This window comes from Streptomyces sp. NPDC047117 (assembly GCF_040643545.1).
In the GTDB taxonomy this organism is placed as follows: domain Bacteria; phylum Actinomycetota; class Actinomycetes; order Streptomycetales; family Streptomycetaceae; genus Streptomyces.
This window is the reverse complement of sequence record NZ_JBEYUN010000022.1, coordinates 1-57,671: the sequence shown is the minus strand read 5'-3', so window position 1 is coordinate 57,671 and position 57,671 is coordinate 1. Positions and strand designations below refer to the sequence as shown.

Below are 57,671 nucleotides of genomic sequence, written 5' to 3'. Positions count from 1 at the left end.
CGCCCGCCTGCCCCACCTGAAGGAACTGGGCGTCGACGCCGTCTGGCTCAGCCCCTTCTACGCCTCGCCGCAGGCCGACGCCGGCTACGACGTCGCCGACTACCGTGCCATCGACCCGATGTTCGGCACCCTCGCCGACGCCGAGGCCGTGATCCACGAAGCTCACCGCCTCGACCTGCGCATCATCGTCGACATCGTCCCCAACCACTGCTCCGACCAGCACGAATGGTTCCGCCGCGCGGTGGCCGAGGGCCCCGGCTCGACGCTCCGCGACCGCTTCCACTTCCGCAAGGGCCGCGGCGAGAACGGCGAGGAGCCGCCCAACGACTGGGAGTCCATCTTCGGCGGCCCGGCCTGGACCCGGCTCCCGGACGGCGAGTGGTACCTCCACCTCTTCGCCCCCGAGCAGCCCGACTTCAACTGGGACCACCCCGCCGTACACGACGAGTTCCGCTCCATCCTGCGCTTCTGGCTGGACCTCGGCGTCGACGGCTTCCGGGTCGACGTGGCGCACGGCCTGGTCAAGGCCGAAGGGCTGCCCGACATGGGCCACGGCGAACAGCTCAAGCTGCTCGGCAGCCAGGTGCTGCCCTTCTTCGACCAGGACGGCGTGCACGAGATCTACCGCTCCTGGCGGCAGGTCCTGGAGGAGTACGCGGGGGACCGCATCGCCGTCGCCGAGGCATGGACGCCCACCGCCGACCGCACCGCGCTGTACCTGCGCCCCGACGAGCTGCACCAGGCGTTCAACTTCCACTACCTCAACACCGGGTGGGGCGCCGCGGAGCTGCGTACCGCCATCGACGAGTCGCTGGACGCCATGCGGCCGGTGGGCGCGCCGACGACCTGGGTGCTCTCCAACCATGACGTGGTCCGGCACCGCACCCGCCTCGGCGGCGGCCTGCCGCGTGCCCGCGCCGCCGCCCTGCTGATGCTGGCGCTGCCCGGCTCCGCGTACGTCTACCAGGGCGAGGAGCTGGGCCTGCCGGAGGTCACGGAGCTGCCCGACGAGGTCCGCCAGGACCCCTCCTTCTTCAAGGAGAACGGGCAGGAGGGGCTGCGGGACGGCTGCCGCGTGCCGCTGCCCTGGTCCGGCACGACAGCCCCGTACGGGTTCGGGACCGGTGGCAGCTGGCTGCCGCAGCCGGCGGAGTGGGCGGAGCTGAGCGTGGCGGCGCAGACCGGCGACCCGGACTCCACGCTGGAGCTGTACCGCACCGCGCTCACGATCCGCCGAAAGCACCCGGCGCTCGGCGCCGGCGACGCGGTGGAGTGGCGGCCCGCGCCCGAGGGCGTGCTCCACTTCCGCCGCGCGGGCGGCTTCACCTGCGCGGTGAACACCACGGCGGAGCCCGTACGGCTCACTGTGCCCGGCCGCCCGGTGCTGTCCAGCGGCGTACTCCCGGAGGAGATCCCGGGGAGCGCGGACACGTACGAGCTGGCGGCCGATACGGCCGTGTGGTGGGCGGAGTGACGCTGCCCCCGAGGCTCTCCGACATCGCGGCGCAGGCCGCGGTCAGCGAGGCCACCGTGAGCCGGGTGCTCAACGGGAAGACCGGGGTGGCGGTCGCCACCCGGCAGCGGGTGCTGGCCGCACTGGACGTGCTCGGGTACGAGCGTCCGGTGCGGCTGCGGCGGCGCAGCGCGGGTCTGGTCGGGCTGGTCATCCCGGAGCTGACCAACCCGATCTTTCCGGCGTTCGCGCAGATCATCGAGCAGGCGCTGGCCGGGCACGGCTACACGCCCGTGCTCTGCACGCAGATGCCGGGCGGCGCCACGGAGGACGAGCTGGTCGAGCAGCTGGAGGCGCGCGGCGTCACCGGCATCGTCTTCCTCTCCGGGCTGCACGCGGACACCGGTGCCGACCCGTCCCGCTACACCCGGCTCACCGCGCGCGGCGTGCCGTACGTCCTGATCAACGGCTACAACGCGCACGTCCAGGCGCCGTTCGTCTCGCCCGACGACCGGGCCGCGGCGCGGATGGCCGTCACCCACCTCGCCGCCCTGGGGCACACGCGGATCGGGCTGGCCGTCGGCCCGTCCCGGTACGTGCCGTCCCGGCGCAAGGCGGAGGGGTTCGCCGCGGCCATGGAGGAGCTGTTCGGCCTGTCCGGGGGAGAGGCCGAACGGCTCGTCCAGCACACGCTGTTCAGCGTCGAGGGCGGGCACGCGGCGGCCGCCGCGCTGCTGGACGCCGGCTGCACGGGGGTGGTGTGCGGCAGCGACCTGATGGCGCTGGGCGTCGTACGGGCCGCCCGGCAGCGCGGGATCGCCGTGCCGGGGCGGCTGTCGGTCGTCGGCTTCGACGACTCCCAGCTGATCGCCTTCGCCGATCCGCCGCTGACCACCGTGCGCCAGCCCGTACAGGCGATGGCGACGGCAGCGGTCGGCGCGCTGATCGAGGAGATCCAGGGGAACCCCGTGCAGCACACGGAGTTCGTCTTCCAGCCGGAGCTGGTGGTGCGGGGCTCGACGGGGCCGGTCCCGAGGGAACCGGCCCGGCCGGCCGGGCGCGTGGGGCCCGCGTGACAGCGGGCCCCCGGCCGGCCGGACCGGGGCTTGCGGGGTTGACGGTAACACCGTTGCAATGTCTTGCGTAAGGTCTTGCAACAGTGGGGTGAACGGGCTACAACTGCAACGGCCTTACGGGCATGGCGCGTTGCCGGGCAAGGCCTTCCACCCCCTCAGGAGGAACCATGCCCCACCACAGATCCCTCGCCCGCTGGTGCGCGGCGGCCGCCGTCACCCTCACCACGGCCGCCCTCGCCACCCCCGCGAACGCCGCACCGCCCGGCACCAAGGACGTGACCGCCGAACTCTTCGAGTGGCGCTACGACTCGGTCGCCCGGGAGTGCAAGGACACCCTCGGCCCGGCCGGCTACGGCTACGTCGAGGTCTCCCCGGCCACCGAGCACATCCAGGGCGGCCAGTGGTGGACCTCGTACCAGCCGGTCAGCTACAGGATCGCCGGCCGGCTCGGCGACCGCACCGCCTTCAAGAACATGATCGACACCTGCCACGCGGCGGGCGTGAAGGTCGTCGCCGACGCCGTCATCAACCACATGTCCGCCGGATCCGGCACCGGCACCGGCGGCTCCTCGTACACCAAGTACACCTACCCCGGCATCTACCAGCCGCAGGACATGGACGACTGCACGGGCCAGATCACCAACTACCAGGACCGCGGCAACGTCCAGAACTGCGAACTGGTGGGCCTGGCCGACCTGGACACCGGCGAGCCCTACGTCCGCTCCCGCATCGCGCAGTACCTGAACGACCTGCTCTCCCTCGGCGTCGACGGTTTCCGCATCGACGCCGCCAAGCACATGCCCGCGGCGGACCTCGCCGCGATCAAGGGACAGCTGAGCAACCCGGGCGTGTACTGGAAGCAGGAGGCCATTTACGGCGCGGGCGAGGCGGTCTCGCCGACCGAGTACCTCAACACCGGCGACGTCCAGGAGTTCCGCTACGGCCGCGACCTCAAGCGGGTCTTCCAGAACGAGAAGCTGGCCTACCTCACCAACTTCGGTGAGGGCTGGGGGTACATGGCGAGCGGGAAGTCCGGGGTCTTCGTCGACAACTGGGACACCGAGCGCAACGGCTCCACGCTGAACTACAAGAACGGCGCCGACTACACCCTCGCCAACGTCTTCATGCTGGCCTGGCCGTACGGCTCCCCGGACGTGCACTCCGGCTACGAGTTCTCCGACAACGACGCCGGCCCGCCCAACGGGGGCACCGTCAACGCCTGCTGGCAGGACGGCTGGAAGTGCCAGCACAAGTGGCCCGAGATCAAGTCCATGGTGGCCCTCCGCAACACCGCCCACGGCACCGCCGTCACCCACTGGTGGGACAACGGCAACGACGCCATCGCCTTCGGCCGCGGCGACAAGGCGTACGTCGCGATCAACCACGAGGGATCCGACCTGAACCGGACGTTCCAGAGTGCGCTGCCCGCCGGGAACTACTGCGACATCCAGAGCGGCCGGACCATCACGGTCGACGGGTCGGGACGGTTCACCGCCACCCTCGCCCCGAACACCGCCCTCGCCCTGCACACCGGCGCCCGCAGCTGCGGCTGACCCCCTGAAGGAGAACCACGACGTGACCGGCACCCTCCGCCGAACCGTCACCGCGATCGCCGCGGCGCTCTGCGCCGCGGCGGCCGCCGCCCTGCCCGGCGCCGCCCCCGCACAAGCCGCGCCGCCGCCCTACCCGGCCAAGGCCGAAGCCCAGTGGATCGACCGGGACACCGTCGTCTGGAAGGGCGCGCCCGACCCGGCCGGCGGCACCCTCCAGCTCGAATCAGGGCCCGACGGCGACCGGCGGCTGCGCCTCGCCCCCGGCACCCTCACCCCCGCCGAACGCGCCGAGTACCCGCACCTGAAGGACTTCCCCGCCTTCACCGTCGACCCGCGCGACCGGGCCGCGGCCGCCTCCGCGCTCCGCGACCGCCTCGTCGCCACCCGCCGGGCCGCCGACGGCAGCCTCCGCGAGTCCACCGGCGTGCAGATACCCGGTGTCCTGGACGACCTCTACGCCGCCGCCTCCCGCGCCCGGCTCGGCCCGGTCTTCGACCACGGCCGCCCCACCCTCGCCGTCTGGGCACCCACCGCCCGCACCGTCGCCCTCGAACTCGACGGCCGCACCGTGCCGATGACGCGCGACGACCGGACCGGGGTGTGGAGCGTGCGCGGCGAGCGCGGCTGGACCGGCAAGCCGTACCGCTACGCCGTCACCGTCTTCGCGCCCGCCGCCGGGCAGACCGTCACCCACAAGGTCACCGACCCCTACGCCACCGGCCTCACCGCCGACTCCGCGTACAGCCTGGTCACCGACCTCGCCGACCCGCGGCTGGCCCCCAAGGGCTGGGACCGGCTGAAGAAGCCCGCGGCCGTCCCGCTGCGCGACGCCCGCATCCAGGAGCTGCACATCCGCGACTTCTCGATCGCGGACCGCACCTCCAAGCACCCCGGCCGGTACCTCGCCTTCACCGACCGGTCCTCCGACGGCATGCGGCACCTGCGGAAGCTCGCCAGCACCGGCACCAGCCACGTCCACCTGCTGCCCGCGTTCGACCTCGGCACCATCCCCGAGAAGCGCGCCGACCAGGCCGCACCGGACTGCGACCTCGCCGCCTACCCGCCGGACTCCGAGAAGCAGCAGGAGTGCGTCGCGAAGACCGCCGGCAAGGACGCCTACAACTGGGGCTACGACCCGCTGCACTACACCGTGCCCGAGGGCTCGTACGCCTCTGACCCCGACGGGTCGGCCCGTACGCGGGAGTTCCGCGGCATGGTGCAGGGGCTGAACGGCGCCGGCCTGCGCACCGTCATGGACGTCGTCTACAACCACACCGTCGCGAGCGGTCAGGACCCGAAGTCCGTACTGGACCGGATCGTGCCCGGCTACTACCACCGGCTGCTGGACGACGGCACCGTCGCCACCTCCACCTGCTGCGCCAACACCGCGCCCGAACACACCATGATGGGCAAGCTCGTCGTCGACTCGATCGTCACCTGGGCGAAGGAGTACAAGGTCGACGGCTTCCGCTTCGACCTGATGGGCCATCACCCGAAGGCCAATATCCTCGCCGTGCGCAAGGCCCTGGACGCCCTGACCGTGCGCAAGGACGGGGTGGACGGCAAGTCGGTCGTCCTCTACGGCGAGGGCTGGAACTTCGGCGAGATCGCCAACGACGCCCGCTTCGTGCAGGCCACGCAGCGGAACATGGCGGGCACCGGCATCGCCACCTTCGACGACCGTGCCCGCGACGCCGTCCGCGGCGGCGGCCCCTTCGACGCCGACCCGCGGGTCCAGGGCTTCGCCTCCGGCCTGTTCACCGACCCCAACACCTCGCCCGCCAACGGCACCCGCGACGAGCAGAAGGCCCGGCTGCTGCACTACCAGGACCTGATCAAGGTCGGGCTGACCGGCGGCCTCGCCGACTACACCTTCACGGACTCCTCGGGCCGCACCGTCAAGGGCTCCCAGGTCGACTACAACGGCGCCCCCGCCGGTTACGCGGCGGCCCCCGGCGACGCGCTCGCCTACGCCGACGCCCACGACAACGAGACCCTCTACGACGCCCTCGCCTTCAAGCTCCCGCAGGGCACGAAGGCCGCGGACCGGGCTCGTATGCAGGTGCTCGCGATGGCCACCGCCACCCTCTCCCAGGGCCCGGCGCTCTCCCAGGCCGGCAGCGACCTGCTCCGCTCCAAGTCGCTGGACCGCAACTCCTTCGACAGCGGCGACTGGTTCAACGCCCTGCACTGGAACTGCGCCGACGGCAACGGCTTCGGCCGCGGCCTGCCGCCCGCCGCCGACAACAAGGACAAGTGGACCTACGCACGGACGCTGCTCGCCGACCTCGCGCTGCGCCCCGGCTGCGACGCGATCACCGCCGCCTCCGCCGCGTACCGGGACCTCACCCGCATCCGCGCCACCGAACCGGACTTCGGCCTGGCGACCACCGGCGAGGTGCAGCGGGCGCTGTCCTTCCCGCTGTCCGGGGCCGGCGAGACCCCCGGGGTGATCACCATGCGGCTCGGCCGGCTGGTCGTGGTCCTCAACGCCACCCCCGAGCAGCAGCGGCAGACCGTACCGGCCGCGGCCGGAGCACCGTACGCGCTGCATCCGGTCCAGGCCCGCGGCGCCGACCCCGTGGTGCGGACTTCCTCGTACGACGCGAAGACCGGGGCCTTCACCGTCCCGGCGCGTACGGTCGCGGTCTTCACCCGCGGCTGACCCGGCGCCGGGCGTCCGGTGCCCGGCTCAGGCCCGCTCGCCCGTCCGTTCCCCCGGTCCGCGTATCGCGGGAACGGACGGCAGCACGGCCCGGACATCCGGCTGGCACAGCATCATCGCCAGGTCGTCCCGGAGCGGTGCCGCTGTGTGCGTCATCAGCAGAGCGTGCAGCGCCTCCAGCGCGTCGTCGAGCGTGGGGTGGGTCAGCGCCTCGCGGACCCGCTCGTCGAGCGGAAAGGGCTCACCCTGCGCGTCGAGCGCTTCGATGAGCCCGTCGGTGTACAGCAGCAGGCGTTCGTTGGAGGCCAGCCGCACCCGCTGCCGGAACGGGGCGGGGTGCAGGCCGAGCGGCAGGCCGGGCTCGTCGGGGTCCAGCGACTCCAGCCGGTCGCCGATCCGCAGCGGCGCCGGATGGCCGCAGTTGACCAGCCGCACCTCGCCCGGCGCGAACTCGGCGAGCACGGCCGTGACGAACCCCTCGGCGTCCAGCTCGGCGGCGAGCCGGGTGTCCAGGAATCCGGCCAGCCGGACCAGGTCGGGCGTGGTGAAGGCGTGGTCGCGGAAGCAGCCGATGGTGACGGCGGCGAGCCGCGCCGCCTCCAGGTCGTGGCCGCGCACGTCACCGATCAGCACCCGCAGGCCGTACGGGGTGTGGGCGGTGTTCAGCAGGTCGCCGCCGACCAGGACGTTCTCCGCGGCGGGGAGATAGCGGGCGGCGACGCTGATGCCGTCGAGGTCACCGGAGAGCGGCCGCAGCAGCGCCTGCTGTGTGCTGTGCGCGACCGCGATCAATGCGGCTTCGTGCGCGTCGTGAGCGTCCGGGGCCGCGGGGAGGGCGGGAGGCGGGGCCGGGAGCGGCGCCGGGGCGCTGCCCCGGCGGGAGTTCCCTAAGCGCCGTACGGTGAACAGACCGCAGACCAGGCCGGAGGCGAAGCCGCAGCCGTATACGAGCAGCGTGCCCATGAACTCCATGCCGGTCACTTCACGTCCTTCCCACGCAGCGCCGTGGGAAGGCCACTTTGGCATCGCCGCAGACGGCGACGAAAGCGAATGCAAGAAGCTGGTGAGAGTCGATCGCGCGGCGGTCGGATGTGTCGATGAGTGACGCCCAGTCGGTCGTTTTCGAAGGCCAGGGCGGTCGTGGCGGTGTTCAGGCGTCGGTCGGTACCAGGGACAGGAGCCGCGCCGCGAGTTCCGCGAACGGGCCGTCGATCGGCTCGGCGGCGAGGATCGCCCGCAGCGTCTCCGCCATCCCCTCGTCGTACGCGGCGCTCACCGCGGCCAGCGCGGCGAAGTCGTGCACCAGCTGCCGCTCCAGCTCGGCGCGCGGGATGCGCTTGCCGTCCAGCCACTGGAGCGCGGTGGACTCCGCGAGCGAGATCCAGGAGCGGATCACCAGCTCCATGCGCGGCGCCGGGACCGTCAGGCCCAGGTGGTCGACGATCTGCTCGTAGGCGGACTGCCGGACGCCGTTGATCATGGCGCTGGTGCGGCTGGAGCCGACCGCGGGACCGCCGCGCATCAGCGCCGAGAAGCCGGGCCCGTGCTCGTCGACGAAGTCGAAGAAGCGGCCCATCACCCGCAGCAGCCGCTCGCCCAGCGGCCCCTCGCGCGGCTCGACGAAGCGCGCGGCCAGCTCGTCGGCGGCCCGGCCCAGCGCCGCTTCGTACAGGCTCTGCTTGCCGGGGAAGTAGTGGTAGACCAGCGGCCGCGAGATGCCCGCGGCCTCGGCTATCTCGTCGATGGAGACGTCCTCCGGGGCGCGGTGGCTGAAGAGGCCCAGAGCCACGGAGATCAGCTGTTCACGGCGTTCCTCGACACCCATCCTGCGGCGCACCCCGGTCGTCATGCGAACACCCTAACGACCGGGGTGCGGCAGCGGTATGCCACCGTCGGTGACCGGCCGGACCCGCGCCGGTTCCGGCTACAGGTCGAGCACCAGGCGTGTGCCGTGGCACCGCGAGACGCAGATGAGCATCTGGTCCTCGCGCTCGGCGTCGGTCAGCAGCTCGTCGCGGTGGTCGACATCGCCCTCGACCACGTGCTGCCGGCAGGTCCCGCAGAAGCCCTGCTCACAGCTGTACGGCAGGTCCGGCACGGCCTGTTCGCGGAGGGCCCGCAGGATGCTCTGGCCCTCGGCCACCGCGACCGTACGGCCGGTGCGCCGCAGCTCCACCTCGAAGGCGCCGCCCGCCGTGCCGGCACCCCCGGCCGCCGGTGCGAACGCCTCGGTGCGCAGCTCCAGCCCGTCCGGCAGCAGTTCGGCGACCGCGTCCATCAGGGGCTGCGGGCCGCAGCAGTAGACGGCGGAGCGCGGCGGCGCGTCGGCGAGCGCGGCGGCCAGGTCCGGCCGCCCGTCCTCGTCCTCGGCGACGACCGTCACCCGGTCCCCGCCCGCCCCCGCCAGCTTCTCGATCTCGGCGAGGAACGGCATCGAGGCGCGCGACCTGCCGCCGTACACCAGCCGCCAGGGCACGCCCTCGCGCTCGGCCCGGCGGAGCATCGGCAGGATCGGCGTGATACCGATGCCGCCCGCGACGAAGAGGTAGGCGTGGGACTCCTCCAGCGGGAAGCGGTTGCGCGGCCCGCGCACCTCCACGACCGTGCCCTCCCGGAGCTGCTCGTGCACCTCGCGGGAGCCGCCCCGGCCGTCCTCGATCAGCCGGGTGGCGATGGTGTACGTCCCGGTGTCGGCGGGGTCGCCGCAGAGCGAGTACTGGCGCACCGCGCCCGAGGGCAGCACCAGGTCGACATGGGCCCCCGGCTCCCAGCCCGGCAGCGAGTCGCCCTCCAGGCGCAGCCGTACGACCCCCTCGGCCTCCTCGGCGCGCTCGGCGACGAGGAGTTCGCGGCGCGCGCTGCCGGGGCGGCCGGTGCCGGATATCGGCTCCTCCAGGGCCGGCAGCGGCCACAGCGGGGAGTCCTTGACCCGGCGGCGCAGGGCCCGGCCGACGAGCAGGGCGGCGCCGGCGGTGACCACGGCGGCGCGGACGCCGCGGGAGCGGACGATGGCGGTCATGTCAGGCGGCTCCACGGGTGCGGGCGTCGGCCGCGGTCGCGGCGGGGGAGTCGGCGAGGTAGGCGGCGGCCTGCGTCGTGCTGCCGTACTGCGAGGGGTGGTACGTGCGGTGCAGGTACTGCGGGATCGTGCGGACCACGGCCCCGGTGGTCGGCAGGACGCCCTGCCGCCCGGCGCGGAAGAACTCCTTGAAGGAGGCCTTGCCGTCGAGCAGCGTGGGGTCGTTCGTCATGAAGAAGCGCACGCCGCGCTGCCACAGGAAGACCAGCGCGGCGAAGGCGGTGGCCCAGGTGCGGGTGCGGCGCCGGTAGCCGCCGTCGAGGTGCACGAAGAGGTCGAAGGCGACCGAGCGGTGCTCGACCTCCTCGGCGCCGTGCCAGCGCAGCAGGTCCAGCATGGTCGGGTCGGCGCCCTTGGCGTCCAGCGCTTCGGCGTTGAGCACCCAGTCGCCGAGGAACGCGGTGTAGTGCTCGATCGCCGCGATCAGCGCGACCCGCTCCAGCAGCCACCAGTGCCGGGCCCGGCCCGGCGGCAGGGTGCGGTCGCCGAGCAGCTTCTCGAAGAGCCAGTCGACCTGGGCCGTGTACGGCGTGGGGTCCAGGCCCTGCGCCTTGAGGTGCGGCAGTACGTCGTCGTGCGCCTGGGAGTGCATCGCCTCCTGGCCGATGAACCCGATGACGTCGGCGCGCAGCCGGTCGTCCCGGATGTACGGCAGCACCTGCTTGTAGACGTGCACGAACCAGCGCTCGCCGGCCGGCAGCAGGAGGTGCAGCACGTTGATGGTGTGGGTGGTGGACGGGTCGCCGGGGACCCAGTGCAGGGGCGTCCCGCTCCAGTCGAAAGCGACGTTGCGGGCCTTCAGCGGAGTGTGTTCCGAGGCGACCGGCGCGGGCCGCAACGGGGCCTTGTTAGACATGGCGTCAATGTACTGGGCGGTAAGAAGGAGCGACAGCCCCTTGCAGAGGATTTCCCGCCGGTATGCGAAAGGGGCCACGGGACGACCCCGTGACCCCCGCGCCCGCCTCTCCTCAGTGCAGCGCCGTGAACCTGCCGCCGTCCGGCAGCCGCGCGGACAGCCGCGCGTGCGCGCCCGCCTTCGTCCGCACCGCCAGCAGCCGGCCCTTCGTACGGCCGGACACCCCGCCGCCCGCGGTCACCCCGCGCACCTCCGCGCTGCCCGCCGCCACCAGCCACCAGTGCCCGGCCGCCGACTTCCACAGCACCCCGGCCAGCGCGTGCGGCGACCGCGGCCCGCAGGCCCGGCCGCCCTCCGTACGGGCCGCCACCGCACCCGGCGGATACCGGCGGGCGCCCGGCCCGTCGCCGTCGCCCGCCACCGGCGCCTGGAACTGCGCCATCGCCCGGCTCCCCGGCCCCCGCCAGGTCTCGGCGCGCGTGCACAGCCAGGTCGCCTTCCCGCCGTCCTCCGGCAGCTCCTGGCGCGCGTACTCCCAGGCGTTCACCTCCCGCACGCCCAGCGCCCGGACGGCAGGCAGCTGGCAGGCCGTCCGCGCCCACGCGGTCCGCGCGTCCCGCCCCGCCGGCTCGCCCGCCCGGCCCGGCTCGCCGTACGTCAGCCGGGCCGGGGTCAGCTCGCCCAGGTCGGTGTAGAGCCGCCCGGCCATCGTCAGCGCGGGCCAGCCGGTGCAGGACGGGCCGCGTCCGGGCGCCGGGGCCGGATCGGTCACGCCGTCCGCCGCGCGGTGCAGCGCCGCCGCCCGCTCCTCCGGGCCGCCCGTCAGGTCCGCGAACGTCACCTCACGCACCCAAGGAGCCGTCAGATAACGGACATTGCCGTCCGTACGGCTGACCACCAGCGCCGCCGCGCCGGCCGCGTCCGCGCCGTCCGTGCGCGCGAAGTCCAGCACGGCGCCGCCGCCCGGCCCGTCCACCGACTCCGCGTACCGCACCACGCGCAGCCCGTCGTACAGCAGCACCACCGCCGCCCGGTCCACCTGGCCCGCGTACAGCAGTTGCGCGGGGCCGGCGGCGGGTCCGGAGGGCGTACCGGGCGTCGCGGAGACCTGCACGCGGTCGCCGGGGCGGGCCCAGGCCGCCAGCGCGCGGCGCAGCAGGGCCGTGTCGTGCGTCCGGCCGCCGCGCGCGGGCCAGGCCGAGAAGTCCTCCCGCGCCGCGGTCCGCCAGGCGTCGGCCGGGACGCGGGTCAACTCGCCCGGCCGCAGCGCCGCTTCGGCCGCGGCGTTGCGCGCGTACGGAGGCGCCGCCGCGCCGTCCCGCCCCCAGCCGTCGCCCGGCAGGGCCAGCAGCGCCCCGCAGACCACCGCGGCGACGCCCGCCGCCAGCGCGACGCGTACGTGCTGGCGCCGCCGGATGAGGTCCGTCGGCCGCGCCTGGAGCGAACAGGGGTCGAACTCGGCGGAGTCCAGCAGCGAACCGTCCCGGCTGCCCGAGGGGGCCGGGGCGCCGTCCGCCTCGGCCAGCGCCTCGCGCGGCTCCGCGATGCCCACCGCCGCCAGCACCCGCCGCACCTCGCGGTCGCCCATGCCCTCCAGGCCGCGCAGTGCGTACGCCGCGCGGGCCGGGGCCGACAGCGCGGAGAGCGCCTGGTCCAGGGCGAGTTCGTCGGCGCCGCCCGAGCGCGGGAAGAGCCGCAGCCCCCACACCTGGGGGAGCGGCGGCGGGAGCTGGGGGAGCGGCAGCCGCAGGCGCCCGAACCGCAGCGCCGGGCGGTCGGCGGCGAGCGCCGCGCGCAGCACCCGCTGCCGCACGAAGGCGTATCCCGGGTCCGGCGCGGGCCGGCCGTCGGCGCGTTGCGCGGGCAGCACGGTCTCCGCGGCGGCGGTGCGGTGCCGGGGGAGGGCCCGCTGGGCGACGGCGTGCGCGGTGAGCACGCGGCGATTGCGGCCGAGGCGGGGCGGCAGGACCAGATAGGCCAGCCGGACCAGCCGGGGATAGTGCTCCACGAGCGCGGCTTCCGCCTGCTCGACGTCGATGACGCCGAGCGGGGAAGTGCGGTCCGGTGGTGGGGTTATTGCCTGCTGCTGCTCCACGTTCCGTAGAACGAGTGATTCATGGGATGGTCACTTTGACCGTCCGGCGGGTCAGCGCTGCCGGTCGAGGTCGAACTCGCCGTCCCGGGCGCCCAGGACGAAGGCGCGCCACTCGCCCTCGGTGTACCGCAGCACCACGTCGGGGTCGGTGGAGTTGCGCATGGCCACGGCGCCGCGCTCCAGGAACGCGATCTCCACGGCCTCCTCGGAGTCGCCGGGGGCGCGCTGCCAGACGGCATCGGAGATGTCGAGGGCGTAGAGCCACTCCTTCTCAGCTGCGGCGCTCATGCGGTGCACTCCTCGCGATAGCCGGGACGGTCCGGAGGTCAGCGTACGCCGAGCGGAGCGGCTACGGGGAGCGAACGGACGACCCCGGACAGTGCCGCACCGTCCGGGGTCGCCGCCTCGCCACCGCGTCGAGTCAGTCCGTCCGCCAGTCGCTGAACTCCACCCGGCCGCGGTCGCCCGAGCCGCCGTTGGCCGCCGACATGTGCAGGCCGGCGTCCTGCGCGGCGGCCGCGCCGGGCACGGTGGCGGTGGCCACGGTGCGCCAGGTGGCGCCGTCGTCCGTGGAGTACTCGCCCTTGAACGCGCCGCCCGCCTCCCGGGAGAGCCGCAGCGTCACCGGTGCCTTGACACCCGTCACGCGCTCGTAGCGGTCCAGCGTGCCGTCGCCGTCGGTGTCGTAGGACAGCGCGACACCGTTGCCCGGCGTGACGGAGAGATTCACGAAGCCCGCCGAGCCCCCGGCGCCCAGGCTGTTGCGGGCGGCGATCCCGGCCCGTGCCCACGGCCCGGTGGCCGACTGCTCGGTGACCTTCACCGTCACCGAGCCGCCTGCACGGAGCGACTGCGGGCGGTAGACGGCGCCGAACTCGGCGGTGGCCTTCCACAGATCGGTGCCCGCCCCGTCGATGGCGAACCGCCCGTCCAGCTGACCGAAAACCGCCTCGTTGGTGGTGACCGTGCGCAGGTCCTTGTCCAGCGGCCCGGCCACGAAGAGCGAACCCGACTGCACCGCCGAGACGGCCGTCTCGCCCTTCGGCCCGTAACTCACCGTCAGTTCGTACGGCATCGGCTTGAGCGGCGACGTCAGTGGCTCGGCGGGTGCCGCGACCCGCCAGTCGACGTCTCCCTTGCCGCCGGCCGGTATCGACGGCAGCGAGACGGGGCCGCGGTCCTCGGCGTCCAGCCCGCTCAGCGCGAAGTCCACCCGGCCGGTGTCCCGCAGCCCGCTGAGGTTGTGCAGGGTCGCGGTGAGGGTGGTCGCGCCGCCCGGCTCCATGGTGGCCGGCTCGGCGGCGACGACGACCCGGCCCTGGTACGGGGCCTTGGCAAGCACGTCGTGCACCTGCTGCGCGGTGCGGTGCGCGTCGGTGGTGGGCCGCAGCGGATAGTCCTTGCGCTCCCGCGTCCACGGCTCCTCGAGCGCGTACCAGTCGAAGGTCTTCGGCTTGCGGCCGGCGGCGAGCGCGTCCTCCAGCTCGTCGAGGTACCGCTGCCACTGCGGGAGGTGGAAGTCGCCGATGAGGCCGTGCCAGTCGCGGTTGGCGTAGTTGGCGAGCTTCCCGCCGTCCGCGGTGGGCCGGTCCGCCCAGGTGGTGATCAGGGCCCGCGCGGAGTGCTCCAGCTGCGCCTTCTCCTTGTCGCCGGTCCCCATCCGCTTGGCGGCGTCCAGCCAGGGGCCGAGGAGGAAGTGCCGGTGCGCGCCCGTCATGTCCTCGCTGAGCCGCATCAGTTGGAGCCACAGCTTGGCGAGGGTGCGGAAGGCGTCGAGGTCCTTGCGTTTGTACGCGTCCTCCAGCTGCGGGATCAGCTGCCAGGAACGATTCGCCAGCGCCTGCCGGCCCAGGTCGGTCAGGTCCAGGCGGTAGGCGTCGCTGTTCCGCAGCGCGGGCCGGACGCCCAGCAGCGCGGCGAACGCCACGTCGAACCGCGCCAGGTCGAACGCGGGCGTGTGCGTGGCGTAGTGCGTGCCGGACCGGGCCGACAGCGACGGGCGCGCCGCGAAGATCGAGTCGTGCGGCCGGCCGTCCTTGCTGCTGATCTCGTACGTGCTCTCCCGCAGCGCCGCGAACGCCGCCCGGGCCTTGGCGTCCCGGCCGCCGTACCGCGCGTCCGCGTACCCGTCGAACCACGCCGCGCGGTCCACCGGGTCGTCCCGCCAGGCCAGCTCGCTGAAGAGCTCGAACGCCGCCGGGTCCCGCTCGGCGGCCTCGGGCATGTACGCCGTGCCGACCAGCTTGCTGCCCTTCTTGTCCCGCCATGTGGTGAACCGCTCGGCCCACATGTGGGTCTTGGCCCCTATGGTCGTCCGGCCGCCGAAGTTCGGGATCGAGCCGAAGACGTACGGCACGTTCCCCCAGTCCTTCTCCCGGTCCTCGACCGTCTCCAGGTCGGAGAGGCCGTCCACGATCAGCAGATGCTCGGGGTCGAGGGCGTCCAGCAGGTCGCGCCGCGGGTTCTCCTGCCAGCCGAGGATCACCCAGACGGCGTCCTTGTGCGCGGCCAGCATCGCCCGCTCCACGGCCTTCGCCGCGGCCGGCACCGGCACCTTGCCGGGGTCGCCGCCCTCGTGCAGCAGGTCCATCTTGAAGTGCCGGACGGTCCCGAAGATCTCCTTCTGGTGGCGGTAGAAGGACCGCGCCACCTTCGTGAAGATCGTGGTGCGCGGGTCCAGCCAGTCCGGGCGCTTCAAGCCCGACCAGGTGCCCTGCGGGACCACCGCCGCGCCGGGATTGCGCTTCACGAAGCCGTCCGGGACGGTGCCGAAGTAGCCCGGCAGGACCGGGTGCATGCCCAGTGACCGCAGCCGGTCGGCGATCCGGCGGCCGAGGTCGGTGCGCTTGGCGAGCAGTTCCTTGCTGACCGGGCCGCCGTAGCCGCTCATGTTCTGCAGCAGCCACCACGGCTGGTGGGTCGGGGCCGGCAGCCAGGCCCGCGCCTCGGCGTCGGAGTACCCGAAGTCCTTGAGCACCCGGTGGTACACGGCCTCCGAACCGGCCGTGACCAGCACCTCGTTCACGCCGTGCAGCGCGAGGACGTCGATGGTCCGCTCCCAGTGCGCCCAGTCGGCGTACGGCGCGGTGTACCCGTCGTGCGTGTCGTTGAGCGCGAAGCGGTGGGGGAGTTTCGTGGCGCGTTCCAGCGGTGCCTTGGGCGCGGGGAGCTTCGCGGGGAGGTTCAGTTGCTCGCCGGCCCAGGAGATGTGGGCCTGGCAGACGTACTTCAGGTACCAGTTGACGCCGGTCAGCATCGCGGCCGGGCTGGTGCCGGTGACCTCGATGCGGCCGGGGGAACCGGTGACCCGGAACCGCTCGGCGGTGCCGGCGGCCCGCTTCTGGGGGGTGAGTCGGAACTGGTCGGCGTGCCGGGGGAGGAGGCGCCGGAGCGCGGCGCGCGCCGGTGCGGAGTCGAAGGGAGCTGCGAGGGGGGAGCCCGTCGGGCCCGCGGGGCGCGCCGGCCCCGGTACGGCGGAGGCGGCCATGGCGGGGGTATGCCCGCCGACCGCAGCGGCGACACCCAGGGCGCCGGCGGTACCCAACACGTTGCGTCTCGTGACGTGGCTCACGCATGCCCCCACTGCTCGGCAGTATCAACGGTTACGTGCGAGGGGAAACGCTAACGGTCGATCAGCTCGTAACCAAGGATGCTGATACGACCAGAACGCGCCGAATGTCGCTGCTGTGGACCAATGGAGTGAAAGGGGTCCGGCAGGCTCCCGGGCGCCCTCGTGGCGACGGCGCCGGGCGTTGCCCCGGCCCTTCGGGGCCAGTGTTCGGCGGTTTCTTACCCGCGCTCCTTCTGGGCTTCACGCGACGGGGCGGCGGACGGGGGGACAGTCGGCCGGGCGGACCCCGCTCAACCGGATCGGAGCTGTCATGTCCACATCTCTTCCGACGACGCCGTACCCGCAAGGCCGGCCCACCCCGCCCGCCCCCGCCGCGTACACCACCGCCATCGCCGACTCCACCGCGCAGATCCGCGCCGCACAGCGGCTGCGCCACCGGGTCTTCGGCGAGGAGATGGGCGCCACGCTGCACTCCCCGCTGCCCGGCCACGACATCGACGCGTACGACGACCTCGTGGACCACCTGATCGTGACCGAAACCGCGACGGGCGAGGTGGTCGGCACCTATCGGCTGCTGCCGCCCGGCCGCAGCGAACGGCTCTACTCCGACAGCGAGTTCGACCTCTCCGCGCTGGCCGCGCTGCGCCCCTCGCTCATCGAGGCCGGCCGCTCCTGCGTCCACCCCGACCACCGCACCGGCGCCGTCATCAACCAGATGTGGGCGGCCCTCGCCCGCTACACCCTGCTCTCCGGCCACCGCTACCTCGCCGGCTGCGCCTCCGTCCCGCTCGCCGACGGCGGGCAGTGCGCCCGGGCCGCCTGGGAGCTGGGCCGCACCCAGCACGCCGCGCCCGACGAACTGCGCGTACGGCCGCTCCGCCCCTGGCTCCCGGACGCCGGCACCGCCACCGCCGGCGGGGCCGCCGCCTACGCGCAACTCCCGCCGCTGCTCCGCGGCTACCTGCGGGTGGGCGCGTGGGTCTGCGGGGCGCCCGCGCACGACCCCGAGTTCGACGTGGCCGACTTCTTCGTGGTCCTGGACATGGACCGGCTCAGCGACCGGTACCGGCGGTTCTTCCTGGGCGACCAGCGGTGAGCGCGCACAGCGCGGCCCCCGCCGCCGTCCGGCCCGGCGTCTGGGACACCCTCTCCACCTGCACGTCCGGCTGCATCGCGCACGGCGCGCCCCGGGTGCCGCTCGCCGGGACCGCGCGCCGCGCCGCGTCCTTCGCCCACGTACTGCTGCGGGCCGTCGCCGACCGGGACCGGCTCGCCGAACCCGGCCGGCTGCGCCGCCACGCCCGCGCCGCACTCGGCGCGCTGGAGGTGGCGCTCGACCACGACGGCCCGCTGCTGACGGTCGCGCCGGAGGAAGCGGGCGGCAGTGCGGGGACCGGCACGCTCGTCGTCGCCAACCACATTTCCTGGCTCGACATCCTCGCGCTGCTGTCCGTGGAACCGGTCCCGATGCTCGCCAAGCGCGAGGTCGCGGAATGGCCCGTCATGGGACCGCTCGCCCGGCGCGCCGGCACCCGCTTCCTGGACCGCGGCAGCCCGCGCGCCCTGCCGCTCGCGGTGGCCGACCTCGCGGCGGCGCTGCGCGGCGGCCGCTCGGTGGTGGTCTACCCGCAGGCCACGACCTGGTGTTCGGCCACCGACGGGGACTTCCGGCGGGCCACGTTCCAGGCGGCCGTCGATGCGGGCGCGCCGGTACGGCCGGTCACCGTCCGGTACCTCCAGCACGGCACGCCCTCGACGGTCGCGTCCTTCGTCGGCGAGGAGGACCTGGCGTCCTCGCTGCGCCGGGTGCTCGCGGCGGGCGGGCTCACCGCCCGGGTCACGGTGCATCCGCCGCTGCTGCCGGACGGGCGGGACCGGCGGGAACTGGCGGCGGCCGCCCAGGCGGTGGTGCTCGGCCGACGGCACCGGGAGCCGGCCCGCCCCGCGTGACGCCGCCCGGTACGGCCCACCCGGGGACCGGCGGGTCCCTCCCGGGTGACAGGATTGCCGCCTGTGACCTCCGATGCCCGCCCGCCGTTCCGCGCCGTGCGCGCCGCGCTCTTCGCGGCCGTGTGCGTGACGCTGGCGGCGGCCGGGCACGCGGTCATGTCCGGGCACGGCATCCCGCCCGGGGTGCTGGGCGCGGCCCTCGCCGTTGTCGGCGCGGCGGCCTGGCTCGCCGCGGGCCGGCAGCGCGGTCTGCCCGCCATCGCCGGCGGCGTGCTGACCGTCCAGGCCGCCCTGCACCTGGCCTTCGCCACGGCGCAGGGCTCCGGGGCCGGCGCCGGAGCCCCGATGACGTGCGGCATGTCCGGTACGGCCGGGACGCACGGCGCGACAGGCATGCACGCGATGACCGGTTCACGCGGTATGGCGGGCATGCACGCAGGCCATGACATGGCCGGCATGTCCGGCGGCGGTCATGTCATGGGCGCCGGGCACGACATGGCGGGCGGTATGTCCGCCGGCATGACGGCCGCGCACCTTCTCGCCGCCCTGTTCTGCGCGCTCTGGCTCCGGTACGGCGAAGCCGCCTTCTTCCAGCTGCTGCGGTGCGTGGCGGCGCTGGCCTTCCGGGCGCTGCGGCTGCTCGTCGTGATCTGCCGCGGCGCGGCGCCGGAACGCCGCACGCGCGTCCCGGCACACACCCGGCCGCGCGTGCCCCGCTGGGAACTGATCGCCGACGCCGTCAGCCGGCGCGGCCCGCCCCCGGGCGCGGTGCTTCGTATCACCGCGCCCGCCGGACCGCCCCTGCCCCGCTGACGACCGGGCCGGGACACGGCCGCGGCGCGGACATTCCGCATGTTCGCCGCCGAAAGGTGAAGGCATCACCATGTCCGTAACCACCCCTGCCCGCACACCCGCGGTCGCCGAGCCACCGCCCCGGGCCTCCGGATGGCCCGCGCTGCGCCCGCTCGTGCTGCGGCTGCACTTCTACGCGGGGCTCCTCATCGCCCCGTTCCTGCTCGTCGCCGCCGCGACGGGCCTGCTCTACGCCGGCTCCCTCCAGGCGGAGAAGATCGTGTACGCGCACGAACTCCGCACCGAGCCCGGCGGCACCGCCCTCCCGCTCTCCCGCCAGGTGGACGCCGCGCTGCGCGCGCACCCCGAGGGCACGGTGACGGCGGTCCGGCCGCCCGATGCTCCGGACGCCACGACCCGGGTGATCCTCGACGCGCCGGGCCTCAAGGACGACAACTCCCTGGCCGTCTTCGTCGACCCGTACACCGCCAAGGTGCGCGGCGCGCTGGAGAGCTACGGCAGCTCCGGCGCGCTGCCGCTGCGTGCCACCATCGACCACCTCCACCGCGACCTGCTGCTCGGCGAGCCCGGCCGGCTCTACAGCGAACTGGCCGCCAGCTGGCTGTGGGTGGTCGCGCTCGGCGGCGTGCTGCTGTGGCTCGGGCGGCGGCGCTCCGCACGCCGACTGCGCGGCACGACGGGGCGGCGGCGCACGCTGTCCTGGCACGGCACGGTCGGCCTGTGGTCCGCCGTGGGCCTGGTCGCGCTGTCGGCCACCGGCCTGACCTGGTCGGCGTACGCGGGCGAGCACATCGGCCGGCTGCAGGACGCGCTCGGCGGCGCCACCCCCGCCGTGTCGACGCAGGTCCCCGGCGCCGCCACGGAGATGCCGGGCATGGACCACGGCGCACACGCCGGACACGAAGGCCACGCCGGGCATGAGGGGCATGCCGGTCACGAGGGACACGGCGGCGGAGCCGACCGGCCGCTCGCCGGTCTCGACGCCACCCTGCGCACGGCGCGGTCGGAGGGCCTGTCCGGGCCCGTCGAGATACGCGTACCGACCGCCTCGGCACCCGCCTTCGTCGTCCAGCAGACCGACAAGGAGTTTCCGGCGCACCTGGACTCGATCGCGGTCGACCCGGCGAGCGGCCGGGTCACCGACCGGCTCGACTTCGCCGACCACCCGCTGCTCGCCAAGGCCACCCGGTGGGGCATCGACCTCCACATGGGCCTGCTGTTCGGCCTCGCCAACCAGGTGGCGCTGGCCGCCCTGGTGATCGCGCTGATCCTGCTGATCGTCTGGGGCTACCGGATGTGGTGGCAGCGCCGTCCGCGCCGGGACGCCGGACTCCGGGGCGGCCGCGCCCACCCGCGCGGGGCCTGGCGGCGGGTGCCGGTGACGGTACTGCTGCCGCTGGCGGCGGCGACGGCCGTACTGGGCTGGTTCATGCCGCTGTTCGGCATTCCGCTGGCCGGCTTCCTGGTGCTCGACGTGTGTGCCGGGGCAGTGGCCCGGCGGCGCGCACGGGCCGCCTGAACCCGGCGTTACGCAAGGAGACCCGTGGGGCCCGGCCGGTGCGGCCGGGCCCCACGGCCCGCGGTCAGGAGACCGGCACGTACTTGTAGCCGACCCGCCGCACCGTGACGATCGACGAGCGGTGCGCCGCGCCCAGCTTGCGGCGCAGCCGGGCGATGTGGACGTCGACCGTGCGGCCGTCGCCGACATGGCCGTAGCCCCACACCGTCGTCACCAGCTGGTCGCGGGTGTGCACCCGTTGGGGGTGCGCCACCAGATGGGCCAGCAGCTCGAACTCCAGGAAGGTCAGCTCCAGTTGGCGCCCCTCGACGTGGACGGTGCGGCGCTCGGGGTCGACCTGGACGCCCCCTTCGCCGTAGATGGCGGCCGGGGTGGCGGGGACGGCCGGCGCCTCGGGCTCGGGCCGCTTCTCGGCGGCCGGTACGAGCACGAGGTAGCCGACCATCGGGGGCCGGCCCGGCAGCTCGGGCAGGGTGTGCGGGGGAGCCGGCAGCCAGGTGGCGTCGGCCCCCAGCAGGTCGGCGACCGGCGGTACCTCGCCGGGTGTCACGGCACGCAATCGGGGCGGGGCGGGAACGGTGGCCGTCGGAGGAGTGGCAGGAAGGGTTCGGACATTCGTCATGAGGGTCAGCTCTTTCGCGCAGAGGGGCGTCGGGGACGTCGTCGTGCGCGGGGCTGCCGCTTCAGGTGCGTTGCGGGCCCGCGCTCAATGCGCGCGGCAACACAGACGGTCGAAGAGGTGATCCTGCCGGGACGGCCAGAACGGCTCCAGGTCGGTGCGACCTGTCGCGTTGTCGTGGAAGCTGGCCATGCCCCCATTGAACCAGACCGGACGTGATCTGTCCTTCGTCCGCCCGTCGTACGGACCGGCATGCGCAAGGGGCGCCCCGCGTCAAGCGGGGCGCCCCTCAAGGGAATTGCGCGGCCGGGCATGTCGTCCGGCCGGGCCCGGATCAGACCTGGAGGGCCTTCTCCAGCGCGGTGCAGCAGGTGTCCACCATCAGGCGGGTGACCACGTACGGGTCGACGTTCGCGTTCGGGCGGCGGTCCTCGATGTAGCCCTTCTTGTCCCGCTCGACCTGCCACGGGATGCGGACCGAGGCGCCGCGGTCGGACGCGCCGTAGCTGTACTCGTCCCACGGGGCGGTCTCGTGGGCGCCGGTCAGGCGGTCCTCGATGCCGGTGCCGTACTGCTTCACGTGCTCCAGCGGCTTGTCACCCTCGCCGAGCGACTCGCACGCGGTGATGATCGCGTCGTAGCCCTCGCGCATCGCCCGGGTGGAGAAGTTGGTGTGCGCGCCCGCGCCGTTCCAGTCACCCTTGGCCGGCTTGGCGTCCAGGGTGGCGGAGATGCCGTAGTCCTCGGCGGTGCGGTAGAGCAGCCAGCGGGCGACCCACATGTGGTCGGAGACCACCAGCGGCGGCAGCGCGCCGACCTGGAACTCCCACTGGCCCGGCATGACCTCGGCGTTGATGCCGGAGATGCCCAGGCCCGCGGCGAGGCAGTTGTCCAGGTGCTTCTCGACGACGTCGCGGCCGAAGATCTCGTCGGCGCCGACACCGCAGTAGTAGCCGCCCTGCGGGGCGGGGAAGCCGCCCTCGGGGAAGCCGAGCGGGCGGGTGCCCTCGAAGAAGGTGTACTCCTGCTCGATGCCGAAGATCGGCTCCTGGTCCGCGAACTTCTCCGCGACCTCGCGCAGGGCCGCGCGGGTGTTGGAGGCGTGCGGGGTCATGTCGGTGTTGAACACCTCGCACAGGACGAGGATGTGCTCGCCGCCGCGGATCGGGTCCGGGCAGCTGAAGACGGGCTTGAGCACGAGGTCGGAGGCGTGGCCCTCGGCCTGGTTGGTGCTGGAACCGTCGAAGCCCCACAGCGGCAGGTCGGCGAGCTCGGTGCGCTCAGCGAGGATCTTGGTCTTCGAGCGGAGCTTGGCCGTCGGCTTCGTGCCGTCGATCCAGATGTACTCGGCCTTGATGGTCACGGGGGCTTGCCTTCCTGCGGGGCAGTACGAATACGCGTGCGGGCGTACTCATGCACCCTGGCAATGAGCCGTTTCCCGGCCATTGCTCGAATGTGAACCCCGTGTTACTCGGGCCCCTCCGTGACGCACCCCACCCCGGGAGGGGCAGGGCGTTCGCGGTGATAAAGGGGCATAGTGCCCCGGTCACTCGACGACGATCTCCACGGGAATGTTGCCGCGGGTCGCCTTCGAGTACGGGCAGACCTCGTGCGCCTGCTCGATCAGGCGGGTGCCGGTCCCGTCGGCCAGCGCGTCCGGGAGCTCCACGCGCAGCGTGACGGAGAGGCCGAAGCCGCCGGCCGGGTCGGAGCTGATGCCGACCTCCGCGGTCACCGACACGTCCTTGGTGTCCACCTTCGCCTGCCGGCCGACCAGTCCCAGCGCGCTGGCGAAGCAGGCGGCGTACCCGGCCGCGAACAGCTGCTCCGGGTTGGTGCCCGCGCCGTCGCCGCCGAGCGCGGGCGGCATGGCCAGCGCCAGGTCCAGCTGCCCGTCGGAGCTCACGGCCCGGCCGTCGCGTCCGCTCGCGGTGGCCACGGCGGTGTACAGAGCGCTCATCAGAACCATCCCTCTCCGAGATTCGGAGCCGGTCGGCCGTCGTCCGGCCCCGGTCTCCCTGATCGTGCTGCCATCACAGCACACAATTAAATGATGCACAACTTAAATGTGCGCCACTGTGATGTCTGCTATGGAGACGTGCACGATCAGACTGTGTGCGATAAGAGCGTGCGCAAAGCGGCAGGTAGGCTGTGTGCATGGAGGAGAAGGCTGTGCGTATGGAGGAGAAGAAGGCCGGCCGGCCGGACGCGGGAACGGCGGCGGAGGCCGCGCCGGAGGACTATCTCCGGCTCGACCAGCAGATCTGCTTCGCGCTGCACGCGGCGACCCGCGCCTTCGGCGGCCTCTACCGCACCGCGCTGCGCGACCTCGGCCTCACCTACCCCCAGTACCTCGTCATGCTGGTCCTCTGGGAGCACGGCGAGATGCCCGTGAAGCAGATCGGCGCCCATGTGCGGCTCGACTCCGGCACCCTCTCCCCGCTGCTCAAGCGCCTGGAGGCGGCCGGCCTGGTGCGCCGGGAGCGCAGCGCGGCCGACGAGCGCTCCGTCACCGTCCGGCTCACCGCCGACGGCGCGGCCCTGCGCACCCGGGCCGCGGAGGTGCCCCGCCGGATCGCCGGCGCCACCGGCCTCCCCCTCGCCGAACTGGCCGATCTCCGCGGCCGGCTGAACGCCCTGACGGAGACCCTCGACGCCGCCGCCCTCGACGGTCCCGGCTGCGACTGATCCCGACTTCGGCTTCGGCTGATCCCGCCCGCGCCGGTCGGTCGGCCGCCGGATGCTCCCCCTCCGCGCCCCCGGACATGCCCGCCGGGGCCGTGTGCCGTGTCACAGTCGCAAAGTGCGACGGGGATACCTCAACTGCGTTACTCATCCGTAGAGTTGGGGCGTCCGCCCCCGCGTGGAGAGGATCGCATGAGCACTCTGGAAGCCCTGACGCTCGACCAGGTGGTCGACACGACCCGCTATCCCCTGACGGCACTGGACGGAGCCGAGGGCCGGGCCGTGATCGACCGGGCCCGCCGGGACCTGGCCGAGGTCGGCTGCACCGTACTGCCGGACTTCGTCCAGCCGGCCCTGCGCGACCTGCTGCGGCAGGAATGCTCCGCACTGGCGCCCCGGGCGCACTACGACGTCGAGACGGTCAACGTCTACAACATCGCGGTCGACGACTCGCTGCCCGCCGACCACCCCGGCCGCATCCCCTTCGAGCGGGGGAACGCCTTCGTCGCCCGGGACCGCATCCCGCGAGCCGCGCTGATCAGCCAGCTCTACACCCACGAGGCGTTCCGCACGTTCATCGCGCGCTGCTTCGGCCTCGCCGAACTGCACGAACTCGCCGACCCGCTCGCCGGACTGGTCCTCAACGTCGTCGAGCCGGGCAGGGAGCACCCCTGGCACTTCGACACCAACGAGTTCACCGTCAGCATGCTCACCCAGGAAGCCGAGACCGGCGGCGCCTTCGAGTACTGCCCCGGCATCCGCTCCGCCGACGACGAGAACTTCGACGACGTCCGCGACGTCCTCTGCGGCCGGGGCGACCGGCTGACCCGCCGCCTCCCGCTGCACACCGGCGACCTCCAGCTCTTCAAGGGCCGTTACTCCCTGCACCGCGTCAGCCCCGTGGCGGGCGGCACCTCGCGGCACTCGGCGATCTTCGCGTACAGCGAGCGCCCCGGCGTCATCGGCAGCGTGGCCCGCACCCGCCAGCTCTTCGGCCGGGTGCTCCCCGAACACCTCGCCGCAGCCGAGAAGCGTGCCGTACGCGGCGACCAACTGCTGGACTGACCCGCCACGGGGCATCCTCCGTACGACAGGGCGCCCCGCCGCACACCGCAGGAGATCCGCAGGACCACCCGCAGGACGTTTTCCCATTCGCGATCCACGGAGGAGCAACCCCGTGCGCTTCGACACGACCGGAAAAGTCTCGCTCGACCACATCTACACGCAGCCCGACCCGCGTGCGTACTTCACCGTGCTGCGCACGCTGGACTATTGCGTGCCGCAGCTCGCCAAGCCGTACTTCGCCAAGCTCGTCAAGGAGTACCGCGAGGACCACCGGGTGGCGGCACCGAAAGTCGTCGACATCGGCTGCTCGTACGGCATCAACGCCGCCCTGCTGAAGTACGACGTGGGCATGGACGAGCTGTACGCGCGCTACGGCGACGAAGCGACCGCCGGCCTCACCCGCGAGGAACTGCTGGCGCGCGACCGCGAGCTGTCCCGCGCCCGCCGGCCCGCGCACCCCACCCGCGTCGTCGGCCTGGACTCCTCCGAGAACGCGCTGTCGTACGCGCGGGAGGCCGGCTTCCTCGACGACACCGTCCACGCCGACCTGGAGAACGAGGACCCCACGCCGGACCAGCGCGCCCGGATGGCCGGCGCCGACCTGGTGTTCTCCACCGGCTGCGTCGGCTACGTCACCGAACGCACGCTCACCCGCGTCGTCCGCGCGCAGGGCGCCCACCGGCCGTGGATGGCCCACTTCGTGCTGCGGATGTTCCCCTTCGACCCGGTCGAGCGCGCCCTGGCGGGCCTCGGCTACGAGACCACCCGCGTCGACGGGATGTTCAAACAGCGGCGGTTCGCCTCTCCGGAGGAACAGACGCTCGTCCTGGACACCATGTCGGAGGCCGGAGTGGATGCCACCGGGCTGGAGGCGGAAGGCTGGCTCTACGCACAGCTCTACGTCTCCCGCCCGTACGGCCCGGCAGGACGCGCCAGGCCCCTCGGACGCACCAGGTCCCTTGATCGTCACGACCCGAATCGAGAGCAGCTTTGAACCCCAGTCGGTCCACGGCCACCGCCCCCTCGGGCAGCGCCGCCCCGTCCGTCTCCGCGCCTCCGTCCACCTTCGCCCACGAGGACACCCTGCCGCGGGTGCCGCTGCCGACGCTGGCGGACAGCTGTACGCGGTTCCTCGACTGGTGCGGTCCGCTGCTGACCCCCGAGGAGCGGGCGGCGACCGAGGCGGAGGTGGCCGCCTTCAGCGGTCCGGACGGACCGGGCCCGGCGCTCCAGGCGGCGCTGGAGGAGTACGACCGCACCCCCGGCGTGCACAGCTGGCTCGACACCTTCTGGCCGTACCGCTACCTGGGCCGCCGGGACCGCATCGCCCTCAACGCCAACTTCTTCTTCCTCTTCCAGGACGCGGGGCTGCCGCAACTGGAGCGGGCCGCCGGGCTGATCGCCTCGGCCGTCGCCTACAAGCGGCGGCTGGACCGGGAGGAGATCCCGCCGGTGCTGCTGCGGGGCGCGCCGCAGACGATGGAGCAGAACAAGTACCTCTTCTCCACCACCCGCATCCCGGGCGCCCAGCAGGACACGGTCCGCCACCCGTACTCGGCGGAGTGGCCGGGTCCGTCCGACGCGCGCCACGTCGTGGTGTTCTTCCGGGGCGCGATGTACCGGATGGACGTCCTGGGCGCCGACGGCACCCCGCACACCCCCGCCGACCTGGAGGCGGGGCTGGCCGCCGTCATGAAGGCGGGTGCGGAACCGGCGCGGCGGGACACCTCCGTCGGCTCTCTCACCACCATGGCCCGCGCCGACTGGGCGGCCACCCGTGAGACGCTGCGCGCGCACCACCCCGGCAACGCGGCGGCCCTGGACGACATCGAGACCGCCCTCTTCTGCGTCTGCCTGGAGGACTTCGCGCCCGCCGACACCCAGGAGACCTGCGACGAGCTCCTCTACGGGGACCGCGGCAACCGCTGGTTCGACAAGGCCGTCTCCTTCGTCGTCTTCGCCGACGGCCGGGCCGGCATCAACGTCGAGCACTGCGGCCTGGACGGCACGACGATCCTCAGCTTCGTCGACACCCTCCTCGGCACGCCGGCCGAGGAGCAGTCCCGGGAGTCGGGCGCCCGCTCCCAGGGCCGCCCGGAGTTCTCCGCGCTCACCTGGCACCTGGACGACGCCCTCCGGGCGCGTGCCGACGCCGCCGCCGAGGCCTTCGCCCAGTACGGCGCGGACACCGCTACGCAGACCGTCTCCTTCGAGGACTTCGGTTCCACGGCGGCCAAGGCGCTGCGGGTCTCGCCCGACGCGTTCGTGCAGCTCGCGTACCAGCTCGCCCACCAGCGTGCCAAGGGCAGGCTGGGCGCCACGTACGAATCGATCGCCACCCGGCAGTGGCGGCGCGGCCGCACCGAGGCCATGCGCGTCGTCACCCCCGAGATCCAGGCGTTCGTGGCGGCCATGGAGGACCCGGCGGCCGACGCCGGGACCCGCCGGGCGGCCTTCCGCGCGGCCGCCGCCGCGCACGTCACCCGGGCAAAGGAGTGCCAGGCCGGGGACGCCCCCGAACAGCACCTCTGGGAGCTGGAACTCATCCAGCGCCGCCGCGGCACCGAGCTGGGCATCACCGAACAGCCCGCCCTCTACCGCTCCCCGGGCTGGCTGACCATGCGCGACGACTACCTGAGCACCAGCTCGGCCCCGTCCGAGAACATCCAGTTCTTCGGCTTCGGCTCCACCAGCAGCCGCTGCATCGGCATCGCGTACGTCCTCCTGCCCGACCGCTTCAACCTCTACCTGAGCACCCCGCGCCCGGTGGCCGACCAGATGCACGCCTTCGCCACCCACCTCCGCACCGCAGTCACCGAACTCCGGGAACTGCTGGCGGGGGAGTAGCGCGGAACGATCTCCGCCGGCTGAGGGCCGCCACCCGGATCGGGGTGGCGGCCCTCATGGATGTATCACTCATGAATGTGCTGGTGGGGCCGGATTTGCCCCGGCCCCGGGGCGGTATGTCACAGTGGGCCGTCCTGGTGGGCCGGGCGCGCGCGTGCGCTGCCGCTGCCGGGAAACCCCCTATCTCAGACGAGCCTTCCGGTCGCGCCTGCCACGTGCCCGGAATGTCGGAGTCTGCGCATCTTCCTGTCCCTACCTCCCCTCAGAGAGCGATGCTGGCAACGACTCTTGTCCCCCGGACCGCCGACCTGTTCGACCAGGGCCTGGAGAGCCGCACCGGCTCGGCCCTGTTGCGCTTCGGTGCCGCGCGGCAGCGACCGGCCGGCCGGGCCGGCTGGACCGGCGACGGCGCCGCCGCCTGGCTCGACGACGCCCGCGGCCATGTGTGGAGCGTCGGCGAACCGGAAGCCGCCGCCGGACTCGTCCTGCGCGCGGCCCTGGGCCTGCCCGACCGGGTGCGGGAGTTCACCGGCCCCCGCGGCACCGAGACCCTGGTCGGCCGCCACCTCCCGGTGACCGGGATCGTCGAGTGGATCTTCCGCTGGACGATGGACGAGCCGCCCGTCCAGCGCGGCGAGGACCGGGTCGTCGCCCTCGACGAGTCCCACCACGACGAGCTGCTCGCCTTCCTCAACGCGCACAGCCCCGCCCACTCCACCGGCCCCGGCGCCGAGGGCGTCAGCCTGTGGGCCGGCATCCGCGACGCGGACGGCCGGCTGGTCGCCTGCGGCGCCCTGAGCAGCCTCCGGGACAGCGGCGCCCCGCTGATGGCGTCCGTCGCGACCGACGCCGCCCTCCGCGGACAGGGCCTCGGCGCGGCCCTCACCTCCTGGCTCACCCGCTACGCCGTACGCCGCCACGGCTTCTGCACCCTCTGGCAGCTCACCGACAACACCCCCGCCGAACGCCTCTACGACCGCCTCGGCTACCGCAACGAAGACCCTTGCGTCTCGGGGCGGATCGCTTCCTGAACGCACGGCCGGTCTCTCCCGGCAGCACAGGCGCGGAACCTCCCGTTTCGGGCTATACCAGAGGATCAGTGGTGTCCTGATGTGCGGCTGACGGGAGGTCCGGCAATTGCTGACCATCGACCTGGCGGTCTTACTCGCTGTCATCCTCTTCCTGGTGATGCGTCGTCCCCCAAGGCCCAGAAAGCGCATCGATCAGGTCCTGGTGGTGTTCGCCGCTGTGGCATTCGGAGTCCTCATCGCCACCACCCCGCTCGGTCAGGGAATCCTCGACCTCCTCGGCGAAGTCACACGCGGCGTATCACAAGCCGCCTCCTGAACGCCGCGAGGGCCGCCACCCGGAAACCTGGATGACGGCCCTCGTGCGACACTAGCGCCGCTCTTAGAGGTCTGATGCCCTCGCCGCTACGAGCGGGGAGGGCATCAGCGCTTCCTGACGAATCTCTGTCACGCGGCTTCGGCACCGTGCGGCGTGTCCGCCGCACCGGTCCGTGCGCTTCGCAGCCGCGCCGTCCACGCCGTGATCTGGGTGAGGTGTTCGAGGAGCAGCCCGACATGAGGGTCAGGCTGCACCAGCAGGGTCGTCAGCCCGCCAGCGGTACGTTCTGCGGCCCAGGTGTGGTCGAGGCTGGTGAAGTCGTCGTCGATCCAGGCGACCGGTGCGTCGCCGAGCCAACTGTCGACGTAGTCGCGTTTCCACAGGTAGCCGTTGGGGTGGCTGGTCGTGATCTGTGGGCGGGGAAGATCGACGTACGGGAGGGGCGGGAGGTCGAGCAAGGGCCCGATCATGGTGGCGGCGTCCTGGCGCCAGCTCGTGCACCAGACCGGCGCGAAAATTCCAGTGCGGATGAGGTCCAGAAGCATGGGGCCGTGGGCTGGGTTGAGCCAGACCGTGACGGGTTGGTCAGGGTTCCGGCCGGTCGGGAGGACGTCGTGGCGGTCGTGGGTTGCGGGGGTGGTCCCTTCCGGGGAGGGGAAGGGGATCAGGACACCGTCGATGTCCATGAGTAAGTAGGGCAGGCGCATCGGTACCTCCGGGTAGGTGGGTGAGGCGTGTGGGTCAGCCCTTGCGTGCGGTGATGAGGAGCGTGGTCGGGCAGGAGTCGCCGCGAGAGCCGTAGAACTCCTGAGCCGCGGTGAGCCGCAGACCAGCGCGGTCCAGATGGGTGGCCCAGCGGTCGGTGTCGAACTCCCAGCGGGCGATCGGCAGGCGGGAGCCGTCGGGTACCGCGACGTAGTCCCGGAGCGGCCGGTCATCGAGGGAGGGCCGTCGCCCTCCCCGGGCGGGGTGCGGTACGGAGAAGGCCAGGATGCGGCCTGGGCGTAGGCGGTCTGCGATGGCCGGCAGCAGGAGCTTGGGGTCGACGAGGCCGACGGCGCCGAAGACCGAGCAGATCGCGTCGTACGGCTCGTCGGTGGCTTGCAGGTAGTGGAGGGCGTGGCCGGCGGCGAAGGTGACGCCGGCCAGGCGCCCATAGTGGGAGCGGGCGCGGCGGACCTGGAGGCCGACGAGGTCCACACCGGTAGCTATGGCCGCTCGTCGGGCGGCGAGGTAGGCGACGTTGTGGCCGGGGCCGCAGCCCAGTTCTAGGATCCGCATGCGCCGCAGGTCCGTGCCGAGGATTTCCGAGCCGGGGCCGAGCCCCGGTCGGGTGGTCCATTCCATGCGGCGGGGGACGGGCAGCGGCTGGGCGGGGCTGTGATGGGTGCGCTGGAGGGCGTGGGCGTGCCAGGGGGAGGCTTGGGCCAGCATCTAGACCTCCAGGAGTTGGAGGGTATCGGTGAGGTGGCGGCGGACGACTTTGATGTAGGCAGGGTCGGTGGCCGGGTCGTTGATCCAGCGGATGGACTGCTCCATGAACCATTCGATGGCCCACATCCGGTGCCATCCCAGCGCCCATACCTCCGCCGACAGCCCGCCGCGTCGGGCCAGGACGTCGGGAGTTCCGCCCTGGACCGCGTACGTCTCCAGGAAGGTGCGCAGACGTGCGGGGTCCGGGGTGTCGATGGTGCCGTGCCAGCTGGCGAGGTCGAGCAGGCCAGGACCGGTGAAGGCGCGGGCGAAGTCCAGCAGCCGCCAGCCGTGGTGCCCGAGGTGGAGGCTGGTGGGATGGAACTCGGAGTGCACCCAGCCGAAGGGGGCGATGGCGGCGCCCTCTGCCCGCGTGTCGGCGGCCTTGGCGATCTGCCCCAGGCCGGTTTCGATGTCGTCAGTGTCCTGCCAGCGCCCGGCCTCGCGAAGGCACCCGAGATGCTCCAGGGCGCGAAGAGGTAGTTCTCGGAGTCCCTTCTCATCCAGCGTCGCCAGTGCGTGGGTCGGCTCTGCTCCGTGCAAGGCGACCGCGGCAGCGGCGCCGTCGAGGCTGTCGGCCTCACGGACCGGCTCGCCGAGGTCTTCCAGCAGCATGCCGAGCCAGCCTTCACGTACGGCCGAGGCGTGGACCTGCGGCACGGGTACACCGCAGTTGTGGGCCAGGCGAAGGGCCTGGTCCTCGCGGTCGAACGGTCGCTGGGCGTACTTGAAGATGGCCGTACTGCTGTCGGGAAAGGTCAGCCGTTCGACGCCGGACATTGACCACACCCGTACCTTCGCCCGCTGCGGTGCGGGCTGGGTGGTGAGGGTGAACAGGTCGGTGAGCAGTTCGGCGATCAGGGTCTCGTCCATGGACAGTGCTCCGGTCAGTGAGGTGAGCTGGCGACGTCCGGGGCAGGCGAAGACGGCCGGCCCGCCCCGGAGCCGTACAGGTGCCGCGAAAGCGGTTACGCGGCCGGGGTCACGCGGTGGGCGTAGACCCGTTCGATCCACCCGGCCTTGAAGGCGGCCAAGTCCTCGCGGAAGGTGGCCATCGAGGCACCGTAGGGCGCGACGACGCCACCGGACTGGTCCGGCACGGACTGGCAGCCGTGCACCAGCCGCCCGCCGAGCGCGGCATGCGCCTTGATGGACTCGATCCGGCGGTGCTCGTTGAACCAGCCTCCGTGGTAGACCTCGTCGAGCAGGCCGCCCATCGCCTGGTCGAGGTCGAAGACGACGGAAGTGGCGGCCGGGAAGAACCAGCACGGGCCGACATTGGAGATGCGCCCGTCCAGCTCCACCTTGTTCAGCGCCATCAGCGTGGCGGCCTCGCGCAGCATCCGCAGATGCGCCGCGGTGACCTGCGGCAGGCCCAGGCCCGCCAGGTGCTCCTCGCGGAAGAGATAGGCGTACACCTCGTACGCGGTGGCCAGCACACGCGCCGCGTCCGAGGTGGACTCGGCGTGCTCCTTGATGAATTTCAGCGCCAGCTGCTCGACCGCGCTCTCCGCGGTCTCCTCGACGGGCAGCAGCCGGGCCTTGACCAGCTCCCAGTCGGCGACGAGCCAGCTCGCGGACTCGAATCGGAAGAAGTACTCGGCCGGGTCGATGGTGATGCGCCGGCCCTCGACCTGGATGCCGGACAGGCGGCTCCAGCGCGGATCGAATGCCTCGGGCAGCTCGACCGTGATGGCCGCGGTGTTGATGGTGGTCACCGTGTCTCCGTCTCTCATCAGACGGGCCGGGGCATAGGAATGCCCGGGCCCATGGCGGTGTACGGAACTGCGGGAGCCGCCCGGCCAAGGGGGAGCCTGGAACACGGTCTTGCCGTTCCGGGCGGCTGCGAATAAGTGAACCGCTCGCCACACACAGTGGGTACGGTGGTGAGGGGGCCGAGGGGTATACACGGTTTACAGCTCTGGATCGGAGAGGCCGTGGCAGCGCCCAGAGAATCCAACGCACGCCTGCGCGAGACCATCGAGGCCATCGGCTGCACATACGAGGCGCTGGCCAAGGACGTTCGCCGCATCGCCGCCGAGAACGGCGAGATCGTCAACACCAATAAGTCGGGCGTCTCCCACTGGGTGAACGGCACCCGACGCCCCTCCGGCCGGATCCCGCAATATGTCGCCGAGGCGCTCTCCCGCCGTGCCGGACGCACCATTACCCCTGCCGACATTGGTCTGGCCGCCGCCGAAACGTCCGCCCTCGGCGACGCTGACCCGGTGATTGCGGCAACCGAACTCGGCAGAGCTGATGTCCAGCGCCGCCGCTTCCTCGCGGTCGCCACCTTCACCACGGCCGGCGTCGCCATGCCACTGGGCTACGACCATGAGGCCACCTCCCGCATGCTCCGCGCCAGGACCGCCACTACCGCGGTCGGGGCGGAGGACGTCGACGTGGTCCGGCAGATCACTGCCGCCTTCAGCGCCGCCGACGAACGCCTCGGTGGCGGCCACGGCCTGACCACCGTCACCGCCTACCTCGCCGACACCGCCGCGCCGATGCTCCGCGCCCGCTTCCCTTCCGAGGACGTACGCCGTGCCGCCTTCGGCGCGGTCGCCGAACTCGCTTACCTCGCAGGCTGGAAACACCACGACCTTGGTCAGGAAGGGGCAGCTCAGCGCTACTACCAAGTCGGCTACCAGCTGGCCTGCGAAGCCGACCCCCACGGCCACGCCGCCTGGATGATGCGGGCCCTCGCCCACCAGGCCCTCAGCCTCAAGCAGCCCCACCACTGCGTCGCCCTCGTCGAAGGCGCCCTCGCCCGCGGCCTCGGCCACGTCGACGGCCAAACCGAAGCCCTCCTCCACATCACCCACGCCCGCGCCTACGCCGCCGTTGGCGACAAGGCCCCCGCTGCCCGCGCCCTCCTCGCCGCCGAAGACGCCCTCCTCCGCGACGACAGACCGCAGCCCAGCTTCTCCCTGGTCAGCGGCCCGGCTGCCGGCACCGTCGCCAGCCACACCGCCCGCACCCTCACCGACCTCACTGACCATCCCGGCACCGAACTCCAGCACCGAGCAGCTCTCACCCGCTGGGACCCGATCAAGTACAAGCGCGTCCATGCCCTCACCTACGCGGACCTCGGCGACAGCCTCGCCGCCCAGGCCCGCGCCGACGAAGCCGTCGCTGCCTGGACTCAGGCCCTCACGCTCATGAACGGCATGACGTCCGACCGCACCCGCAAAGCGATCTCCTCCATCAGATCGACGCTCGCGATCTACCAGCGCCGCAAGGTGCCCGGAGCCGCCGACCTCGCCCGCCGGGCCCGCGAAGCCCTGACCTAACTGACCTACTATGCCGATCAACCCGGCCGATGAAGGGATCCCCGTGGCTCAGCCGAACACCGACGACCGCCCCCAGGCACTCAAGCCCGCCCTCGACTCCATGACCCTCCTCGTCGCGGCCGTCATCGTCCACGACAAGGCCACCAACCGCGTCGTTCTCCTCCAACGCAGTGAGAACGCCAAGTTCGCCCAGGGCATGTGGGACCTCCCCGTCGGCAAGAGCGAACCCGGCGAGCCCATCACCGAAACCGCCGTTCGCGAGCTCTACGAGGAGACGGGCCTGACGGTGAAGCCGGAGTCGCTCAAGGTCGCCCACATCATCCACGGCGCCTGGGGCGTCGAAGCCCCCAACGGCTTCCTGACCGTCGTCTTCGTCGCCCACGAATGGACCGGTGAGCCCGAAAACCGAGAACCGCGGAAGCACGCCCAGGTCCGGTGGGTCGGCGCCGACGCTATTCCCGAAGCGTTCGTCGACACCACCGCCAGCGCCCTCCGCCGGTACCTTGCTGGGGGCCCGGAGGTGTCACTGGACGGCTGGCGATAGAGGCGCCCATGCGGCTCGACAGGTTGCCAGAGCAGGCTTTTCGCCACTTGTTCTCGGCAACCAAGATCGGTCGCATGATGATGAGCGAAGTAGCCACCAGGAGCGTTCTTGCCTTGTGAGCGCCGCCACCGCCTACGCGAGCTCAACCTCTACCGTCAGTTCAACGCTGAGCCAGACGGGGCGAGGCAAGCGTCAGCCGTCAGCTGTCGGGGGCCGTACACCGGAACTACACGTCTGGCAATCCTCTGCAGTAACGTCATTGACCGCTCGGCAGTCACCGCAACTCCAGTGAGTGGGCGCAGGCAACGATTCACGTGCATGCTTGGGCCGGACCGATAGGTCGGCATCTTGGCATAGCGCGTTCATGATCGATCCGTCGGAGTCAAGCCCTGAAGCCACCGGAATCGTCATTCGTGCGGCATATCGGTGGTCCGCCGAATCTGACGCGGCGGACCACGCCAGCAACGGCCTGCGCTCGCCCCCAGAGGTGAGAATCGCGACCATGTAAAGCAGTCCCGCCCGCCACCGGCTCCAACTGGCCATATCCTTCTCGAGAAGCTCCTGGCTGCACCATGGTGGTTCGTTCACGTGGACGAGAACGACTGCCGCTGCCCATGCGATCCAGTCGGAGTCCGCTTCAAGGCACGACAGCAACCTTCGTTGCTGCTCGGTCGTGAGAGCCGTATTCAGATCGTCTGAAGGTGAAGGTTCGACCACTGGATTTGTGGCAGCCACCAGCCAATCCCCATTTACGGTCTGGCTGTCGGTTGCCTCTTCGCTTATCCGCTGAATATGGCGAGCCTGTCTTGCTACCGCCGACTTGTCGATGCCGTACGCGTCAGCTAGTGCGTCTAGCCAACAGCGTCGAACCTCTGCACTGTCACGCACAAAAGCTCGATCAAACTCGACTGCTGCAACTTCGCCGTAGCCGGTTACTGTGAGCAGGTCAGCGATATCGGTCAGCGACCAGAGTGTGTCGTCGTTTGGGGTTTCACCCGGGGCAGCGAGAGAACTGAGGTCGGCAAGAAGTTCTGTTCTGTATTCCTTGTGTGTAGACGCCCATCTTTGAATATCCGCAGCAATGCTGCCCCAGCGTCGGCTAATATCCACGCCCGCACGCACAAGTGCGGCGAAGATGCTGTCAGCGATGCCGCCACTGGCATGCATTGCGATCTGGAGCATTCTCTCGCCCGTGTCCTCCGCGAGTTCGTCAAGGTGACCGGCTGCGCCCAAAGCCACATGGGCCAGTCCAGGTGCGAGGCGTCCTCCGCCAACCAGGGCGTAGCTTCGACGGCTCTCTCGAACCATCTTCGAGTCAGGCGGAAGCGGAATTGCCAGTGCTGAATGAACCGCAGCCACCCCCGCGTCATCCAAGGAGCGACTGTCCGTCGTCGCATCAGTCAGCTCGCACAGTGCCGTGGCGATCGTTTCAGAAGGCTCATCGAGCGTTGCCGCCGCGACCAGGTTGGCACGCTGGGGCCTGCACGAGCTTGGTAGCGCAAGTAGGCAGGCAGCTTGGACAAATGGCCATGGGCCAGCATCGCGGCTCTTATCCCAGAGCGTCGGAAACCAGGTCGACGGGTTTCTAGGGCCCCGTTTCGCAGGTGGGCCGTCATTGCAGGAGGCGAGAGCTCCGGCGGTGAGTTGGCTCAAAGTACGTTCGATCGCATCGGGTGTAAGCGCCACGATCCCCCGGATCGCAAGGTTGGCCACCATAAGAGTGGCTTCTGGCCGACCAGTTGCCCCGACTTCGAGGAGTGCTTCGATGGTTCTGGGGGCGAGTCCGGCGGCGAGCGCGATCGCACCATCTGAATCGGTGTAGATGAGTGCTTCGCTCAGCCAGTGCCTCAGTTCCTCTAGAACGCACGTACTCGCCCACATCGCAGTAGCGATTTCGGCGAACACTTTGCTGCGGGTCGTGAGTTCGTCTGCAGCGTTCACGACGAAGACAGCGACGTGCTCGTCCCAGAAGCGGAGTACTTGTTCTGCCACCTCACGAGCTTGGGCAGGTGGCATAGCCCACTCCCCGGGGTCCCTCAGCATCTCGACCAAGGATACGAGGGCTTCTGCGCGCGGCGGAGTTGCTCCACCATCGAGGATGCGTCCCAACACGGTGAATCCGCGGAGCAGCATGGCGGAGGTCAATGCAGGCGACCAAGGCCGAGCCGGGCCCAGAGCCTCACGCGTCTGCTCCCATCTCTGCACGGACTGCTCGACAGCTCGATGCAGCAAAGTCGCGCGGCCTCTCGGAAGGTCTGCGTCTGATGCGCTGGCGCAGATCAGCGCCAGCAAGATAGCCAGCAGCGGTACCGCGAGGAGGTGGTCGTGCTGGTCTCTGGCGTCTCTAATCCACGCCCGCCGCGTCGCCAACCACACCTCTCGGTCGGACTCAGCGACGCGTGTAGCAGCACACGCAACGAGGATGTCGTCAACGGTGCTATCCAGGTCGCTCGGAGCCGCCAGTTCCACGCGCGGGAGTCCGAGTCGAGCAGCCGGGATCTGGGCGTTCGCCCGCGTAGCCAGTACAAAGCCGGTTCTGGGGTGCAGGGAGTCGAGGATGTTGGCGAGTTGCTGCGCGACCCACGGTGCGCGAGCGCCGCACTCGTCAAGCCCGTCACAAAGGACGATGGCACGACCTTGCACGAGTTCCTCAGTCAGGTATTCAGCCAGAGGCACACGCTGCTCGGCGGCGACCACGTCTGCCGTGGCCCCGTCGATTATGCCGTCGATCGTCAAGCGATCGGGCTGCTGCTTCATCAAATGCGGCAACGACACTCGTACCGGAACAGGGGCATGAGGGTGTGTGGCGCAGTGCGCAGCGATCTCTCGCAACGCGACAGACTTCCCTGAACCCGGCTGACCAACGACGAGCATGCGGCGCCAACGCCTCAGGTACCGGAGCAGACCCTCGGACACGTGTGAGCCCTCAACGTCGATCTTGAGCCCGTCGAGGAGTCCGTCGACGACAAGGGTGGGGAGATCTTCGGCGAGCAGACTGAGGTCCAGCCGTCCAGCATCTGCCTTCAGCCGGCCGCGGTAGTTATTGACAGCAGCTAGCCGAGATGCGACGCGCATGGCCGCCGGACCACCTCGGTCAGCAATCACAGTCAACCCAGCGCTGTTCAAGGCCATAACCCAGGCGTCGATATCGCTTCCGAGCGCCTCGCCAGCCTGCCGATGAAAGAGGTCAGAGAGAACGCTCACGGCGCGCTGCCCCTGCTCATCGACAACGACATAGTCCATCAGCGCAGCCAAGAGGTCTCGGGCGGTCGCCGACCCCGTTGAATTGGGCAGGTGGAGGACGCGTGCTCGGTCCAGGACCAGCTCGCGAGCGCTTGCTGGGAGCAGGTCGTAAAGGGCACCGAACGCGTCACGTTCGTACTCAGTCTCCATCCTCAGCCCGGCCCTGTGCCGCCGCAACACGCGGTCGAGATACTTGGCAGGGCCGGTAAAATCTTCACCCGCGATGACCAGAAGATCGTCAGGGTCTAGCTCGGAGGCTTGCGCGACCCAGCCGGCGACGGTCTCCTGGAGCGGGCGCGCCTTGCTGACCTTGCGCTTCGCGGAGACATACGCGCGGCGTCCGTCAGAGAAGGTGACCCGGATATCGTCGGTCGGATCGTCGGTCTCGAAGTCAAGCCGAATCGGAACTACCCCGTCCGGCAGGTCCAGACCCGACACCGAGCGGCTGCGCAGCCCATGCACAGCAAGGTGTGTGGCCAGAGCGCATCGGAACACACTGCCAACCTCGCCAGCCTGTCCTGCCCGGCTCATCACAACCTCCCCGGAACCGCAGAGCTGATACCTGTGCGCCTGCCCCAATGCGGACACATTGCGCAGGATTGATATCTGTGGACCATCTTGGACTCCAGCCCCCTATGCCAGGTACTCAGGCAGGCGTCCTGCTATAGCAGCATGGAATTGAGATCAGCGTGAACGAGGCACACGGCCCGAGGTCGATCTCCCGGCCTGTACTGACTCGTCAACATATGGATGAGCGTAGCCGCCTCCCTCATCAACCGAGCGTTCTACTGCTGACAGGTCGGGACTGAGAAGCAGCACTCGAACGAGCAGGAGACGCAGCAGTCGGCCAAGCTGCCGTGTGCCCAGCGCCTGAACTCCACCCTTGCCATGAAGAGCGTTGGCCACCATCGCCCGCCACCCGAGTAGTCGCCCCGTCAGTGGGGTGACACCTGCAACGCGTGAGGGCCGCTACCCCGTTGCAGGGGTAGCGGCCCTCACTGTCGTTACTGACGCTTGGTCAGGCACGTGACCGGGCGGTGCACACGCGGTGCACCAGGGGGTGGAAAACAGCTGGGAACCGTGAGAACTCGCGAGAAGAGTTTCCGCAGGTCACAGTCAGTTTCCGGAAGATCGCCCAGGTCGCCCGACCTCGCTTCTTAGAGGTCGAAGTACAGCTCGAACTCGTGGGGGTGCGGGCGGAGCTGGATCGGGGCGATCTCGTTGGTGCGCTTGTAGTCGATCCAGGTCTCGATCAGGTCCGAGGTGAAGACGCCGCCCTGCTGGAGGTACTCGTTGTCCGCCTCCAGGGCGTCGAGGACCGCGGGGAGCGAGGTCGGGACCTGCTGGACGTTCGCGTGCTCCTCGGGAGCCAGCTCGTACAGGTCCTTGTCGATCGGCTCGGCCGGCTCGATCTTGTTCTTCACGCCGTCCAGGCCCGCGAGCAGCAGCGCCGAGAAGGCGAGGTACGGGTTGGAGGACGGGTCGGGCGCACGGAACTCGACGCGCTTGGCCTTCGGGTTCGAGCCGGTGATCGGGATACGCATGGCCGCGGAGCGGTTGCGCTGCGAGTACACCATGTTGACCGGGGCCTCGAAGCCGGGGACCAGGCGGTGGTAGGAGTTCACCGTCGGGTTGGTGAAGGCCAGCAGCGACGGGGCGTGCTTGAGGATGCCGCCGATGTAGTAGCGGGCGGTGTCCGAGAGGCCCGCGTAGCCCTGCTCGTCGTAGAAGAGGGGCTCGCCACCGGACCACAGGGACTGGTGGACGTGCATGCCGGAACCGTTGTCACCGAAGATCGGCTTGGGCATGAAGGTCGCGGTCTTGCCGTTGCGCCAGGCGACGTTCTTCACGATGTACTTGAAGAGCATCAGGTCGTCGGCCGCGGCGAGCAGCGTGTTGAACTTGTAGTTGATCTCGGCCTGGCCGGCGGTGCCGACCTCGTGGTGCTGGCGCTCGACCTTCAGGCCCTGCTTGTCCAGCTCCAGGGAGATCTCCGCGCGCAGGTCGGCGAAGTGGTCGACCGGCGGGGCGGGGAAGTAGCCGCCCTTGTAGCGGACCTTGTAACCGCGGTTGTTCTCGACCGCGCCGGTGTTCCAGGCGCCGGCCTCGGAGTCGATCTCGTACAGCGAGCGGTTCGCGGAGGTCTCGAAGCGCACCGAGTCGAAGACGTAGAACTCGGCCTCGGGGCCGAAGAACGCGGTGTCGGCGATGCCGGTGGAGGCGAGGTAGGCCTCGGCCTTCTTCGCCACGTTCCGCGGGTCACGGCTGTACTGCTCGCCGGTGATCGGGTCGTGGATGAAGAAGTTGACGTTGAGGGTCTTGTCGCGGCGGAACGGGTCGACCCGCGCCGTGGACAGGTCCGCGCGCAGCGCCATGTCGGACTCGTGGATGGCCTGGAACCCGCGGATCGAGGAGCCGTCGAACGCCAGCTCCTCCGTCGGGTCGAACGCCTCCGCGGGCACCGTGAAGTGCTGCATCACACCGGGCAGGTCGCAGAACCGGACGTCGACGAACTTGACGTCCTCATCCGCGATGAACTTCTTGGCCTCGTCGGCGTTCTGGAACATCCAACTCCTCCTAGCCCGGTCACCGGTCGGCGGCTCGGGGTTGCTCCTCGGATCGCGACCATGTGCGGTGGCGCGCTCGCCCGACCTTAGGTAGGCGGGATTTCCCAAGCATGACCCATTTGTTTCGCTCAGGTTAACCGGCGCGCGGCGGCCGTGGCCCTTCGTGGCGGGCGCCCGTGGCCCTTCGTGGCGGCCGTGCCACGTACCGGTACGGCCGTGTCACGCCGCACGGCGGGGCGGTCGCCGTACCCCGTTACGGGCGCCCCGCCCCGCGGGAAATGTATGCGGTCGCAGTACCGTGGACGGGTGGACAACAGGCAAGCAATGGGATCGTGGCTCTCCGGGCCCCGCGCGGCGGCCGAGGACATGGGCATCGACTTCGGTTACCGGGGCCAGCAGCTGGGGCTGCCGGAGCACGGACCCGGCTCGATCGCCCGGCCGGGCCGCCGGATCGTGGCCCTCCTCGTCGACTGGGCGCTGTGCATGCTCATCGCGTACGGGCTCCTCAGCGGCGGCAAGGCGAACGCGGCGAGCAACTGGGCGCTGCTGGTCTTCCTCGTCCTGACCCTGCTCACCGTCGGCACGGTCGGCTTCACGCCCGGGAAGCGGCTGCTGGGCCTGCGGGTCGTCGCCGAGGGCGGCGGCCGGCTCTCGCTGCCGCGGGTGCTGGCCCGGACGGTCGCGCTGATGATCGTCATCCCGGCCGCGATCTGGGACCGCGACGGCCGCGGCCTCCACGACCGTCTGGCCCGGTCCGTACAGGTACGGATCTGAGGCGTCCCCGCACAGGTACGGATTTCGCGGCGCGTCCGCGCGTACGCACGAGAGCGGCCCGGGACCATGAGGTCCCGGGCCGCAGCCGTGTCGTCACAAGGCTGTGTCGTCACAAGGCTGTGTTGTCACAAGAACGTGTCGTCACAGGGACGCCGGAGGCGTCACCGCATCCGGCCGCCCTTCGGCATCCGCATGCCCTTGGGCATCGGCCCCTTCGGCACCGGCATGTTGCTCATCAGGTCGCCGAGCGCCTTCAGCCGGTCGTTGGTGGCCGTCACCTGGGCGCCCGGAAGCACGCGCGGCAGCTTCATCAGCGTCGTGCGCAGCTTCTTCAGCGGTACCTGGCCCTCGCCGTCACCGACCACGAAGTCGTGGACCGGCGCGTCGGCGACCGTACGGGCCATCCGCTTCTTCTCCGCGGCCAGCAGGCCACGGAGCCGGTTCGGGTTGCCCTCGCCGACGAGCACGATGCCGGGCTTGCCGACCGCACGGTGCACGACGTCCTGGTTGCGGTTCATCGCGACCGCGGGCGTCACCGACCAGCCACGGCCGATGTTCTCCAGTACCGCCGCCGCGGCACCCGGCTGGCCCTCCATCTGACCGAAGGCGGCCTTCTCGGCCCGCCGGCCGAAGATGATCGCCATCGCCAGGAAGGCCAGCAGGAAGCCCAGGATGCCGGCGTACACGGGGTGGCCGATCAGGAAGCCGATGGCAAGGAGAACGCCGAATACGACGATGCCCACGCCCGCGACGACAAGACCGACCTTGGAGTCGACCCGACGGGTCATCTTGTAGGTCAGGGCGATCTGCTTGAGTCGCCCCTGGTTCGCAGTGTCTGCGTTTTCCTTCCTCGCCATGTACGAAAGTTTACGTGGCCGAGGTGCTCCGGGTCGCCGCGGCCTCCAGTACGTACTGGGCGGCCCGTCGGTCCTCCGCCCGGCGCCGGTCCTCAAGGACGGCAGTCCAGGCATTTCGGCGGGCGGTGCGCTGACCGTTGCGCATCAGCAGCGACTCCACGGCGCGCAGGGCGCCGGTGACGGACGGGATCGGCAGAGCAGCCGGGATCGGCAGAGCAGCGGTGTCGCGGACGGGCGCGGCCTGCATGGCGTGAGTCCCCTTCGGGGTGGTGGGAACAACGGGGGTGTGAGCGGTGCGTGCATCCATCGTCACTGAAAGCCTTACGGAAAGGTGTTACCAACGGATGACCGCACGGTCAAACGCCCATGAAACGTCGGCACGGCCCGCACCCCTCCAGCCTGGGAGAAGTGCGGGCCGCACTGTCCGGCGTGTGCCGGGATTCACATCCCCGGGGCCCGAAACGAGCGCTCACGAATGCAAAGAATTCACGAATGATCATGCGGATGGGCGGCGCCCGAAGGTGATCGACGTGGTGCTACGGCGCCCCGTCCACCATGCGGGCGCTTCCCGATGGTGATCACATTGCGGGGCGCTGCCCGGCAGTGTGCTCACACCGCCGGGCGCTTTCCCGAGGGTGTGCTCAGACCGCCGGGCGCTCCGCCTCTTCCGCGCGCTTGTCCATCGCCTGCTGGTAGAGCCGGCCGGCCCGGTACGAGGAGCGGACCAGCGGCCCGGACATGACGCCCTTGTAGCCGATCTCCTCCGCCTCCTCCTTCAGCTCGACGAACTCCTGCGGCTTCACCCAGCGGTCGACCGGGTGGTGCCGCACCGACGGGCGCAGGTACTGGGTGATCGTGATCAGCTCGCAGCCCGCGTCGTGCAGGTCCTGCAGCGCCTCGCTGATCTCCTCACGGGTCTCGCCCATGCCCAGGATCAGGTTCGACTTGGTCACCAGGCCGTCCTTGCGGGCCTCGGTGATGACCTTCAGGGACCGCTCGTAACGGAAGCCCGGGCGGATCCGCTTGAAGATCCGCGGCACCGTCTCCACGTTGTGGGCCAGCACCTCGGGGCGCGAGGAGAAGACCTCGGCCAGCTGGTCGGGCTCCGCGTTGAAGTCCGGGATCAGCAGCTCCACGCCCGTGTCGGGCATCAGGCCGTGGATCTGCCGGACGGTCTCGGCGTACAGCCAGGCGCCGCCGTCGTCCAGGTCGTCACGGGCGACGCCGGTGATCGTGGCGTAGCGCAGCTCCATGGTCTGGACGCTCTCGGCCACGCGGCGGGGCTCGTCGCGGTCCAGCTCCTGCGGCTTGCCGGTGTCGATCTGGCAGAAGTCGCAGCGGCGCGTGCACTGGTCACCGCCGATGAGGAAGGTGGCCTCGCGGTCCTCCCAGCATTCGAAGATGTTGGGACAGCCCGCCTCCTGGCAGACCGTGTGCAGGCCCTCGCTCTTCACCAGGCCCTGCAGCTGGTTGTACTCGGGGCCCATTTTCGCCCGGGTCTTGATCCACTCGGGCTTGCGCTCGATGGGGGTCTGGCTGTTCCGGACCTCCAGGCGCAGCATCTTGCGTCCGTCGGGTGCGACAGCGGACACTCCGGCTCCCTAAGCTTCGTTTCTTCGGCGTACCCAGGGTACGCCCGTTGATTCGCACGTCTTTACGTGCTGCGCAACCCGCTACCGCCGGGCTGCATTCCGCCGGGCCCGCTCGTGGGGGCTCCGGCGGGCCGGGTCAGACGGCGCGGGGCAGGAGCTCGGCGTTCTCCAGCACGTCCGCCAGGTGCTTCTCGGCGACCGGCAGTACTTCTTCGATGGTGACCTCACGGCCCAGTTCGTACGAGAGCGATGTCACGCCCGCGTCCCGGATTCCGCACGGCACGATCTTGTCGAACGAGGTGTTGTCCGGGTTCACGTTCAGCGCGAAGCCGTGCATGGTGACGCCCTTCGCCACCCGGATCCCGATCGCGGCCAGCTTGCGGTCCTCACGGCGCTGCCCGGCGTTGGACGGCGCGTACTCCGGACCGTTCAGCCGCGGGTCGAACAGCTCGTCGTTCACGCGCGGGTCGAAGTCGAGGTTCAGGCCGCCCAGGGCCGCGCGCTGCTCCACGGGGTCGCCCAGCACCCACACACCGCTGCGGCCCTCGATACGGGTGGTCGCCACGCCGAACTCCGCCGCCATGAGGATCAGCGCCTCTTCGAGGCGGCGTACGTGCGCCACCACGTCCACCGGGCGCGGCAGCTTCTGGATCGGGTAACCGACCAGCTGGCCCGGACCGTGCCAGGTGATCTTCCCGCCGCGGTCCACGTCGACGACGGGGGTGCCGTCCAGCGGGCGCTCGTTCTCCGCCGTACGCCGGCCCGCCGTGTACACGGGCGGGTGCTCCAGCAGCAGGCAGGTGTCCGGGATCTCGTCGGCGAACCGGGCGGCGTGCACCCGGCGCTGCTCCTGCCACGCCGTCTGGTACTCCACGGCGTCGGCGCCGAAGCCCATCCGGACAAAGCGCAGCTCACTCATGGCGGCTCCTCTTATCGCAACCTTCGCGCCCGTCCCCACTGTACGGCCGTGCCCGAAAAGCACGTCGGGCGGCCGGTTACGAGGGGGTATGGGGGGCGGTCGCGGGATGGTGCGGCGGTGCGGGGCCGGTGACGGGGCGGTGTGAGGGGCGGTCTCGGGGCGGTGCGGGGGCCGGTCGCGGGGCGGTACGGGCGCGCGGAGCCAGCCGCAGCTTCTCGCTCCCCGCGTGCACGGCGCTCGCCGCAGGTGTTCTTCCCCCGCGCGCACGGCGCTCGCCGCACTTCCTCGTTCCCCGCGCGCACGGCGCTCGTCCCGCCGCGGCGCCCCGCTGCGCGCTGCCGCGGGTGGCTGTGGAGGCGGCCCGGTACGCATGCGGGTGATCGCCCTCCACTGTGCGTGCGGACGGCCGCCCGATGTGCATGCGGGCAGCCCTCCGGTGTGCGTGGCGGCGGTCGCCACGAGGGACGGCGGCGGGCTCTCAGGGGCGAGGCCGGGCAGGCGCCGGGGGGCGGGCCGGGCAGGGCGTCAAGAGGGAGCGCGGAACCGGACACCAGGTGTGGACCGCGGGGAGCCGTGTCGGCCTGCGGAGCTGTGCTCACACGATCGGATGAACGCGGACGAATCGTGGCCGGAAGTCCTCCTTGGGCCGCTACATTCACGCCGTTCCAGGAGGGCGAAAGCGCCGGACGGTGTCGACCGGGCCCGGGCGGCGCGGCCCGGAAGGCAGGAGACCGTAAAGCTGATGACGGAACGACCCGACCCAGGCCCACAGCTTGAGGGATCGCCGCAACGCACACCCAACCGCAGACTCGCCGCGCTGATCGCCGAGGCGGGTTTCTCCAATGCCGGTCTGGCCCGCCGGGTGGACCAGCTGGGGCTGGAACACGGGCTCGACCTGCGCTACGACAAGACATCGGTGACCAGATGGCTGCGCGGCCAGCAGCCACGCGGCACCACCCCCGCGCTGATCGCCGAGGTGTTCACCCGCCGCCTCGGACGCCGGCTGTCGGCACAGGACCTGGGACTGGACGCCTGCGCACCCGTGTACGCAGGGCTGGAGTTCGCCGCGACCCCCACCGAAGCGGTGGACATCGTCAGCGGCCTGTGGCGCAAGGACTCCGGCAGCCACGCCGAACTGCGGAAGATCGCGTTCACCCCGGCCGGTCTGGTCGTCCCCAGCCGCGACTGGCTCATCGGCCGCGCCGACGAACGCGTCGCGCGCGGCGAACCGGTCCCCGAGGCCGGGCTGCCCGGACCGGCCGGGCAGCCCCGGGTGCCCGCGCAGATCCGCGCCGGAGTGCCCCGGCAGCGCCGCCCCGACCGTACGGAGCGCCCGGACCCGGCGCACGGCTACCGCGTGTCCGGCGGCGACATCGCCGCCCTGCGCTCGGTCGGCGAGCTCTTCAGGACGCTGGACCACGCCTACGGAGGCGGCCACGCACGCCAGGCCCTCGTGCGCTACCTGGAGCACGAGGCCGAGCCCATGCTGCGCGGCTCGTACAGCGAGGCCACCGGACGGCGGCTCTTCTCCGCCACCTCCGACCTCACCCGGCTCGCCGGCTGGACCTCGTACGACATCACCGCCCACGGACTCGCGCAGCGCTACTTCGTGCAGGCGCTCCGGCTGGCCCAGGCGGCGGGCGACCGCGCCTACGGGAGCTATGTCCTCATCACGATGAGCCGCCAGGCGGTGTACCTGGGCCACGGCCGGGAGGCGGTCCAGCTCGCCCGCGTGGCCCAGCAGGGCATCGGCAGCGGGCCGCCGCCCCTGGTGCAGACGCTGTTGCACGCCGCCGAGGCCCGCGGCCACGCCGTACTGGGCGAGGTACGCGCCTGCACCGCCTCCCTGGCCCGCGCCGAACGGGCCCTGGAGGCCGCGCGGCCCGGGGACGAGGTGCCGCACTGGGCACGCCTCTTCGACGAAGCGCAGCTCGCGGACGAATTCGGGCACTGCCACCGCGACCTCCAGCAGTACCGCGCGGCGGCCCAGCACGCCGAACGCTCACTGCAGCTCCGCGGCGCCGGCTACGCCCGCAGCCGGCTGCTCTGCCGCATCGTCCTGGCGACCGCCCGGCTCGGCCTCGGCGAACTGGAACAGGCGTGCACGCTGGGCGCGGAGGCCGCCGTACAGGCCGCGGAGATGCGTTCCGTACGGGTGCATGAGTACGTACGGGACTTCGAACGCAGACTGGAGCCGTACCGGGACGCCGCAGCCGTACGCGGCTACCGGGACAAGGTGACCGCGCTGGGTTGAGTACCGGGTCGCCGCCCGGCGCGGGAGGGCCCGGGGCGCGGCGGGGCGGGACCGCGGCGTGGCCCCGGGCGCGGACCGGGAAGCGGGGCCGGCGGGCAGGAAAGCGGGGCCGGAACGGCGAGGGTGCCGTCCCGGCCCCGCCGCGTGAGGGCCGGGCTGGGGCCGACGGGGGCCGGGCCTGTGGGCGGTGGCCGGGCTTCGGCGGGGCCGGGCTGTGCCGCGGACCGGGCTTCGGCGGTGGCCGGACGCCGGACGCCGGATGCCGGGCACTGGTGGCTCTCAGGCGGCGTCGAACAGGGTGGGGGCGGAGTCGTCCGCCATCGCCATCCCGAAGTCCTGCAGCAGCGCGCGGGCGGCCCGGCGGCCTGAATGCAGCGCGCCCTGGACGGTGCCGGTGTCGCGATGGTCGCCGCAGACGTACAGCCCGGCCAGTACGCGTACCGGCCGCAGCGGATCGTGCGGCGCGGGCATGGCCGGCACGGCGTACGGATCGTGGTGCGCGGCGAGCAGCCGCCAGCCGTCGGTCGTCGTGCCGTACAACCGCTCCAGCTGCGGGCGGACCGTCTTGTCGAGCGCTCCGGCCGGCAGCGTCGCGGCGGAGCCGAGCACCGCCGTGGTGATCAGCGACCGGCCGGGCGGCGTGCGCGAGGGATCGACCGCGCTCGCGACGTAGCTGTACGCCACCGGTCCGTCCGTCGGCAGGAACAGCGTCGCGTCCTGCGCCTGTGGATAACTCAGGGCGCTGTCGGCGGTGTGGTGCAACATGGTCACCGGATGGAATTCGGGGACCCGGAGCCCCGGCAGCAGCTCCGCGGCATCGCGGGCCCCCGTGGCCACGAGCGCCGCGCGGCACCGGAGTTGACGCTGATCGGAGGTGGTGACGAGCGTCGTGGAGACGGAGACGGCACGGACGGACGTGCGCACGGTGCCCGGCGGCAGCGAGGCGGCGAGCAGCTCGGGGACGCTCGCCGCACCTCCCGCCGGAAGACAGAGCCGCCCGGTCGCGAAGGCCTCGAGGGTGAGGGCCGCGCCGAGGCTGGATCCCTGCAGCGTGGGGTCGCCGAGCAGGGCGGTCAGCAGCGGCCGGAGCGCGGCCGCGCGGGGCGACAGGACATCGTGGACGGGCTGGTCGCGGCCCGGGGCCGGGGCGGTCCGCGCGGCTCGCTGCGCGCTCGGGGCAGTGCGCAGCGCCTGGAGCCGGGAGGAGCCGAGCGAGGGCAGCCGGGGGGCGCCGAGACCGAGTCCGGGGAGCCGGGATGCTCCCAGGGACGGCAGGCGGGCGGTGCCGAGCGGCCCCAGGTGGCCGAGCGTGCCGAGCGACCGTATGGGGCCCAGCTGCCCGAGGGTGGGCAGGCGGGGCGTGATGAGTGAGGGGAGACGGGAGGCCGCGCTCTGCGGTGCTCTGGAGGAGGGCAGGCGGGGGCCGGGGAGCGAGGGGATACGGACGCCGGAGCGCGGCGCGGGGCGTGCGGAGGCGCGCGAAAGGGCGCGCGCGGTGGAGAGTGCGACCCTCGTGCTCCGTACGGCGCCGATGCGTTGTGCGCGACGCCCGTTGTGCAGGCAGATACCGGGGGCGAAGGGCCGCAGTGAGAGGTCGCCGAGGGCCGGGGTGCCGCTCAGCTCCGGATAGGAGGTGACCAGCAACTGGCTGCCGTGGTCCAGGCGGTAGCCGTCCAGCTGCTCGGTGGTGGCGCGGCCACCGACGCGGTCGGCGGCCTCCAGGACGGCGACCGTGGCGCCGGCGCGGGTGAGGTGGTGCGCGGCGGCCAGTCCGGCCACTCCACCACCGATGATGACGACGTCCACGGTGTCCGGCGGAGGCGCCGGCTGGGGCGAGGGGGTTCGGGAAGCGGGGGTGCGCGGCACGTGTCCCTCCCAGGGTCGGCCGGGGTTTCGGCCCACGTCTCATGCCCTTCGCGAGCCTCCCTGATACCCACCCCCGCACCCGGACCGACGCACACGGGGTCGCACGCCGCCCATGCACCCCGCGCGTGCCAGAGGCAACCCGCACAACAACCCAAAAGACCAACACGAAGGGGGGCGGGGGAGGGGGGGAGGGGGCCCCACCAGAGGGGCCGCCTCACCACCCGCCCGGCCCCAGCCCCCGCACCAGCCCGTGCCCCGGCCCCAGCTCCCACCCCGACTCCGGCCCAGGGCCCCGGCCCCCCGAGGGCCCCGGCGCCGCTCCGCCCCGCCTTCCTCCCGCCCCGAGTTACTGCTTCGGCCTCAGTCGCGCTCGGCTGCTCTGATGGCTGAGGTGATGGTGGGGTGGGTGAAGGTGAAGCCGGAGTCCTGGAGGCGGGTGGGGACGACGCGCTGGCTCTGGAGGACGTCCTCGGCGAACTCGCCGAGGGCCAGGCGGAGTGCCTGGGGCGGGACGGTGAAGAGGGTGGGGCGGCGCAGGACCTTGCCCATGGCGGCCGTCGCCTCGCGGTTGGTGACGGGCTCGGGTGCGGTGAGGTTCACCGGGCCGGACAGTGTGGCGTCGTCGATGAGGTGGCGGAGGGCGCGGATGTGGTCGTGGAGGGAGATGAACGACCAGTACTGGCTGCCGTTCCCGAGCCGGCCGCCGAGCCCGGCCTTGAAGATCGGGAAGAGGCGGCCCCAGGCGCCGCCGGAGCGCGAGACGACCAGGCCGGTGCGGGCGAAGGCGGTACGGATCCCGGCCTCGACGGCAGGCTCCGCCGCGGCCTCCCAGTCGACGCAGACCCCGGCGAGGAAGCCGTCGCCGGGCGGGGCGTCCTCGTCGACGCGCTGCGACCCGGTGTCGCCGTAGTAGCCGATCGCGCTGCCGCACACGAAGGAGCGCGGCGGGGTGTCGAGGGAGGCGAGGGCGTCGGCGATCGCGGCCGTGCCCAGGACCCGGCTGTCGCGGATCTGCTTCTTGTACGCGGCAGTCCAGCGGTGGTCCCCGACGCCGGCGCCGGCGAGGTGCACGACGGAGTCGCAGCCCGCGAGCGACGCGGTGTCGACGGTCTGGCGTTCGGGGTCCCAGGCGACTTCGTCCGTGGCGCGTGGTGCGCGCCGGACGAGGCGCAGCACTTCGTGCCCGTCCGCGCGCAGTGATTGCAGGAGCGCCGTGCCGATGAGACCGGTCGAGCCGGTGATCGCGATCCGCATGGTCCCCATACTGCCGGTCGTGACGGGTGCGTGGCACAGTGACCCGCATGCCCGAGCTGATCGTACGTACCGCCGTGCCCGCCGACGAGGCAGCGCTGGGGGCCCTGGACCGGCGTACCTGGTCGCCGCTGCACTCCGTCCAGCCGCGGCCGGAGCCGCCGTACGACCCGTTCTTCGACGCCTGGCACGTGCCGGACGACTTCCTGGTGGCGGTGGCGGACGGGCGGATCGCGGGCTATCTGCGCCTGGTGCGGCCGACGCCGCTGGACTGCAATGCCCATGTGCGGCAGATACAGGGGCTGGCGGTGGACGACCGGGTGCGCGGGCGCGGGGTGGCCCGCGCGCTGCTGGCCGCGGCGGTCGACCGGGCGGTGGCGGAGGGCGCGGAGCGGATGACGCTGCGGGTGCTGGGGCACAACGCGCCGGCCCGGCGGCTGTACGAGTCGGCGGGGTTCCGGGTGGAGGGCGTGCTGCCGGGGGAGTTCCGGCTGGAGGGACAGTACGTGGACGACGTGCTGATGGGGCGGAGTCTGGATGGGGGTCGGGATGGGGATGGGGTGGAGGTGGGCGGCTGAGGGGCGGGGGATCACGGGCCACGGGCCGTGGGCCACCGTCAGCACCGGCCGTGCCCCGAGTCAGGGCCGAAGCGGCCCGGGCGTGCGGTTGAGGTCCACCGGCCGCCCAACCACCGGCCGCGTCCTCACCACGACGTGTCGCGGAAGCGTTCCCAGAGGGCGGGGAAGCGTTCCTCCAGGGCGGCGTCGTCCTCGAAGTCGATCACGGTGCCGAGCGGTTCCCGGGGGGCGGGGGCGATGCCGAGGTCGGGCATCACGGCGCCGGTGAGGCGCTCGTACGCCTCGTCCGCCGCGTACCCCAGGTCCTCGGCGTCGCCGTCCTCCTCCTCGTCGAACTCCGGGAGCAGGTCGGCGAGCCGGTCGGGGTCGTGCAGCGCGCCCTCGAAGACCTCGCGGCCCTGGCCGATGAGCCAGCAGCGGAAGTAGTCGAAGGCGTCGTCGCTCGCGCCGTCCAGCAGGATGGCGGCGGCGGCCCACAGGTCCCAGGAGTAGGCGCGGTTGTAGCGGGCCTCGAAGTGCCGGGCGAAGTCGATCACGGCGTCGGGGTCGCGCCGCATCAGCCGCTCGACCAGCAGATCGGCCTGTTCCTCGGGGTCGCCCTCGGCGGCCTCGCGGGAGTCGTCGATGAGCTCCCAGAACTCCGTCTCGTCCATCACAGGGTCCAGCATCCAGCCTGCCGCCCGGCGACGCACGCGGAGCGCGGGCATCCGTCCGGGTCGTTACCGACACGGAATTCCACGGAAAACCGGACAGGAGGTGACGGGATGCGGTGCGAAAGTCGCGTCACGCGAAGGAAAGAGGGAGCAGAAGTGGGCGCAAAAGCGACGGGGAGCAGCGGCACGGCGGCGGAGGCCACGGGGACCACCGCGGAGGCCACCGGCGTCACCGCGGAGGCCACCGGCGGTACGGCGGCAGGATCCGGGGCGCTGGCCGGCAAGGTGGCGCTGGTCGCCGGGGCCACCCGCGGCGCGGGCCGGGCGATGGCCGTGGAGCTGGGGCGGGCCGGCGCGGTCGTCTACGTCACCGGGCGTACGACACGGGATCACGTCAGCGAGGTGGGCCGGGCCACCGAGACGATCGAGGGCACGGCGGAACTGGTGACCGAGGCCGGGGGGATTGGCATCGCCGTACCGGTCGACCATCTGGAGCCGGACCAGGTGCGCGCGCTGGTCGAACGGATCGAGCGGGACCACGGGCGGCTGGACGTGCTGGTCAACGACCTGTGGGGCGGTGACCGGCACGTCGAGTGGGACAAGAAGGCGTGGGAGCACGACCTCGACAAGGGGCTGCGGGTGCTGCGGCTCGGCGTCGAGAGCCACCTGATCACCAGCCGGTACGCGCTGCCGCTGCTGATCCGGCGGCGCGGCGGGCTGCTGGTGGAGGTCACGGACGGGACGGCCGAGTCCAACCGCGAGTACCGCAAGCCGCTCTACTACGACCTGGCGAAGAGCGCGCCGATCCGGATCGCGCAGGACCTCGGGGAGGAGCTGGCGGAGTACGGCTGCACGGCGCTCTGCCTCACGCCGGGGTGGCTGCGCTCGGAGGCGATGCTCGACACCTACTTCAAGGTGCCGGAGGAGAGCTGGCTGGACGGGTGCGCGCAGAATCCGCACTTCGCGATCTCGGAGTCGCCGGTGTTCGTGGGGCGTGCGCTGGCGGCCCTGGCCACCGATCCGGACGTGGCGCGGTGGAACGGGCAGTCGCTGTCCAGCGGCGGGCTGGCGGGGGAGTACGGCTTCACGGACGCGGACGGTTCGGCGCCGGACGCCTGGCGGTACATGAAGGAGGTGCAGGGGCCGGGGAAGCCGGCGGATGTGACGGGGTACCGGTAACCACCGGTCTCACGTCCCGTACAGCTCCGCCATGCGCCGGCCCGCCTCCGCGAAGCGGGCGCGCAGCTCCGGCGGGGCCAGGACCTCGGCCTCGGGACCGAGGCCGAGCAGCTGGGAGCAGGCGACGTCGGGGGACTCGACGGCGAGCGTGACGGTGATCCGTCCCTGGCCGTCGGGGTCCGGCGCCGCGTCGAGGGCCTCCCGGGCCGCCGCGCGGTCGGTGACGTGCGGCAGCCGGCGGGCGCCCGCGGGCGTGAGCCGTACGGTCACCTCGTCCCGCAGGATTGAGCGGGCGAACTGCGCGGCGCGCTCCTCCCAGAAGGCGGGCAGGTCGAAGTCCGGGTCGCGGACGAAGCGGTCGGCGCCGGCGGCGACGGAGCGGAAGCGGTCGACGCGGTAGACCCGGCAACGGGCCCCGTCGCGGCCACCGGCACCGGCACGGTCACCCGTACCGGCACTATCACCGGCACCGGCACGGCCGTCCGCCGCGTCGGCCGCGAGGTACCACACTCCCGCCTTCAGGACGAGTCCGTACGGCTTCAGGACACGGTCGACCTCGGTGCCCTTGCGGTCGTAACGGGCGGTCAGCACGCGGTCGTCCCACAGCGCCTCGGCGATCGTGGGCAGCAGCTCGGGGGTGCTCGGCTCCTGATACCAGCCGGGCGCGTCCAGGTGGAAGCGCTGCGCCGCGCCGGTCGCGGCGTCCCGCAGCTCGGGGAGGAGGGCGGCGGAGACCTTCAGGCGCGCGGCGGAGGCGGCGTCGGCCAGGCCCAGCTCGCGCAGCGCGGAGGGCACACCGGCGAGGAAGAGGGCCTCGGCCTCGCTGCGGCCCAGGCCGGTCAGGCGGGTGCGGTACCCGCCGATGAGGCGGTAGCCGCCGGTCCGGCCGCGGTCGGCGTAGACGGGGATGCCGGCCTCGGACAGGGAGAGGACGTCCCGGGCGACCGTGCGCTCCGAGACCTCCAGCTCGCGCGCCAGCTCGGCCCCCGTCATCGAGGACCGGGACTGGAGCAGCAGCACCATCTTGATCAGCCGGGCAGCACGCATGAGGTCATGATGCCGCCCGCCACCGACAACCGGGCCGCTGCCACTGACAACCGGTCCGCTGCCGCCGAGGGCGGGCAGCGGACCGGCCGGAAAAGGTTTCCCGTGCGGAGGTCCGGGCGCGGGTGGTTGCCTCCGCACGGGAGTCGGTGGGCGTACGGGCGCGTGGCCCGTACGCCGGGGGTGGCGCCGGGGCTCCCTCACGGCCCCGGCGCCCACCGGGAGGCACGGTCCCGGTGCTGACCGGAGCACTACGGCCCCGGCGTCCTGCGGGTACGGCACTCGGGCCGTACGGGGATACGGCTCACAGGCCGTACTTCTCGGCGGCCTCCTTGACCGTCTCCGCCTTGACCTCGCCGCGCCGGGAGAGCGCCGCGAGGACCTGGACGACGACGGACTGCGGGTCGACGCCGAAGTAGCGGCGGGCGGCCTCACGGGTGTCGGAGAGACCGAAGCCGTCGGTGCCGATGGAGACCCAGTCCTGCTCGACCCAGGGGGCGATCTGGTCGGGCACGGCCCGCATCCAGTCGCTGACCGCCACGACCGGACCCTCGGCGCCGGCCAGCGCGCGGGTCACGTACGGCACGCGGTCCTCGCCCTTGAAGCGGGCGGCGTCGCACTCCAGCGCGTCGCGGCGCAGCTCCGTCCAGGACGGCGCGGACCAGACGTCGGCCGCCACGTCCCACTCCTCGGCGAGCATCCGCTGCGCCTCGAGGGCCCAGTGGATCGCGGTGCCGGAGGCCAGCAGCTGGGTCTTCGGGGCCTTGTCGGTGGCGCCCTCGGCCTGCTTGAAGCGGTACAGGCCCTTGAGGATGCCCTCCTCCACGCCCTCGGGCATGGCCGGCTGCACCTTGGTCTCGTTGTAGACCGTCAGGTAGTAGAAGACGTCCTCCGCGTTCTCGCCGTACATCCGGCGGAGGCCTTCCTTGACGATCACCGCGACCTCGAAGGCGAACGCGGGGTCGTAGGAGAGCGCCGCCGGGTTGGTGGAGGCGATGAGGTGGGAGTGGCCGTCGGCGTGCTGGAGGCCCTCACCGGTCATCGTCGTACGGCCGGCGGTCGCGCCGATGACGAAACCGCGGCCGAGCTGGTCGGCGAGCGCCCAGAACTGGTCGGCGGTCCGCTGGAACCCGAACATCGAGTAGAAGATGTAGAACGGGATCATCGGCTCGCCGTGGGTGGCGTACGCCGTGGCCGCGGCGGTGAAGTCGGCGAGCGCGCCGGCCTCGGTGATGCCCTCGTTCAGGATCTGACCGTTCTTGGCCTCCTTGTAGTACAGGAGCTGGTCACGGTCGACCGGGTCGTAGTTCTGGCCCACGGGGGAGTACAGGCCGGCGCTCGGGAAGAGCGACTCCATACCGAAGGTACGGGCCTCGTCGGGCACGACGGGAACCCAGCGCTTGCCGGTCTCCTTGTCCCGCATCAGGTCCTTGACCAGGCGGACGAACGCCATCGTCGTGGCGATCTCCTGGCTGCCGGAGCCCTTCTTCAGCGCGTCGAACGCCTTCTCCGACGGCATCGGCAGCGGCTTCGGGGTGACCTTGCGCGCCGGAGCCGGGCCGTCGAGGGCGGTGCGGCGCTTGCGGAGGTACTCCATCTCGGGGGAGTCCTCGGCGGGGCGCCAGTACGGCACCAGCTTGTCGTCCAGCGCGCTGTCCGGGATGGGCAGCTCCAGGAGGTCCCGCATGGCGCGGAACTCCTCGCCGGTCAGCTTCTTCATCTGGTGGTTGGCGTTGCGGGACTCGAAGCCCGCGCCGAGGGTGTAGCCCTTGACGGTCTGCGCCAGGATGACGGTCGGCGCGCCCTTGTGCTCTACGGCGGCCTTGTACGCGGCGTAGACCTTGCGCGGCTCGTGGCCGGCGCGGGAGGTCTGGAACAGCTCGGTGATCTTGGCGTCGGACAGGCCCTGGCCGATGGCCTTCAGGGAGTCGTTCGCGCCGAAGAAGTGGTCGCGGATGTAGGCCGCGTCGCGGGTGGCGTACGTCTGGAACTGCGCGTCCGGGGTCTCCCGGAGGCGGCGGACCAGGGAGCCGTCGGCGTCCTGCGCGAAGACCTCGTCCCAGGCCTGGCCCCACAGGGATTTGATGACGTTCCAGCCGGCCGCGCGGAACTGGGCCTCCAGCTCCTGCACGATCTTGAAGTTCGGGCGGACCGGGCCGTCCAGGCGCTGCAGGTTGCAGTTGATGACGAAGGTGAGGTTGTCCAGACCCTCACGGCCCGCCAGCGCCAGTGCGGCGGTCGACTCGGGCTCGTCCATCTCGCCGTCGCCCAGGAACGCCCAGACGTGGGAGTTCGAGGTGTCCTTGATCTCGCGGTGCTCCAGGTAGCGGTTGAAGCGCGCCTGGTAGATCGCGGAGATCGGGCCGAGGCCCATGGAGACGGTGGGGAACTCCCACAGCCAGGGGAGGCGCCGCGGGTGCGGGTAGGAGGGCAGGCCCTCGCCGCCGGCCTCGCGGCGGAAGTGGTCGAGGTGGTCCTCGGTGAGCCGGCCTTCGAGGAAGGCGCGGGCGTAGATGCCGGGGGAGGCGTGGCCCTGGATGTAGAGCTGGTCGCCGGAGCCGTCACCCTCCTTGCCGCGGAAGAAGTGCTGGAAGCCGGTCTCGTAGAGCCAGGCCGCCGAGGCGAAGGTGGCGATGTGGCCGCCGAGGCCGTCCTTGGAGCCGCGCGTCACCATGGCCGCCGCGTTCCACCGGTTCCAGGCGGTGATGCGGGCCTCCATCGCCTCGTCACCGGGGAACTCCGGCTCGTCGGCGGTGGGGATGGTGTTGACGTACTCGGTCTCCAGCAGACCGGGGAGGGCGGATCCCTCGGACTGCGAGGCGTGCTCCAGAGCGCGGCGCATCAGGTAGTCCGCGCGCTGCGGGCCCGCTGCCTTGGTGACGGCGTCCAGCGACTCGCGCCACTCGGCCGTCTCCTGCGGGTCCCTGTCCGGGAGCTGGTCGAGCTGGCTGTACGCGGGGCGTACGGGATCGGGCATGGGTGGCCCCTTTCCGGACGGAGGGAGGGAGGGTGCGAGGTGGTGCTGGCAGGCAGGTGTCGCGCCCCGCTGACCGACGATACGCCCCTGATCGATGATCGATCAACGCTCACGGGCGGAAAAACCCCAGGTCGGCACGGGGTGTCGCCGATTCGGGCACCGCGTGCCAGGCTCAGATGAGCCCCCGGAGGCTCACTCCGGTACGTCCCTCAGCGTCCCCTCCGGACCCCTCCGGCGCCCCTCAGACGCGAGGTGCGCAGCTCAGGACGTGTGTCCGCAGGATTTCCCCGATCTTGGGGTCGCGCCGCCGGAACGCGTCGACGATCTCCTGGTGGTCCTGCGCGTGCGACCGGGGGTCGGGCGAGAACCAGCGGATCGACAGCGTCGTCCACACCTCCACGCCCAGCGACTCCCAGGTGTGCAGCAGCACACCGTTCTCCGCGGCCCGAATGATCTCACGGTGGAAGGCCACCGTGTGCCGCACCTGTGCCTCGCCGTCCGCCGCCGCGTCGGCCGTGGTGAGCGCCGCCACCTCGCGCTCCAGGGCCGCGGTGTCGTCCGCCAGCCGGCCGGCCGCCAGCTCCGCCGCGACCTGCTCCAGCCCCGCCCGGACGGGATAGCTCTCCTTGAGGTCGGCCGCGGTCAGGTTCCGCACGCGTACGCCCTTGTTCGGGGCCGACTCGATCAGCCGCAGGCTCTCCAGCTCGCGCAGGGCCTCCCGTACGGGCGTCTGGCTGACCTCCAGCTCCACCGCGATGCGCCGCTCGACGATCCGCTCGCCCGGCTGCCAGCGGCCGCTGACGATCCCCTCGAGGATGTGCTCGCGGATCTGCTCGCGCAGCGAGTGGATGACGGGTGGGGTCATGCGGGTGCTCCTTAGCGGCGGACGGGCCGGCGCACGGGACGGGCGGGCCAGCGTTTCATTATCTGCGGAAGCGCAACGGGGGACGGCCCCGGTTCGTACGAACCGGGGCCGTCCCCTTCGTCACACCTGCTGACGACCGGGCGGGATCAGAGACCGATCTCGGTCTCGAACTCGGCGGCCTCCAGGATCTGCTTGACCGTGGTCAGGTAGCGGGCGGCGTCCGCGCCGTCCACCAGACGGTGGTCGTAGGAGAGCGACAGGTACGTCATGTTGCGGACCGCGATGGTCTCGCCCAGCTCCGGGTGGTCCACGACCACCGGACGCTTGACGGTGGCGCCGATGCCCAGGATGGCGACCTGGTTCGGCGGCACGATGACGGTGTCGAACAGCGCACCGCGCGAGCCGGTGTTGCTGATCGTGAAGGACGCGCCCGACAGGTCGTCCGGGCTGATCTTGCTCTCGCGGACCTTGCCGGCCAGCTCGGCGGTCTTCTTCGCGATGCCCGCGATGTTCAGGTCGCCGGCGCCCTTGATGACCGGGGTCATCAGG

46 protein-coding genes and 1 pseudogene (1 of these 47 running past the window's edge) are annotated in these 57,671 nt (G+C 71.8%); 20 read left to right on the top strand and 27 right to left on the bottom strand.

Annotation, left to right across the window (positions count from 1 at the left end; translation table 11 throughout):
- The 4 genes and pseudogenes from ABZ840_RS32085 to pulA all read left to right on the top strand — a co-directional run.
- Nucleotides 1-1,474: the 3' portion of an alpha-amylase family glycosyl hydrolase gene (locus tag ABZ840_RS32085; RefSeq protein WP_361565671.1), read on the top strand. The gene continues 143 nt to the left of window position 1, outside the view; only the last 1,474 of its 1,617 coding nucleotides appear in the window; its start codon lies beyond the left edge, outside the window; it ends in the stop codon at nt 1,472-1,474.
- On the top strand, nt 1,462-2,529 hold the full coding sequence (locus tag ABZ840_RS32080; RefSeq protein ID WP_361565669.1) for a LacI family DNA-binding transcriptional regulator: 1,068 nt from the start codon (nt 1,462-1,464) through the stop codon (nt 2,527-2,529). Before ABZ840_RS32085 ends, ABZ840_RS32080 begins: the two co-directional genes overlap by 13 nt.
- Nucleotides 2,530-2,696: 167 nt before the next feature.
- Nucleotides 2,697-4,076: pseudogene (locus ABZ840_RS32075) on the top strand (alpha-amylase family protein); the annotation flags it as partial.
- 28 nt (nt 4,077-4,104) lie between these two features.
- Nucleotides 4,105-6,747, top strand: coding sequence for a pullulanase-type alpha-1,6-glucosidase (pulA, locus tag ABZ840_RS32070; protein WP_361565666.1), 2,643 nt, complete (start codon nt 4,105-4,107; stop codon nt 6,745-6,747).
- Nucleotides 6,748-6,774: 27 nt separating this feature from the next.
- On the opposite strand, the gene ABZ840_RS32065 is transcribed toward pulA, so the two are convergent.
- The 7 genes from ABZ840_RS32065 to ABZ840_RS32035 form a co-directional block, all read right to left on the bottom strand.
- On the bottom strand, nt 6,775-7,719 hold the full coding sequence (locus tag ABZ840_RS32065; RefSeq protein ID WP_361565854.1) for a PP2C family protein-serine/threonine phosphatase: 945 nt from the start codon (nt 7,717-7,719) through the stop codon (nt 6,775-6,777).
- A 178-nt stretch (nt 7,720-7,897) separates the two neighbouring features.
- Nucleotides 7,898-8,596: a TetR/AcrR family transcriptional regulator gene (locus ABZ840_RS32060; protein WP_361565663.1), complete on the bottom strand. Its 699-nt coding sequence runs from the start codon at nt 8,594-8,596 to the stop codon at nt 7,898-7,900.
- 75 nt (nt 8,597-8,671) lie between these two features.
- Nucleotides 8,672-9,766: a PDR/VanB family oxidoreductase gene (locus ABZ840_RS32055; RefSeq protein WP_361565660.1), complete on the bottom strand. Its 1,095-nt coding sequence runs from the start codon at nt 9,764-9,766 to the stop codon at nt 8,672-8,674.
- Nucleotide 9,767: 1 nt separating this feature from the next.
- Nucleotides 9,768-10,682 (bottom strand): metal-dependent hydrolase, encoded by a 915-nt coding sequence (locus ABZ840_RS32050; protein WP_361565658.1) that lies wholly within the window; start codon nt 10,680-10,682, stop codon nt 9,768-9,770.
- 112 nt (nt 10,683-10,794) lie between these two features.
- Nucleotides 10,795-12,777, bottom strand: coding sequence for a hypothetical protein (locus ABZ840_RS32045; RefSeq protein ID WP_361565656.1), 1,983 nt, complete (start codon nt 12,775-12,777; stop codon nt 10,795-10,797).
- A 51-nt stretch (nt 12,778-12,828) separates the two neighbouring features.
- The gene (locus ABZ840_RS32040) at nt 12,829-13,065 is read right to left on the bottom strand and encodes a DUF397 domain-containing protein (RefSeq protein ID WP_361565653.1); all 237 of its coding nucleotides are present in this window, start codon (nt 13,063-13,065) and stop codon (nt 12,829-12,831) included.
- Nucleotides 13,066-13,198: 133 nt separating this feature from the next.
- Nucleotides 13,199-16,348, bottom strand: coding sequence for an alpha-N-acetylglucosaminidase (locus tag ABZ840_RS32035; protein ID WP_361565650.1), 3,150 nt, complete (start codon nt 16,346-16,348; stop codon nt 13,199-13,201).
- Nucleotides 16,349-16,658: 310 nt separating this feature from the next.
- Here ABZ840_RS32035 and ABZ840_RS32030 point away from each other — a divergent pair, with 310 nt between their 5' ends.
- From ABZ840_RS32030 to ABZ840_RS32015, 4 genes are all read left to right on the top strand, one after another.
- Nucleotides 16,659-17,444, top strand: coding sequence for a GNAT family N-acyltransferase (locus ABZ840_RS32030; protein WP_361565648.1), 786 nt, complete (start codon nt 16,659-16,661; stop codon nt 17,442-17,444).
- Nucleotides 17,441-18,298, top strand: coding sequence for a lysophospholipid acyltransferase family protein (locus tag ABZ840_RS32025; RefSeq protein WP_361565645.1), 858 nt, complete (start codon nt 17,441-17,443; stop codon nt 18,296-18,298). Before ABZ840_RS32030 ends, ABZ840_RS32025 begins: the two co-directional genes overlap by 4 nt.
- A 63-nt stretch (nt 18,299-18,361) precedes the next feature.
- Nucleotides 18,362-19,111: a hypothetical protein gene (locus ABZ840_RS32020; RefSeq protein WP_361565642.1), complete on the top strand. Its 750-nt coding sequence runs from the start codon at nt 18,362-18,364 to the stop codon at nt 19,109-19,111.
- 70 nt (nt 19,112-19,181) lie between these two features.
- Entirely contained in the window at nt 19,182-20,630 is a 1,449-nt protein-coding gene (locus ABZ840_RS32015) for a PepSY domain-containing protein (protein ID WP_361565640.1), read from the top strand.
- A 64-nt stretch (nt 20,631-20,694) separates the two neighbouring features.
- On the opposite strand, the gene ABZ840_RS32010 is transcribed toward ABZ840_RS32015, so the two are convergent.
- From ABZ840_RS32010 to ABZ840_RS32000, 3 genes are all read right to left on the bottom strand, one after another.
- Nucleotides 20,695-21,252: a winged helix-turn-helix domain-containing protein gene (locus ABZ840_RS32010; RefSeq protein ID WP_361565638.1), complete on the bottom strand. Its 558-nt coding sequence runs from the start codon at nt 21,250-21,252 to the stop codon at nt 20,695-20,697.
- Nucleotides 21,253-21,583: 331 nt separating this feature from the next.
- Complete coding sequence (gene glnII / locus ABZ840_RS32005; protein ID WP_361565635.1) at nt 21,584-22,612, bottom strand: glutamine synthetase; 1,029 nt, start codon at nt 22,610-22,612, stop codon at nt 21,584-21,586.
- 183 nt (nt 22,613-22,795) lie between these two features.
- Nucleotides 22,796-23,209, bottom strand: coding sequence for an organic hydroperoxide resistance protein (locus ABZ840_RS32000; protein ID WP_361565633.1), 414 nt, complete (start codon nt 23,207-23,209; stop codon nt 22,796-22,798).
- Nucleotides 23,210-23,427: 218 nt separating this feature from the next.
- Between ABZ840_RS32000 and ABZ840_RS31995 the strand changes: the two genes are divergently transcribed.
- The 6 genes from ABZ840_RS31995 (at nt 23,428) to ABZ840_RS31970 (ending at nt 29,193) form a co-directional block, all read left to right on the top strand.
- Complete coding sequence (locus ABZ840_RS31995; protein ID WP_361565852.1) at nt 23,428-23,937, top strand: MarR family transcriptional regulator; 510 nt, start codon at nt 23,428-23,430, stop codon at nt 23,935-23,937.
- Nucleotides 23,938-24,126: 189 nt separating this feature from the next.
- A complete protein-coding gene (locus ABZ840_RS31990) occupies nt 24,127-24,999 on the top strand; it encodes an arpA protein (RefSeq protein ID WP_361565631.1) in 873 nt (290 codons plus the stop codon).
- A 112-nt stretch (nt 25,000-25,111) separates the two neighbouring features.
- A complete protein-coding gene (locus ABZ840_RS31985) occupies nt 25,112-25,993 on the top strand; it encodes a class I SAM-dependent methyltransferase (protein ID WP_361565628.1) in 882 nt (293 codons plus the stop codon).
- 98 nt (nt 25,994-26,091) lie between these two features.
- Nucleotides 26,092-27,846, top strand: coding sequence for a choline/carnitine O-acyltransferase (locus ABZ840_RS31980; RefSeq protein ID WP_361565849.1), 1,755 nt, complete (start codon nt 26,092-26,094; stop codon nt 27,844-27,846).
- 272 nt (nt 27,847-28,118) lie between these two features.
- Nucleotides 28,119-28,877: a GNAT family N-acetyltransferase gene (locus tag ABZ840_RS31975; RefSeq protein WP_361565626.1), complete on the top strand. Its 759-nt coding sequence runs from the start codon at nt 28,119-28,121 to the stop codon at nt 28,875-28,877.
- Nucleotides 28,878-28,983: 106 nt separating this feature from the next.
- Nucleotides 28,984-29,193, top strand: coding sequence for a hypothetical protein (locus tag ABZ840_RS31970; RefSeq protein WP_361565623.1), 210 nt, complete (start codon nt 28,984-28,986; stop codon nt 29,191-29,193).
- A gap of 128 nt (nt 29,194-29,321) precedes the next feature.
- On the opposite strand, the gene ABZ840_RS31965 is transcribed toward ABZ840_RS31970, so the two are convergent.
- The 4 genes from ABZ840_RS31965 to ABZ840_RS31950 all read right to left on the bottom strand — a co-directional run bounded on the left by ABZ840_RS31965 (nt 29,322) and on the right by ABZ840_RS31950 (nt 32,384).
- The gene (locus tag ABZ840_RS31965; protein ID WP_361565621.1) at nt 29,322-29,900 is read right to left on the bottom strand and encodes an HAD domain-containing protein; all 579 of its coding nucleotides are present in this window, start codon (nt 29,898-29,900) and stop codon (nt 29,322-29,324) included.
- Nucleotides 29,901-29,934: 34 nt separating this feature from the next.
- Complete coding sequence (locus ABZ840_RS31960) at nt 29,935-30,627, bottom strand: class I SAM-dependent methyltransferase (RefSeq protein WP_361565618.1); 693 nt, start codon at nt 30,625-30,627, stop codon at nt 29,935-29,937.
- Complete coding sequence (locus ABZ840_RS31955; RefSeq protein ID WP_361565615.1) at nt 30,628-31,539, bottom strand: aminoglycoside phosphotransferase family protein; 912 nt, start codon at nt 31,537-31,539, stop codon at nt 30,628-30,630.
- A gap of 95 nt (nt 31,540-31,634) precedes the next feature.
- Complete coding sequence (locus ABZ840_RS31950) at nt 31,635-32,384, bottom strand: hypothetical protein (RefSeq protein ID WP_361565612.1); 750 nt, start codon at nt 32,382-32,384, stop codon at nt 31,635-31,637.
- A 219-nt stretch (nt 32,385-32,603) separates the two neighbouring features.
- On the opposite strand from ABZ840_RS31950, the gene ABZ840_RS31945 reads away from it, so the two are divergent.
- A complete protein-coding gene (locus tag ABZ840_RS31945; RefSeq protein WP_361565610.1) occupies nt 32,604-33,959 on the top strand; it encodes a tetratricopeptide repeat protein in 1,356 nt (451 codons plus the stop codon).
- Nucleotides 33,960-33,969: 10 nt separating this feature from the next.
- Nucleotides 33,970-34,503, top strand: coding sequence for an NUDIX domain-containing protein (locus tag ABZ840_RS31940; RefSeq protein ID WP_361565607.1), 534 nt, complete (start codon nt 33,970-33,972; stop codon nt 34,501-34,503).
- Nucleotides 34,504-34,695: 192 nt separating this feature from the next.
- Here the strand turns inward: ABZ840_RS31940 and ABZ840_RS31935 are convergent, their stop codons facing one another.
- On the bottom strand, nt 34,696-38,277 hold the full coding sequence (locus ABZ840_RS31935; protein WP_361565605.1) for a hypothetical protein: 3,582 nt from the start codon (nt 38,275-38,277) through the stop codon (nt 34,696-34,698).
- 626 nt (nt 38,278-38,903) lie between these two features.
- The gene (gene glnA, locus ABZ840_RS31930; RefSeq protein ID WP_361565602.1) at nt 38,904-40,313 is read right to left on the bottom strand and encodes a type I glutamate--ammonia ligase; all 1,410 of its coding nucleotides are present in this window, start codon (nt 40,311-40,313) and stop codon (nt 38,904-38,906) included.
- A 306-nt stretch (nt 40,314-40,619) separates the two neighbouring features.
- Here glnA and ABZ840_RS31925 point away from each other — a divergent pair, with 306 nt between their 5' ends.
- On the top strand, nt 40,620-41,087 hold the full coding sequence (locus ABZ840_RS31925) for an RDD family protein (protein ID WP_361565600.1): 468 nt from the start codon (nt 40,620-40,622) through the stop codon (nt 41,085-41,087).
- Nucleotides 41,088-41,248: 161 nt separating this feature from the next.
- On the opposite strand, the gene ABZ840_RS31920 is transcribed toward ABZ840_RS31925, so the two are convergent.
- The 4 genes from ABZ840_RS31920 to lipB form a co-directional block, all read right to left on the bottom strand.
- The gene (locus tag ABZ840_RS31920; RefSeq protein ID WP_361565597.1) at nt 41,249-41,944 is read right to left on the bottom strand and encodes a DUF4191 domain-containing protein; all 696 of its coding nucleotides are present in this window, start codon (nt 41,942-41,944) and stop codon (nt 41,249-41,251) included.
- A 10-nt stretch (nt 41,945-41,954) separates the two neighbouring features.
- Nucleotides 41,955-42,191 (bottom strand): hypothetical protein, encoded by a 237-nt coding sequence (locus tag ABZ840_RS31915; protein ID WP_361565594.1) that lies wholly within the window; start codon nt 42,189-42,191, stop codon nt 41,955-41,957.
- A gap of 394 nt (nt 42,192-42,585) precedes the next feature.
- The gene (lipA, locus tag ABZ840_RS31910; protein WP_361565591.1) at nt 42,586-43,536 is read right to left on the bottom strand and encodes a lipoyl synthase; all 951 of its coding nucleotides are present in this window, start codon (nt 43,534-43,536) and stop codon (nt 42,586-42,588) included.
- A gap of 136 nt (nt 43,537-43,672) precedes the next feature.
- Entirely contained in the window at nt 43,673-44,455 is a 783-nt protein-coding gene (gene lipB / locus ABZ840_RS31905; RefSeq protein WP_361565588.1) for a lipoyl(octanoyl) transferase LipB, read from the bottom strand.
- A gap of 742 nt (nt 44,456-45,197) precedes the next feature.
- On the opposite strand from lipB, the gene ABZ840_RS31900 reads away from it, so the two are divergent.
- The gene (locus ABZ840_RS31900) at nt 45,198-46,709 is read left to right on the top strand and encodes a regulator (protein WP_361565585.1); all 1,512 of its coding nucleotides are present in this window, start codon (nt 45,198-45,200) and stop codon (nt 46,707-46,709) included.
- Between the two features lie 279 nt (nt 46,710-46,988).
- Here ABZ840_RS31900 and ABZ840_RS31895 read toward each other — a convergent pair whose 3' ends face one another.
- Nucleotides 46,989-48,515 (bottom strand): NAD(P)/FAD-dependent oxidoreductase, encoded by a 1,527-nt coding sequence (locus ABZ840_RS31895; protein WP_361565582.1) that lies wholly within the window; start codon nt 48,513-48,515, stop codon nt 46,989-46,991.
- A gap of 420 nt (nt 48,516-48,935) precedes the next feature.
- Nucleotides 48,936-49,838, bottom strand: a complete 903-nt coding sequence (locus ABZ840_RS31890; RefSeq protein ID WP_361565580.1) for a TIGR01777 family oxidoreductase — start codon at nt 49,836-49,838, stop codon at nt 48,936-48,938.
- 38 nt (nt 49,839-49,876) lie between these two features.
- On the opposite strand from ABZ840_RS31890, the gene ABZ840_RS31885 reads away from it, so the two are divergent.
- On the top strand, nt 49,877-50,404 hold the full coding sequence (locus ABZ840_RS31885) for a GNAT family N-acetyltransferase (protein ID WP_361565577.1): 528 nt from the start codon (nt 49,877-49,879) through the stop codon (nt 50,402-50,404).
- 125 nt (nt 50,405-50,529) lie between these two features.
- On the opposite strand, the gene ABZ840_RS31880 is transcribed toward ABZ840_RS31885, so the two are convergent.
- Nucleotides 50,530-51,057, bottom strand: coding sequence for a DUF4240 domain-containing protein (locus ABZ840_RS31880; RefSeq protein ID WP_361565847.1), 528 nt, complete (start codon nt 51,055-51,057; stop codon nt 50,530-50,532).
- A gap of 273 nt (nt 51,058-51,330) precedes the next feature.
- On the opposite strand from ABZ840_RS31880, the gene ABZ840_RS31875 reads away from it, so the two are divergent.
- Nucleotides 51,331-52,236, top strand: coding sequence for an SDR family oxidoreductase (locus ABZ840_RS31875; RefSeq protein WP_361565844.1), 906 nt, complete (start codon nt 51,331-51,333; stop codon nt 52,234-52,236).
- Between the two features lie 9 nt (nt 52,237-52,245).
- Here the strand turns inward: ABZ840_RS31875 and ABZ840_RS31870 are convergent, their stop codons facing one another.
- From ABZ840_RS31870 to ABZ840_RS31855, 4 genes are all read right to left on the bottom strand, one after another.
- On the bottom strand, nt 52,246-53,283 hold the full coding sequence (locus ABZ840_RS31870; protein ID WP_361565574.1) for a WYL domain-containing protein: 1,038 nt from the start codon (nt 53,281-53,283) through the stop codon (nt 52,246-52,248).
- 301 nt (nt 53,284-53,584) lie between these two features.
- Entirely contained in the window at nt 53,585-56,257 is a 2,673-nt protein-coding gene (aceE, locus tag ABZ840_RS31865; protein WP_361565571.1) for a pyruvate dehydrogenase (acetyl-transferring), homodimeric type, read from the bottom strand.
- Nucleotides 56,258-56,498: 241 nt separating this feature from the next.
- Complete coding sequence (locus ABZ840_RS31860) at nt 56,499-57,122, bottom strand: GntR family transcriptional regulator (protein ID WP_361565568.1); 624 nt, start codon at nt 57,120-57,122, stop codon at nt 56,499-56,501.
- A gap of 146 nt (nt 57,123-57,268) precedes the next feature.
- A partial coding sequence (locus ABZ840_RS31855) for a 2-oxo acid dehydrogenase subunit E2 (protein WP_361565565.1) occupies nt 57,269-57,671 on the bottom strand: 403 nt, incomplete at its 5' end.

Excerpts from the sequence above, each read along its gene's own strand:
- ABZ840_RS31935 (WP_361565605.1), bottom strand. The coding sequence starts at position 38,277 with ATGAGCCGGGCAGGACAGGCTGGCGAGGTTGGCAGTGTGTTCCGATGC.
- ABZ840_RS32050 (WP_361565658.1), bottom strand. The coding sequence starts at position 10,682 with ATGTCTAACAAGGCCCCGTTGCGGCCCGCGCCGGTCGCCTCGGAACAC.
- ABZ840_RS32015 (WP_361565640.1), top strand. The coding sequence starts at position 19,182 with ATGTCCGTAACCACCCCTGCCCGCACACCCGCGGTCGCCGAGCCACCG.
- ABZ840_RS32055 (WP_361565660.1), bottom strand. The coding sequence starts at position 9,766 with ATGACCGCCATCGTCCGCTCCCGCGGCGTCCGCGCCGCCGTGGTCACC.
- lipB (WP_361565588.1), bottom strand. The coding sequence starts at position 44,455 with ATGAGTGAGCTGCGCTTTGTCCGGATGGGCTTCGGCGCCGACGCCGTG.
- ABZ840_RS32000 (WP_361565633.1), bottom strand. The coding sequence starts at position 23,209 with ATGAGCGCTCTGTACACCGCCGTGGCCACCGCGAGCGGACGCGACGGC.
- ABZ840_RS32060 (WP_361565663.1), bottom strand. The coding sequence starts at position 8,596 with ATGACGACCGGGGTGCGCCGCAGGATGGGTGTCGAGGAACGCCGTGAA.
- ABZ840_RS32030 (WP_361565648.1), top strand. The coding sequence starts at position 16,659 with ATGTCCACATCTCTTCCGACGACGCCGTACCCGCAAGGCCGGCCCACC.
- ABZ840_RS31860 (WP_361565568.1), bottom strand. The coding sequence starts at position 57,122 with ATGACCCCACCCGTCATCCACTCGCTGCGCGAGCAGATCCGCGAGCAC.
- ABZ840_RS31955 (WP_361565615.1), bottom strand. The coding sequence starts at position 31,539 with ATGGACGAGACCCTGATCGCCGAACTGCTCACCGACCTGTTCACCCTC.
- ABZ840_RS31885 (WP_361565577.1), top strand. The coding sequence starts at position 49,877 with ATGCCCGAGCTGATCGTACGTACCGCCGTGCCCGCCGACGAGGCAGCG.
- ABZ840_RS31890 (WP_361565580.1), bottom strand. The coding sequence starts at position 49,838 with ATGGGGACCATGCGGATCGCGATCACCGGCTCGACCGGTCTCATCGGC.
- ABZ840_RS31990 (WP_361565631.1), top strand. The coding sequence starts at position 24,127 with ATGAGCACTCTGGAAGCCCTGACGCTCGACCAGGTGGTCGACACGACC.
- ABZ840_RS31965 (WP_361565621.1), bottom strand. The coding sequence starts at position 29,900 with ATGCGCCTGCCCTACTTACTCATGGACATCGACGGTGTCCTGATCCCC.
- ABZ840_RS32010 (WP_361565638.1), bottom strand. The coding sequence starts at position 21,252 with ATGACGAATGTCCGAACCCTTCCTGCCACTCCTCCGACGGCCACCGTT.
- ABZ840_RS31975 (WP_361565626.1), top strand. The coding sequence starts at position 28,119 with ATGCTGGCAACGACTCTTGTCCCCCGGACCGCCGACCTGTTCGACCAG.
- ABZ840_RS31880 (WP_361565847.1), bottom strand. The coding sequence starts at position 51,057 with ATGGACGAGACGGAGTTCTGGGAGCTCATCGACGACTCCCGCGAGGCC.
- ABZ840_RS31960 (WP_361565618.1), bottom strand. The coding sequence starts at position 30,627 with ATGCTGGCCCAAGCCTCCCCCTGGCACGCCCACGCCCTCCAGCGCACC.
- ABZ840_RS31920 (WP_361565597.1), bottom strand. The coding sequence starts at position 41,944 with ATGGCGAGGAAGGAAAACGCAGACACTGCGAACCAGGGGCGACTCAAG.
- ABZ840_RS31940 (WP_361565607.1), top strand. The coding sequence starts at position 33,970 with ATGCCGATCAACCCGGCCGATGAAGGGATCCCCGTGGCTCAGCCGAAC.
- aceE (WP_361565571.1), bottom strand. The coding sequence starts at position 56,257 with ATGCCCGATCCCGTACGCCCCGCGTACAGCCAGCTCGACCAGCTCCCG.
- ABZ840_RS31900 (WP_361565585.1), top strand. The coding sequence starts at position 45,198 with ATGACGGAACGACCCGACCCAGGCCCACAGCTTGAGGGATCGCCGCAA.
- ABZ840_RS32065 (WP_361565854.1), bottom strand. The coding sequence starts at position 7,719 with ATGGAGTTCATGGGCACGCTGCTCGTATACGGCTGCGGCTTCGCCTCC.
- ABZ840_RS32040 (WP_361565653.1), bottom strand. The coding sequence starts at position 13,065 with ATGAGCGCCGCAGCTGAGAAGGAGTGGCTCTACGCCCTCGACATCTCC.
- glnA (WP_361565602.1), bottom strand. The coding sequence starts at position 40,313 with ATGTTCCAGAACGCCGACGAGGCCAAGAAGTTCATCGCGGATGAGGAC.
- ABZ840_RS31870 (WP_361565574.1), bottom strand. The coding sequence starts at position 53,283 with ATGCGTGCTGCCCGGCTGATCAAGATGGTGCTGCTGCTCCAGTCCCGG.
- ABZ840_RS31995 (WP_361565852.1), top strand. The coding sequence starts at position 23,428 with ATGGAGGAGAAGAAGGCCGGCCGGCCGGACGCGGGAACGGCGGCGGAG.
- ABZ840_RS31915 (WP_361565594.1), bottom strand. The coding sequence starts at position 42,191 with ATGCAGGCCGCGCCCGTCCGCGACACCGCTGCTCTGCCGATCCCGGCT.